57 protein-coding genes (1 of these 57 running past the window's edge) are annotated in these 54476 nt (G+C 72.2%); 29 read left to right on the forward strand and 28 right to left on the reverse strand.

What is annotated here, in order from left to right; translation table 11 throughout:
- Positions 1 to 134: 134 nt before the first annotated feature.
- Genes C2865_RS20185 through C2865_RS20215 form a run of 7 tightly spaced genes read right to left on the reverse strand, consistent with a single transcriptional unit; the run spans position 135 to position 5864 of the window.
- Complete coding sequence (locus C2865_RS20185) at positions 135 to 944, reverse strand: acyl-CoA dehydrogenase family protein (protein ID WP_198653467.1); 810 nt, start codon at positions 942 to 944, stop codon at positions 135 to 137.
- 4 nt (positions 945 to 948) lie between these two features.
- Complete coding sequence (locus C2865_RS20190) at positions 949 to 2040, reverse strand: acyl-CoA dehydrogenase family protein (protein WP_106400094.1); 1092 nt, start codon at positions 2038 to 2040, stop codon at positions 949 to 951.
- A 6-nt stretch (positions 2041 to 2046) separates the two neighbouring features.
- Positions 2047 to 2478, reverse strand: a complete 432-nt coding sequence (locus C2865_RS20195) for a nuclear transport factor 2 family protein (RefSeq protein WP_198653468.1) — start codon at positions 2476 to 2478, stop codon at positions 2047 to 2049.
- Positions 2468 to 3676, reverse strand: coding sequence for a metal-dependent hydrolase family protein (locus tag C2865_RS20200; RefSeq protein ID WP_106400096.1), 1209 nt, complete (start codon positions 3674 to 3676; stop codon positions 2468 to 2470). Before C2865_RS20200 ends, C2865_RS20195 begins: the two co-directional genes overlap by 11 nt.
- 2 nt (positions 3677 to 3678) lie before the next feature.
- Complete coding sequence (locus C2865_RS20205; RefSeq protein ID WP_106400097.1) at positions 3679 to 4002, reverse strand: hypothetical protein; 324 nt, start codon at positions 4000 to 4002, stop codon at positions 3679 to 3681.
- On the reverse strand, positions 3986 to 5269 hold the full coding sequence (locus tag C2865_RS20210; RefSeq protein ID WP_106400098.1) for an aromatic ring-hydroxylating oxygenase subunit alpha: 1284 nt from the start codon (positions 5267 to 5269) through the stop codon (positions 3986 to 3988). The genes C2865_RS20205 and C2865_RS20210 overlap by 17 nt, the downstream gene beginning before the upstream one ends.
- A 4-nt stretch (positions 5270 to 5273) precedes the next feature.
- On the reverse strand, positions 5274 to 5864 hold the full coding sequence (locus C2865_RS20215) for a carboxymuconolactone decarboxylase family protein (RefSeq protein WP_106400099.1): 591 nt from the start codon (positions 5862 to 5864) through the stop codon (positions 5274 to 5276).
- Between the two features lie 310 nt (positions 5865 to 6174).
- On the opposite strand from C2865_RS20215, the gene C2865_RS20220 reads away from it, so the two are divergent.
- The 11 genes from C2865_RS20220 to C2865_RS20270 all read left to right on the forward strand — a co-directional run bounded on the left by C2865_RS20220 (position 6175) and on the right by C2865_RS20270 (position 16203).
- Positions 6175 to 7545 (forward strand): ABC transporter substrate-binding protein, encoded by a 1371-nt coding sequence (locus tag C2865_RS20220; RefSeq protein WP_106400100.1) that lies wholly within the window; start codon positions 6175 to 6177, stop codon positions 7543 to 7545.
- Complete coding sequence (locus C2865_RS20225; protein WP_106400101.1) at positions 7545 to 9659, forward strand: branched-chain amino acid ABC transporter permease; 2115 nt, start codon at positions 7545 to 7547, stop codon at positions 9657 to 9659. Before C2865_RS20220 ends, C2865_RS20225 begins: the two co-directional genes overlap by 1 nt.
- Positions 9660 to 9663: 4 nt before the next feature.
- Positions 9664 to 10365, forward strand: a complete 702-nt coding sequence (locus C2865_RS20230; protein WP_232835727.1) for an ABC transporter ATP-binding protein — start codon at positions 9664 to 9666, stop codon at positions 10363 to 10365.
- Entirely contained in the window at positions 10362 to 11069 is a 708-nt protein-coding gene (locus C2865_RS20235) for an ABC transporter ATP-binding protein (RefSeq protein ID WP_106400103.1), read from the forward strand. Before C2865_RS20230 ends, C2865_RS20235 begins: the two co-directional genes overlap by 4 nt.
- Positions 11066 to 11419, forward strand: a complete 354-nt coding sequence (locus C2865_RS20240; RefSeq protein WP_106400104.1) for a hypothetical protein — start codon at positions 11066 to 11068, stop codon at positions 11417 to 11419. The genes C2865_RS20235 and C2865_RS20240 overlap by 4 nt, the downstream gene beginning before the upstream one ends.
- On the forward strand, positions 11416 to 11730 hold the full coding sequence (locus C2865_RS20245; protein ID WP_106400105.1) for a hypothetical protein: 315 nt from the start codon (positions 11416 to 11418) through the stop codon (positions 11728 to 11730). Before C2865_RS20240 ends, C2865_RS20245 begins: the two co-directional genes overlap by 4 nt.
- A 12-nt stretch (positions 11731 to 11742) precedes the next feature.
- Positions 11743 to 13038 (forward strand): amidohydrolase family protein, encoded by a 1296-nt coding sequence (locus C2865_RS20250; RefSeq protein WP_106400106.1) that lies wholly within the window; start codon positions 11743 to 11745, stop codon positions 13036 to 13038.
- On the forward strand, positions 13035 to 13760 hold the full coding sequence (locus C2865_RS20255) for an enoyl-CoA hydratase-related protein (protein ID WP_106400107.1): 726 nt from the start codon (positions 13035 to 13037) through the stop codon (positions 13758 to 13760). The genes C2865_RS20250 and C2865_RS20255 overlap by 4 nt, the downstream gene beginning before the upstream one ends.
- A 6-nt stretch (positions 13761 to 13766) precedes the next feature.
- Positions 13767 to 14933, forward strand: a complete 1167-nt coding sequence (locus C2865_RS20260; protein ID WP_106400108.1) for an acyl-CoA dehydrogenase family protein — start codon at positions 13767 to 13769, stop codon at positions 14931 to 14933.
- 173 nt (positions 14934 to 15106) lie between these two features.
- Positions 15107 to 15727 (forward strand): TetR/AcrR family transcriptional regulator, encoded by a 621-nt coding sequence (locus C2865_RS20265; protein ID WP_198653469.1) that lies wholly within the window; start codon positions 15107 to 15109, stop codon positions 15725 to 15727.
- A gap of 14 nt (positions 15728 to 15741) precedes the next feature.
- A complete protein-coding gene (locus C2865_RS20270) occupies positions 15742 to 16203 on the forward strand; it encodes a hypothetical protein (RefSeq protein ID WP_106400109.1) in 462 nt (153 codons plus the stop codon).
- Positions 16204 to 16270: 67 nt separating this feature from the next.
- Here C2865_RS20270 and mftF read toward each other — a convergent pair whose 3' ends face one another.
- Genes mftF through mftA form a run of 6 tightly spaced genes read right to left on the reverse strand, consistent with a single transcriptional unit; the run spans position 16271 to position 21273 of the window.
- The gene (gene mftF, locus C2865_RS20275; protein ID WP_106400110.1) at positions 16271 to 17692 is read right to left on the reverse strand and encodes a mycofactocin biosynthesis glycosyltransferase MftF; all 1422 of its coding nucleotides are present in this window, start codon (positions 17690 to 17692) and stop codon (positions 16271 to 16273) included.
- Positions 17689 to 18411, reverse strand: coding sequence for a mycofactocin biosynthesis peptidyl-dipeptidase MftE (gene mftE / locus C2865_RS20280; RefSeq protein ID WP_106400111.1), 723 nt, complete (start codon positions 18409 to 18411; stop codon positions 17689 to 17691). Before mftE ends, mftF begins: the two co-directional genes overlap by 4 nt.
- A 34-nt stretch (positions 18412 to 18445) precedes the next feature.
- On the reverse strand, positions 18446 to 19645 hold the full coding sequence (gene mftD / locus C2865_RS20285; RefSeq protein ID WP_106400112.1) for a pre-mycofactocin synthase MftD: 1200 nt from the start codon (positions 19643 to 19645) through the stop codon (positions 18446 to 18448).
- A gap of 23 nt (positions 19646 to 19668) precedes the next feature.
- The gene (gene mftC / locus C2865_RS20290; protein ID WP_106400113.1) at positions 19669 to 20892 is read right to left on the reverse strand and encodes a mycofactocin radical SAM maturase; all 1224 of its coding nucleotides are present in this window, start codon (positions 20890 to 20892) and stop codon (positions 19669 to 19671) included.
- Entirely contained in the window at positions 20889 to 21167 is a 279-nt protein-coding gene (mftB, locus tag C2865_RS20295; RefSeq protein ID WP_106400114.1) for a mycofactocin biosynthesis chaperone MftB, read from the reverse strand. Before mftB ends, mftC begins: the two co-directional genes overlap by 4 nt.
- Before the next feature lie 10 nt (positions 21168 to 21177).
- Positions 21178 to 21273 (reverse strand): mycofactocin precursor MftA, encoded by a 96-nt coding sequence (gene mftA / locus C2865_RS20300; protein WP_106400115.1) that lies wholly within the window; start codon positions 21271 to 21273, stop codon positions 21178 to 21180.
- Between the two features lie 101 nt (positions 21274 to 21374).
- Between mftA and mftG the strand changes: the two genes are divergently transcribed.
- Complete coding sequence (mftG, locus tag C2865_RS20305) at positions 21375 to 22916, forward strand: mycofactocin dehydrogenase MftG (protein WP_106400116.1); 1542 nt, start codon at positions 21375 to 21377, stop codon at positions 22914 to 22916.
- On the opposite strand, the gene mftR is transcribed toward mftG, so the two are convergent.
- Entirely contained in the window at positions 22842 to 23519 is a 678-nt protein-coding gene (gene mftR, locus C2865_RS20310; RefSeq protein WP_232835728.1) for a mycofactocin system transcriptional regulator, read from the reverse strand. The two genes, mftG and mftR, sit on opposite strands and share 75 nt — an antisense overlap.
- 80 nt (positions 23520 to 23599) lie before the next feature.
- On the opposite strand from mftR, the gene C2865_RS20315 reads away from it, so the two are divergent.
- The gene (locus tag C2865_RS20315; protein ID WP_157963829.1) at positions 23600 to 25549 is read left to right on the forward strand and encodes a WD40 repeat domain-containing serine/threonine protein kinase; all 1950 of its coding nucleotides are present in this window, start codon (positions 23600 to 23602) and stop codon (positions 25547 to 25549) included.
- A gap of 251 nt (positions 25550 to 25800) precedes the next feature.
- On the opposite strand, the gene C2865_RS20320 is transcribed toward C2865_RS20315, so the two are convergent.
- On the reverse strand, positions 25801 to 26358 hold the full coding sequence (locus tag C2865_RS20320) for a TetR/AcrR family transcriptional regulator (RefSeq protein WP_232835729.1): 558 nt from the start codon (positions 26356 to 26358) through the stop codon (positions 25801 to 25803).
- Positions 26359 to 26465: 107 nt separating this feature from the next.
- Here C2865_RS20320 and C2865_RS20325 point away from each other — a divergent pair, with 107 nt between their 5' ends.
- Positions 26466 to 28811, forward strand: coding sequence for a beta-glucosidase (locus C2865_RS20325; protein WP_106400120.1), 2346 nt, complete (start codon positions 26466 to 26468; stop codon positions 28809 to 28811).
- Between the two features lie 364 nt (positions 28812 to 29175).
- On the opposite strand, the gene leuA is transcribed toward C2865_RS20325, so the two are convergent.
- A complete protein-coding gene (gene leuA, locus C2865_RS20330) occupies positions 29176 to 30855 on the reverse strand; it encodes a 2-isopropylmalate synthase (protein WP_198653534.1) in 1680 nt (559 codons plus the stop codon).
- Positions 30856 to 31231: 376 nt separating this feature from the next.
- Between leuA and C2865_RS20335 the strand changes: the two genes are divergently transcribed.
- Together C2865_RS20335 and C2865_RS20340 are read left to right on the forward strand one after the other, a co-directional pair.
- Positions 31232 to 31456: a hypothetical protein gene (locus C2865_RS20335; protein ID WP_106400122.1), complete on the forward strand. Its 225-nt coding sequence runs from the start codon at positions 31232 to 31234 to the stop codon at positions 31454 to 31456.
- A gap of 47 nt (positions 31457 to 31503) precedes the next feature.
- A complete protein-coding gene (locus C2865_RS20340) occupies positions 31504 to 32265 on the forward strand; it encodes a hypothetical protein (protein WP_106400123.1) in 762 nt (253 codons plus the stop codon).
- A 64-nt stretch (positions 32266 to 32329) separates the two neighbouring features.
- Here the strand turns inward: C2865_RS20340 and C2865_RS20345 are convergent, their stop codons facing one another.
- Positions 32330 to 33214 (reverse strand): hypothetical protein, encoded by an 885-nt coding sequence (locus C2865_RS20345; protein WP_157963830.1) that lies wholly within the window; start codon positions 33212 to 33214, stop codon positions 32330 to 32332.
- Positions 33211 to 33684: a LysR substrate-binding domain-containing protein gene (locus C2865_RS40855; RefSeq protein ID WP_232835730.1), complete on the reverse strand. Its 474-nt coding sequence runs from the start codon at positions 33682 to 33684 to the stop codon at positions 33211 to 33213. Before C2865_RS40855 ends, C2865_RS20345 begins: the two co-directional genes overlap by 4 nt.
- On the opposite strand from C2865_RS40855, the gene C2865_RS40860 reads away from it, so the two are divergent.
- Positions 33670 to 34074 (forward strand): dihydrodipicolinate synthase family protein, encoded by a 405-nt coding sequence (locus tag C2865_RS40860; protein ID WP_232835731.1) that lies wholly within the window; start codon positions 33670 to 33672, stop codon positions 34072 to 34074. The two genes, C2865_RS40855 and C2865_RS40860, sit on opposite strands and share 15 nt — an antisense overlap.
- Positions 34075 to 34105: 31 nt before the next feature.
- Here C2865_RS40860 and C2865_RS20355 read toward each other — a convergent pair whose 3' ends face one another.
- Positions 34106 to 35059, reverse strand: coding sequence for an AraC family transcriptional regulator (locus tag C2865_RS20355; protein ID WP_106400126.1), 954 nt, complete (start codon positions 35057 to 35059; stop codon positions 34106 to 34108).
- Between the two features lie 214 nt (positions 35060 to 35273).
- Between C2865_RS20355 and C2865_RS20360 the strand changes: the two genes are divergently transcribed.
- Positions 35274 to 35606, forward strand: coding sequence for a DUF4440 domain-containing protein (locus tag C2865_RS20360; protein WP_157963831.1), 333 nt, complete (start codon positions 35274 to 35276; stop codon positions 35604 to 35606).
- A gap of 87 nt (positions 35607 to 35693) precedes the next feature.
- Here the strand turns inward: C2865_RS20360 and C2865_RS20365 are convergent, their stop codons facing one another.
- Positions 35694 to 37166 carry an MFS transporter gene (locus C2865_RS20365; protein WP_106400128.1) on the reverse strand — a complete coding sequence of 491 codons (1473 nt, stop codon included), beginning with the start codon at positions 37164 to 37166 and terminating at the stop codon, positions 35694 to 35696.
- A 131-nt stretch (positions 37167 to 37297) separates the two neighbouring features.
- Between C2865_RS20365 and C2865_RS20370 the strand changes: the two genes are divergently transcribed.
- From C2865_RS20370 to C2865_RS20380, 3 genes are all read left to right on the forward strand, one after another.
- The gene (locus tag C2865_RS20370) at positions 37298 to 37801 is read left to right on the forward strand and encodes a MarR family winged helix-turn-helix transcriptional regulator (RefSeq protein WP_106400669.1); all 504 of its coding nucleotides are present in this window, start codon (positions 37298 to 37300) and stop codon (positions 37799 to 37801) included.
- Positions 37802 to 37828: 27 nt separating this feature from the next.
- Positions 37829 to 38452 carry a TetR/AcrR family transcriptional regulator gene (locus C2865_RS20375; RefSeq protein WP_106400129.1) on the forward strand — a complete coding sequence of 208 codons (624 nt, stop codon included), beginning with the start codon at positions 37829 to 37831 and terminating at the stop codon, positions 38450 to 38452.
- 193 nt (positions 38453 to 38645) lie between these two features.
- On the forward strand, positions 38646 to 39974 hold the full coding sequence (locus tag C2865_RS20380) for a lipase family protein (RefSeq protein ID WP_106400130.1): 1329 nt from the start codon (positions 38646 to 38648) through the stop codon (positions 39972 to 39974).
- A 63-nt stretch (positions 39975 to 40037) separates the two neighbouring features.
- On the opposite strand, the gene C2865_RS20385 is transcribed toward C2865_RS20380, so the two are convergent.
- Together C2865_RS20385 and C2865_RS20390 are read right to left on the reverse strand one after the other, a co-directional pair.
- Entirely contained in the window at positions 40038 to 40871 is an 834-nt protein-coding gene (locus C2865_RS20385; protein ID WP_106400131.1) for an alpha/beta fold hydrolase, read from the reverse strand.
- Entirely contained in the window at positions 40846 to 41334 is a 489-nt protein-coding gene (locus C2865_RS20390) for a hypothetical protein (protein WP_198653471.1), read from the reverse strand. The genes C2865_RS20385 and C2865_RS20390 overlap by 26 nt, the downstream gene beginning before the upstream one ends.
- A gap of 65 nt (positions 41335 to 41399) precedes the next feature.
- Here C2865_RS20390 and C2865_RS20395 point away from each other — a divergent pair, with 65 nt between their 5' ends.
- From C2865_RS20395 to C2865_RS20410, 4 genes are all read left to right on the forward strand, one after another.
- Positions 41400 to 41732 (forward strand): nucleotide pyrophosphohydrolase, encoded by a 333-nt coding sequence (locus C2865_RS20395; protein WP_106400133.1) that lies wholly within the window; start codon positions 41400 to 41402, stop codon positions 41730 to 41732.
- A gap of 86 nt (positions 41733 to 41818) precedes the next feature.
- Positions 41819 to 42391: a hypothetical protein gene (locus C2865_RS20400; RefSeq protein WP_106400134.1), complete on the forward strand. Its 573-nt coding sequence runs from the start codon at positions 41819 to 41821 to the stop codon at positions 42389 to 42391.
- Positions 42392 to 42503: 112 nt separating this feature from the next.
- The gene (locus C2865_RS20405; protein WP_106400135.1) at positions 42504 to 43340 is read left to right on the forward strand and encodes a helix-turn-helix domain-containing protein; all 837 of its coding nucleotides are present in this window, start codon (positions 42504 to 42506) and stop codon (positions 43338 to 43340) included.
- 136 nt (positions 43341 to 43476) lie between these two features.
- Complete coding sequence (locus C2865_RS20410) at positions 43477 to 44217, forward strand: SDR family NAD(P)-dependent oxidoreductase (RefSeq protein WP_198653472.1); 741 nt, start codon at positions 43477 to 43479, stop codon at positions 44215 to 44217.
- 16 nt (positions 44218 to 44233) lie between these two features.
- Here the strand turns inward: C2865_RS20410 and C2865_RS20415 are convergent, their stop codons facing one another.
- Positions 44234 to 44686: an ATP-binding protein gene (locus C2865_RS20415; RefSeq protein ID WP_106400136.1), complete on the reverse strand. Its 453-nt coding sequence runs from the start codon at positions 44684 to 44686 to the stop codon at positions 44234 to 44236.
- Between the two features lie 88 nt (positions 44687 to 44774).
- On the opposite strand from C2865_RS20415, the gene C2865_RS20420 reads away from it, so the two are divergent.
- Both C2865_RS20420 and C2865_RS20425 read left to right on the forward strand, forming a co-directional pair.
- Positions 44775 to 45596, forward strand: a complete 822-nt coding sequence (locus tag C2865_RS20420) for a helix-turn-helix domain-containing protein (protein WP_106400137.1) — start codon at positions 44775 to 44777, stop codon at positions 45594 to 45596.
- The gene (locus tag C2865_RS20425; RefSeq protein WP_106400138.1) at positions 45593 to 45775 is read left to right on the forward strand and encodes a DUF397 domain-containing protein; all 183 of its coding nucleotides are present in this window, start codon (positions 45593 to 45595) and stop codon (positions 45773 to 45775) included. The genes C2865_RS20420 and C2865_RS20425 overlap by 4 nt, the downstream gene beginning before the upstream one ends.
- 134 nt (positions 45776 to 45909) lie before the next feature.
- On the opposite strand, the gene C2865_RS20430 is transcribed toward C2865_RS20425, so the two are convergent.
- The 3 genes from C2865_RS20430 to C2865_RS20440 all read right to left on the reverse strand — a co-directional run bounded on the left by C2865_RS20430 (position 45910) and on the right by C2865_RS20440 (position 50874).
- Positions 45910 to 46557, reverse strand: coding sequence for an SAM-dependent methyltransferase (locus C2865_RS20430; protein ID WP_106400139.1), 648 nt, complete (start codon positions 46555 to 46557; stop codon positions 45910 to 45912).
- 98 nt (positions 46558 to 46655) lie between these two features.
- Positions 46656 to 49835, reverse strand: coding sequence for a condensation domain-containing protein (locus C2865_RS20435; protein WP_106400140.1), 3180 nt, complete (start codon positions 49833 to 49835; stop codon positions 46656 to 46658).
- A gap of 304 nt (positions 49836 to 50139) precedes the next feature.
- Positions 50140 to 50874, reverse strand: coding sequence for a TetR family transcriptional regulator (locus C2865_RS20440; protein ID WP_198653473.1), 735 nt, complete (start codon positions 50872 to 50874; stop codon positions 50140 to 50142).
- A gap of 75 nt (positions 50875 to 50949) precedes the next feature.
- Between C2865_RS20440 and C2865_RS20445 the strand changes: the two genes are divergently transcribed.
- Complete coding sequence (locus C2865_RS20445) at positions 50950 to 51849, forward strand: alpha/beta hydrolase (RefSeq protein ID WP_106400142.1); 900 nt, start codon at positions 50950 to 50952, stop codon at positions 51847 to 51849.
- A 75-nt stretch (positions 51850 to 51924) separates the two neighbouring features.
- On the opposite strand, the gene C2865_RS20450 is transcribed toward C2865_RS20445, so the two are convergent.
- Positions 51925 to 52458 carry a helix-turn-helix domain-containing protein gene (locus tag C2865_RS20450; RefSeq protein WP_106400143.1) on the reverse strand — a complete coding sequence of 178 codons (534 nt, stop codon included), beginning with the start codon at positions 52456 to 52458 and terminating at the stop codon, positions 51925 to 51927.
- Between the two features lie 58 nt (positions 52459 to 52516).
- Between C2865_RS20450 and C2865_RS20455 the strand changes: the two genes are divergently transcribed.
- The gene (locus tag C2865_RS20455) at positions 52517 to 53842 is read left to right on the forward strand and encodes an erythromycin esterase family protein (protein WP_106400144.1); all 1326 of its coding nucleotides are present in this window, start codon (positions 52517 to 52519) and stop codon (positions 53840 to 53842) included.
- Positions 53843 to 54137: 295 nt separating this feature from the next.
- Here the strand turns inward: C2865_RS20455 and C2865_RS20460 are convergent, their stop codons facing one another.
- Positions 54138 to 54476, reverse strand: partial view of an SDR family oxidoreductase gene (locus tag C2865_RS20460; RefSeq protein ID WP_106400145.1) — the 3' end only. The gene runs 486 nt beyond the window's last position; 339 of the gene's 825 nt are visible here — the last part of the coding sequence; the start codon falls outside the window, past its right edge; it ends in the stop codon at positions 54138 to 54140.

Below are 54476 nucleotides of genomic sequence, written 5' to 3' on the forward strand. Positions count from 1 at the left end.
CCACGGCAACGCCCTGAGCGTCAGCGGCTACCCGATCCTGGTGAAGCTCGACGAGATGAAGGCCAAGCTCAAGTAGCTCCGGACACGAAGAAGGCCAGGCTGCGAGCAGCCTGGCCTTTTCCGTGGGTCCCGGGTCAGAGGTGGACGAGCCGGGGCGCCGAACCGCGTTCGCGCAGGAGGGCACCGGCCTCGCGGGTCAGCTCCCGCGCGCTGCCGAGCAGGCCGTCCAGGACGAGGACGCGCCGGACGTGCCGGTGCAGGTCGTGCTCGGCGGTGAAGCCGATCCCGCCCAGGACCTGCTGGCAGTGCCGGGCCGCGGTCAGCGCCGCCTGCCCCGCCGCCGCCTTGGCCAGCAGCGACCCCAGATCGTCCTCGGCCGCCAGCAGCACCGCCTCGGCGCCTTCCAGAGCGACGAGGGTCTCGGCGAGCCGGTGCCGTACCGCCTGGAAAGAGGCGATCGGCCGGCCGAACTGGGCGCGGTCCAGCGCGTGCGAACGGGCCAGGGCGAGCATGGCCCGCCCGGTGCCCGTCAGCCACCAGCCGAGGGCACGCCGCCCCGCCGCCAGCGCCGCACCTTCCGGGATGTCTCCGGAGGAGACGGCGCGCAGCGGCAGGTCCGCGTCCAGCGTGTTCGCTTCGCCCTGCCCGTCGCGTTCCCACACCACCAGGGAGCCGCCCGCGTAGGGGAGGGGAAGAGTCCCCCCGAGGAGATTTCCGGCGGCCTGGAGCAGCACGTCGTTGAGGACGGGTGCGTGCGCCCCGGTCTCGCCGAGCAGCTCGAAGACCAGCGGGACCGCGACGTCCGGGGCCTCGGCGAGCAGGTCGGGCCAGCCCAGCTCGACCAGGGCCTTGTCGAGGTCCCGACCGTGCGCGGTCGTCGTCATGGTCCTGCGCAGCGCCTCGGCGAGCAGCTCCCGCTCTTCGGCGTCCATCACTTCGGCCACGCTGTCACTCCTTTCCCAGGTCGAGGAGGCGGCGGGCGATGATGTTGCGCTGGATCTCGGCCGTGCCGCCGTAGATGGTCGCCGCCCGCGAGTACAGGTACTCCGGGCGCCACGGCGAGTCGGTGAGCTCCAGCACGCCCGGCAGCAGGTCCCGCGCGGTGTCGAACAGCTGCTGCTCGGCGGTGGCCAGCAGCACCTTGTCGACCGACGTCTCCGGGCCGAGCCGTGCTCCTTCGGCCAGCCGCCGCTGGGTCACGTGGGAGCGGCAGCGGGCGGTGTGCAGGGCCAGGTAGGCCGAGCCGAGCGCGGCGTCATCGGGGACGCGGGTCTCGTCGATCAGCTGGTCGAGGCGCGCGAACAGGTAGGCGATCCGGTGCCAGAAGCAGGTGGAGCGCTCGTGGGGGAGCAGGTCCATCGCCAGCCGCCAGCCGTCACCGGGGTTTCCGAGCATGCGGTCGGCGGGCACCACCACGTCGTCGAAGAACACCTCGGCGAACTCGTCCACACCGTGCATGGTGCGCAGGGGCCGGACGGTGATGCCGGGGGTGTCCATGTCGACGAAGAACGCGGTGATCCCGTCGTGGCCCGGCGCGGTGCGGGTGAGCAGGACGCAGCGCTGCGCGTACTGGGCGAGGCTCGTCCAGACCTTCTGCCCGCTGACCGTCCAGGAGCCGTCCGGGCGGGGCGTCGCCCGGGTGCTCAGGGACGCCAGGTCACTGCCGGAGCCGGGCTCGGAGAAGCCCTGGCACCACTGCTCCCGCCCGCTGAGCAGCCGCGGGACCATCTCCGCCGCCAATTCGGGACGGGCGTAGGAGATCATCGTGGGGGCCAGGACCTCGATCATCGAGTAGATGCCGGGCTCGGCGAGGTCGCGGGTGGCGACCTCCTCGCCGAGCACCGCCCGCAGCACCGCGGGACCCCCGAGCCCGCCCACCTCGGCGGGCCAGCCGTAACGCATCCAGCCCGCGTCGTACAGGGCGCGCCGCACCCGCGCCAGTTGGGCGACCTGTCCGTCCAGCGAGTGGTCGGGCCCGGGGGTCAGATCGTTCTCGGCGAGCCACTCCTGCACGCTCGCCCGGAATTCAGCGACGTCCATGGAGGCTCATGCGTCCGCGCGCTTGTGGGCGTGCGGGATCCCCGAGTCGTGGGCGCCGCTGCGCCGCAGGAACGTCATGGCCCGCGTCCGCAGCCGCCAGCCGTCGGCGGTGCGCACATAGGTGTCGCTGTAGTAGCCGATGCGCATGTGGTGGTTGGTCTGGTCCACGAAGCACAGCGGCTGGGTGCCGGTCGCGTTCTCGCCGTCCTCGGCGAACACCACGAGCGGGGTGCCCGTCATGAACAGGCCCTTGGGCGCGGCTTCGACCAGCTCGGGGAACTCGTCCAGAGGATAGGTGTCGCCGAAGGCGCTGTAGGTGCCGTCGGGGGTGAAGACCGAGACCAGCCCCACGATGTCGCCCTGGGTGATGGTCACCGCGTACTTGGCCAGCAGCTGCTGGATCTCCACGAGGTCGTCGGTGCGTCGTTCAGCGGTCAAAGACCTTCCCACCTTTCATAACGAACCGCACGTTCTGCGTGACGGTGATGTCCTGGAGGGGGTCGCCGGGGACGCCGATGACGTCGGCGAGCAGGCCTTCGGCGAGCCGGCCCCGGTCGGTGACGCTGATCAGCTCGGCGGCCCGGACGGTCGCCGCGCGCAGCACCTCCAGCGGGGACATGCCGCGGGTGGTCAGCGCGACCAGCTCGCTGGCGTTCTTGCCGTGCGGGATGGCCGGGGCGTCGGTGCCGACCGCGATCTTCACCCCGGCCTCGATGGCCTTGCGCACCGACTCGCGGGCGCGCGGGAACATCTCGGCCGCCTTGGCCTTGAGCTCGGGCGCCGCCTTGGAGACGTCCATGCCGTCGGCCAGGAAGGTGGTCGGCACCAGCCACGTCCCGCGCTCGAGCATCAGCTCGATGGTCTCGTCGTCGATGAGGAAGCCGTGCTCGATGCAGTCGATGCCCGCCCGCACGGCTGACTTCACCGCGTCGGCGCCGTGGGTGTGCGCCGCGACCTTCAGGCCGCGCCGGTGCGCCTCGTCCACGATCGCGCGCAGCTCCTCGTCGGAGTAGTGCTGCGCGCCGGGCAGCCCGGTGTGCGACATGACGCCGCCCGAGCAGCACACCTTGATCAGCTGCGCGCCGTGCTTGATCTGGTACCGGACGGCCTTGCGGACCTCGTCGACGCCGTTGGCGATGCCCTCCTCCAGCGTCAGCGGGAGGACGCCGGGCGCGAACGCCGCGAACATGGTCGGGTCGAGGTGGCCGCCCGTCGGGGTGATGGCGTGCCCGGCCGGGATGACGCGGGGCCCGTCGATCCAGCCGGAGTCGATCGCCTTGGCGAGGGCGACGTCCAGCAGGTAGCCGCCGGTCTTCACGAACAGGCCGAGGTTGCGGACGGTGGTGAAGCCGGCCCGCAGCGTGCGGCGGGCGTTGCCCACCGCACGCAGCATGCGCAGCGCCGGGTCGTCCTGGACGGGCGAGTACGCGGCGGTCTCGCCGCGCCCGCCCATCAGCAGGTTGACCTCCATGTCCATCAGCCCGGGCAGCAGGATCAGGTCGCCCAGGTCGATGATCTCGCCTTGCGGCGCGCCGCCGACCCCGGCGATCCGGTCTCCCTCGATGCGCAGGATGCCCGGCCGGACGATCTCCCCCGTGTCGAGGTCGAGCAGTCCGGCCGCCTTGAGCGTCAGCATCGTCAGATCACGGGCTCGACGAGGAGGTCGATCTGGGCGGCGCCGCTGTCGGGGACGCGGGCCTGCTTCCAGACCTCGATGGGGAAGGAGACCATGACGAGCGACTGCATCAGGTGCATGAGCGTCCTGGCGTCGTCGGGCAGGTCGTCGATCGGGAACTTGTCGCAGTAGGCGATGGCGTCCTCCAGCAGCGGGAAGGCGACGTCGTAGAAGGCCTGCATCTCCGCCATGGAGGAGGCCAGGCGCCTGGCGTAGCGCTCGGCCTCGGTGGCCAGGTCCCACTCCAGGTAGGGCTCGAGGGCGGCGAACTCAGTGGGCAGCGGCATTGGTGCGCTCCTTGTGCTTCTCGACGTACTCGGCGGCGGTGTGGTGGAGGTGGCGCAGGAGGAGTTCCTGGTCGCACAGGGGGAATTCGGTGACCGCCCGGGAGTTGACCATGGTCTGGGTGGCCTCCAGGGTGTTGGCGTCCTGGAGCGCGTACTCCTTGAACGTCACCGCGGCCAGCTCCTGGGCGAGGCGCTCGCGGGCGTTCTTCGGGGGCACGAAGTAGAGGTTGGCCTCGAAGATGTGCCTGTCCACGGCGGTGGGCCAGTAGTGGTAGGTCAGGTACCAGCCCGGAGCCCAGAACAGCAGGGTGAAGTTGGGGAAGAACTCGAAGGAGTCCGTGCCCCAGGACCTGTGCCGCGAGGGGTTGATGGCGGGCGGGAGCTCCTCCGGCGCCAGGCCCGGGACGTCGGGCCGGTCCCACGGGCCGAAGAGTCCGCTGCGCAGCACCCGCTCGATGGGCTTGACCATGTTCGGGTCCTTCGGCGGAGCCATGCCGCCCCAGGAGGAGATCATGGAGTGCTGGCCGAACAGCTGGTAGTGCAGGGCCTCGAAGCCGTAGCCCATGAGCTTGTCGGCTTCCTCCTTCACCGCCTGCTTCTGGTGCAGCACCGGCGCGTGGTAGAACTCCGTGAACGCGTCGATGAACAGCTTCCAGTTGCTGCCGATCTCGGACTTGTAGGTGTAGACCTCGGTCATCTCGTGGAAGGGGTAGCCCTCCAGCCCCTCGGCCATCTCGCCCAGGTACTCCTTCAAAGGAGCGGCGTCCGGGTCGAGGTTGACGAAGATGAAGCCCTCCCAGACCTCGCAGCGCACGTCCTTCAGCCCGTAGTCGGCCTTGTCGAGGTCGAAGAACTCGCCCTCCTGCTGGACGAAGGTGAGCTTGCCCTCGAGGTCGTAGCGCCAGGCGTGGTACTTGCAGGTGAACTGCCTGCAGGTGCCCTTGACCTCCTCCTTGGGGTAGTCGTTCCACACCAGCTTGTTGCCGCGGTGGCGGCAGACGTTGTGGAAGGCGCGGATGACCTTGTCCTTGCCGCGCACCAGGATCAGGGAGGTGTCCGCGACGGGGAGTTCCTTGGTGAAGTAGCTGCCCGTCTTGGGCAGCAGCTCCACCCGCCCGACGTTCAGCCAGGTCCTCTTGAAGATGGCCTCGCGCTCGGCCTCGTAGTGGGCCGGGTCGATGGAGTCGGTGTAGTCGACGGGGGCGGTGCCGAGCTCGGGGTACTGCTCGGTCCAGCTACCCGCCGGAGGCTTTGCGAAATGGGGCACGGGTCTACCTTTCGTGTTCCGGCTGGGTGCCGAAGGTCTCGTGTTCGAAGGTCTCGTGTTCGAGGGGCTCGTCCTCGGGCCGGACGCCGAAGGCGTTGAAGGCCGCGGCGAGCATCGTGTAGGCGCCGATCGTGAAGACCAGGTCCATCCGCTGGCGCTCGTCGAAGTGCTCGCTGAGCACCTCCCAGGTGGCGTCGGACAGGCCGGAGGTGTCACCGAGCTCGTCGACGGCGCGCAGGACGGCCTGCTCGAGCACGCCGTCGGCCCTGCCCTCGCCGGCCGCCTCGACCTCGGCCTCGGTCATGCCCATCTGCTGGACGGCCATCTGCGCGTGGTGGGTCCACTCGTAGGCGCAGTCGCAACGCCTGGCGACCCGCAGGATCGCCAGCTCGCGCAGGCGGGGCGGCAGCGTGGAGCGGAACAGGAGGTACACGTTGAAGCCGAGGAAGGCCTCGGTCAGGTCGGGGTGGCGGATCAGCGTGCTCAGGGCGACGCCCGCACCCTCCGGGTTGCGGCGGTCGCGGGGCAGCAGTCCCCGGAGCGCTGCGTTCTCCTTCTCGCCCCACAGGTCGCCGGGCAGCGGAGGCACCCGCATCACGCGCTCCCCTCACCTAGGTACCGCCTGCTCATACGGCCCCCTTCTCACTCAAGAGAATGTCATTCTCATTTATGAGTCGAAGGTTTTCATGAGGAGGGGGGTTCCGTCAACGCCGCCGGCCGATCGCCGGGTGGTCATCGCTTTTCCTTCAGGTGAATGGTTGATTCTCGGCTGACGAGAAGCTAGTTTCCTCTCACCGAGTACAGGACGCCAACCGGGCCAGGTGAGCGGGAAAACCCCAGCTCACGACGGCGGCGAGCACGGATGCCCAACCGGTCGGGGGACAGGACTGAGGAGGACCCCCCCAATGAAACTGAAGAACAGCGTGGCCGTCCTCGCGGCGGTCGCGCTTCTGGCCGCCGGGTGCGGCCGCGATGGCTCCGGTACCGAGGAGACGACGGACGGCAGCGCGACACAGGCCGTCTCGGGCGACTTCGGCGACCTGAAGAACCTGTGCCAGGCCGGTGACGCCAAGAGCAAGTCCGCCCAGGGCGTCGACGCGGAGATCAAGCTCGGTGTCTTCACCGACGTCGGCTTCACCAAGAAGACGGAGTTCGTGGACGCCGCCGAGGTGTTCACCAAATGGTGCAACGAGGCCGGCGGCATCAACGGCCGCAAGCTCGTCGCCAACACCAGGGACGCCAAGTTCATGGAGGTCCGCCAGCGGATGATCGAGTCCTGCCGCGAGGACTTCTTCATCGTCGGCGGCGGTTCCGGGCTGGACGGCCTGGGCGTCAAGGACCGGTTGTCCTGCCTGCTGCCGGCCTTCCCCGCCCAGGCGAGCCAGATGCAGAACACCGGCTCGGACCTGCAGATCGAGACGGTCGCCGGCGGCGCGTTCTACAGCCCGTACGCCGGCTACTACACCTGGCTGCTGAAGGAGGGCTACCCGGGCTCGGCGAAGAACGTCGGCCTGATCTCCGGCGACTCCCCGGTCACCAAGGCCCTCGAGGGCCAGACCAAGGAGATGATCCAGGCGGCCGGCGGGACGCTGTCCTACAGTGAGCTGTACCCGGCCCAGGGCGTCTCGGACTGGACCCCCTACGCCCAGGCCATCAAGAGCAAGGGCGTCAAGGGCCTGGTCTTCCTCGGCGACTTCAACAGCCTCTCCAAGCTCGAGCAGGTCCTGACCAGCATCGACTACAAGCTCGACTGGATCGACGCCAACAGCAACGCCTACGGGCCGGCGTTCCTGCAGCTCGCGGGCCCGGCCATCGCCGGGCAGAACAACCTGGCCGACCTCGGCGGCGTCCACCCGCTGGAGGACGCGGCGAACAATCCGGCGACCCAGCAGGTCGTCGACCTGTTCAAGAAGTACGCGCCGGACAAGCCGGTGACCCTGCAGGTGGTGCGCGCCTTCACGGCCTGGACGCTGTTCGCCAAGTCGGCCGCGAGCTGCGGTGACGACCTCACCCGCAAGTGCGTCTACGAGGCGGCGCAGAAGGAGACCGCGTGGACGGGAGGCGGCCTGCAGGCCCCGCTCGACCTGTCGCAGCCGGACGCACCCGCCAAGTGCTTCAACATCGTGCAGGCGACACCCGAGGGATGGAAGCCCGCGGACTTCAAGCCGGACACCGGCGCCTACCGCTGTGACGCCCCCGCCTACAAGTTCAAGGGCGACTACGGCAAGCCCATGACCCTCGCCGACGTCGGCAAGACCATGAGCGACTTCAAGTAATGGAACAGTTCCTCATCTTCGGGGTCGTAGGACTGAGCACCGCAGCCATCTACGCGATCGTCGGCAGCGGGCTGGTGCTCACCTACACCACGACCGGCGTGTTCAACTTCGCGCACGGGGCGGCGGGCATGCTGTCGGCATTCGCCTACTGGCAGCTCTCCGTCGGGTGGGGATGGCCGGTTCCGCTGGCGCTGGCCGCGGTGCTCCTCGTCCTCGCCCCGGCCTTCGGGCTGCTGGTCGAGAAGGTGGTGCTGCGGCCGGTCCAGAACCTGGGCGAGGCCGAACGGCTGGTGATGACGGTCGCCCTGCTGAGCGGCCTCATCGCCGCCGCCCGCTGGATCTGGGACCCCAATCTCCCCCGGCCGCTGACCACTTTCTTCACCGAGCGCGAACCCCTCCACCTGGGCCCGGTGACGGTCACCTGGCACCAGGCGCTGACCATGATCGTCGCGGTGCTGGTCGCGCTGGCCCTGTGGTTCCTGCTCAACCGCACCCGCATCGGGGCGGAGATGCGGGCGACCGTCGACGACCGGGCCCTGGTCGGGCTCACCGGCGCCGACCCGGTCAGGGCCAACCGCGTCGCGTGGGTCCTGGGCACCCAGCTCGCGGCGATCGGCGGCATCCTCATCGCGCCGACCGTCGCCCTGGACGCCGCCCAGCTCTCCCTGCTGATCGTCAGCGCCTACACCGCCGCGATCTTCGGCCGGCTGCGCAGCCTGCCGCTGACCTTCCTCGGCGCGGTCGTCGTCGGCTGCCTGGAGAGTTACCTGACCGGTTACCTGCCGCAGAACCAGTACCTGCCGGGACTGCGGCTCGCCGCGCCCGCGCTGCTGCTGTTCCTGGCCCTGCTGCTGTTCCCGCACGGGCGGCTGCGCGGCCGGGACCGCAGGCTGCGCCCCGTCCCGACGCCGACCATGCGCGGCAGCGTCGTCTTCGCCGGGGTGATCGTCCTGTTCGCGGTGGTGCTGGCCACGGTGCTGGACGAGGTCGACGCCATCTCCTACGGGCCGATGTTCGCGCTCGGCGTGGTGGCGTTGTCGTTCGTGCCGCTGTCGGGGTTCGCGGGCCAGATCTCGTTGTGCCAGCTGAGCATCGCGGGCGTCGGCGCGGTCGTCTGGGGCCAGCTGGCCCCGGACGGGCAGCCGTGGGCGCTGGTCGCCGCGTTCGCGGTCTCCGCGCTGGTCGGCGCGCTGATCGCGGTGCCGGCGCTGCGCCTGTCCGGGGTCTACCTGGCGCTGGCGACCGCGGCCTTCGCCGTCGTCCTCGACCGGTGGATCTTCACCCTGCCGTCGTTCGAGCTGTTCGGCGTGCGGATCGCGGTGTTCAACCAGAGCTCGGTGGAGATGGCGGGGCCTGACTTCTTCGGGTTCCGGCTGGAGGAGCCGGCCGAGCTGATGGTGTTCTCCGCGCTCTGCCTCGCCCTGGGCTCCCTCGGGGTGGCGGCGCTGCGGCTGAGCAGGTTCGGGCGCAGGCTGATCGCGCTGCGCGACAGCGAGGCGGCCTACGCGACGCTCGGCGGCAGCCTGCTGGCCGCCCGGGTCCTGGTGTTCGCGCTGAGCGCCGGGATCGCGGGGGTCGGCGGTGCGCTGTACGGGATGCAGCTGCAGTCGGTGACCGCCGAGCAGTTCAACTTCGTGGCGGGCCTCCCGATCTTCCTGATCGCGGTGATCGGCGGCCTCGGGGCGGTGGGCAACGGCCTGTTCGTCGGCACCGCCTACCTGGGCCCGATCCACCTGCTGAACGCGGTGGCCCCCTGGACGCACAACATCGTCCAGTTGCTGCCCGCCCTGGCGGGGCTGGGCTTCGCCCGGCACCCCGAGGGCATCGTGCCGGGGATGCGGCACAGCTGGGAGCCGCTGGCCCGCAGCCGCGTCGCGCTGTCGGCCCTGCTCGGCGGGTTCGCGGTGCTCTGGCTGCTGCGGATCGGCGACGTCGTCGGCAACGCCGTCCTCCTCCTCGGCACGGCGGTCCTGGCGCTGGCACTGCGCACCTGGGCGCAGGCGAAGGAGGCGACGGCCACCGAACCGGAGGTCCCGGTCGAGTGGTGGGGCGTGCGGCGCCCCTGGCGCAAGGAGGACGAGGAGGTGTTGTCCCGTGGGATCGCTGGAGGTTAGCGACGTGACGGTCGTCTTCGGCGGCCACCGGGCTTTGGACGGGGTCGCCCTGGACGCCGAGCCCGGCCAGGTCACCGGCCTGATCGGGCCCAACGGAGCGGGCAAGAGCACCCTGTTCGACGTGGTGTCCGGGCTGCGCAGGCCCTCCTCCGGACGGGTGGTGCTCGACGGCAGGGACGTCACCCGGATGGGGCCCGCCCGCCGGGCCAGGCGCGGGCTGGCGCGCACGTTCCAGCGGCTGGAGCTCTTCGGCCGGCTGACCGTGCGCGACAACCTGCTCGTCGCCGCCGAGATGGGCCCCGACCGGCGGCTGGCCGGGCACGCCGTGACGGGGATCCTCGACCGGATCGGCCTGCACCACGTCGCCGACACCTGCGCCGACGAGCTGTCCACCGGGGCCGCCCGCCTGGTGGAGGTCGGCCGGGCGATGGCGGTCCGGCCCAAGCTCCTCCTGCTGGACGAGCCCGCGGCCGGGCAGGACGGCGAGGAGACCGAGCGGTTCGCGGCCCTGCTGCGCTCGCTGGCCGACGACGGCACCACCGTCGTCCTCGTCGAGCACGACATGGGCCTGGTCATGAGCGTGTGCGACCGGCTGCACGTGCTCGACCTCGGCAGGATCATCGCCTCCGGTCCGCCGGAGGAGGTCCGGCGGGACAGGGCGGTCCTGGCCGCCTATCTGGGCGAGTCACCGGTGGAGGAGTCATGAGCGCCCTTCTCGAACTGCGCGGGGTGCGCGCCTCGTACGGCGGCATCACCGCCCTGCACGGCGTGGACCTGAGCGTCTCCGCCGGTCAGGTGGTGGCGCTGCTCGGCCCCAACGGGGCGGGCAAGACGACGACGCTGAAGGTCGCCGCGGGCGTGCACCCGGCCGACTCGGGCCGGCTGCTGCTGGGCGGCCGGGACGTGTCCGGGGCGAACCCCCGCGATCTGGCACGGGCGGGCGTCTGCCTGATCCCCGAGGGCCGCGGCGTCTTCCCCAACCTGTCCGTCCGCGACAACCTCCTGATGATGACCTTCACCGGACGCGGCCGCGAGGAGATCGAGGAGATCGCGTTCGCGCGGTTCCCCGTCCTGGCCGAGCGCGCCTCGCAGGCCGCCGGGACCATGTCCGGGGGCGAGCAGCAGATGCTCGCCCTCGCCCGCGGCCTGGCCACCGACCCGGCCGTGCTGCTGCTGGACGAGCTGTCCATGGGTCTGGCGCCGCTGGTCGTGGCCGAACTGTACGAGCAGGTCGCCGAGATCGCCCGGCAGGGCGTGGCGGTCCTGGTCGTCGAGCAGTTCGCGGCCGCCGTCCTCGACATCGCCGACCACGCCGCGGTCCTGGTGCGCGGCCGCGTCGAACGGCGGGGCGACCCCGACGCGGGGTTGCGCGCCGAGCTTTCCGACCTTTACCTGGGGAGTGCACGATGACCTCGACCGAGACGCGTGCGGACCGCTTCGTCCGCGAACTGGCGGAGCTGAAGATCGCCGATCCGGCCGCCGGGCGGTCCGCGTTGTGGCTGCGCCTGGGCGCGGTCCTGATGGCGGTCGGGCCGGTGCTCGGGGCGGCCGCCTACTTCATGTCCCACGGCACCACCGACCCGCTGGCCCAGCGCGACGCCCTGGCACTCGGCCTGGCCGGGGTGTGCGCGTCCGTGGTCGGTTCGGCGCTGTTCCTGCGCTACTCGCTGACGGGGTTCCTGCGGTTCTGGATGGCCCGCCAGTCCTACGACCTGTCGGTCCTGGCCGACCGCCTGCCGGAAAAGGAGAAACTGCAATGACACCACCGACCCTGCGCGCGGGGGAGCAACTCGCCAGCACCGCCTGCACCACGCGGGTGGTCGTCGTGCGAGCCCCCGCGGGCGGGGGCGCGGAGCTCGGCTGCGGCGGGAACCCGATGGTCCCCGCCGCCTCCGCGCCGTCCGCCGCCCCCTCCGCCGGAGGGGACGCCGCAACGCTCATAGGCAAGCGCTACGTGAACGCCGACGAGACGATCGAAGTGCTCTGCACCTCCTCCGGAGCGGGGGAGCTCAGCTGCGACGGAGTTCCGATGACCATCAAGGCGGCCAAACCGCTGCCCGCCTCGGACTGACAGGGAGACGTCATGCGCAAAGAAGACATGATCTTGATCAGCGTCGACGACCACATCATCGAGCCGCCGGACATGTTCGTGAACCACCTGCCGGCCAAGTACAAGGACGACGCCCCGCGCCTGGTGCACCGCGAGGACGGCACCGACGTCTGGCAGTTCCGCGACACCGTCATCCCCAACGCGGCGCTGAACGCGGTGGCGGGCCGCCCCAAGGAGGAGTACGGCCTGGAGCCGCAGGGCCTGGACGAGATCCGGCCCGGCTGCTACGACGTGCACGAGCGCGTGAAGGACATGAACGCCGGAGGGATCCTGGCGTCGATGAACTTCCCGTCCTTCCCCGGCTTCGCCGCCCGCCTGTTCGCCACCGAGGACGTGGACTTCTCCCTCGCCCTGGTCCGCGCCTACAACGACTGGCACATCGACGAGTGGTGCGGCGCCTACCCCGGCCGGTTCATCCCGATGGCCCTGCCGGCGATCTGGGACGCCGAGCTGTGCGCCCAGGAGGTCCGGCGGGTGGCGGAGAAGGGCTGCCGTTCGCTGACCTTCACCGAGAACCCGGCCGCCCTGGGCTACCCGAGCTTCCACAGCGAGCACTGGGACCCGCTGTGGCGCGCCCTGACCGACACGGGCACGGTCCTCAACGTGCACATCGGCTCGTCGGGCCGGCTCACGATCCCGGCGGTGGACTGCCCGCCGGACGTGATGATCACGCTGCAGCCGATGAACATCGTCTCGGCCGCGGCCGACCTGCTGTGGTCGCGGGTCATCAAGGAGTTCCCGTCCATCAAGATCGCCCTGTCCGAGGGCGGCACGGGCTGGATCCCCTACTTCCTGGAGCGGGTGGACCGCACGTTCGAGATGCACGCGACCTGGACGCTGCAGGACTTCGGCGGCAGGCTGCCCAGCGAGGTGTTCCGCGAGCACTTCCTGACCTGCTTCATCTCCGACCCGCTGGGCGTGCGGCTGCGGCACGACATCGGGATCGACAACATCTGCTGGGAGGCCGACTACCCGCACAGCGACTCGATGTGGCCCGGCGCCCCCGAGGAGCTGCACGAGGTCCTGGAGCGCTATGACGTCCCGGACGAGGACATCGACAAGATGACCCACGAGAACGCGATGCGCTGGTACTCCTTCGACCCGTTCGCGCACGTCCCGCGCGAGCAGGCGACGGTGGGCGCGCTGCGGGCGGCCTCGGCCGACCACGACGTGTCCATCAAGTCGCGCAGCCACCGCATCATCGCACCCGAGGAGAAGCTCGAAGGTTTCCGGCAGCGGGCCCGTGCCGCCACGGGGGCCGGTAAGTGAGTGATCTCGTGCTGACCGAACAGGTCGGCAACGTGCTGGTCGTGACCCTGAACCGGCCCGAGGTGCGCAACGCGCTCAATCCCGAGCTGATGGAGGAGCTCTCGGCGGTGCTGCGCGCCGCCGAGGCCGACACCGAGGTGCGGGCGATCGTCCTGACGGGCTCGGGGACGGTCTTCTGCTCGGGGCTCGACCTGAAGGCGTTCGCGGCCGGGGGGAGCATCAAGGCGCTGGTGTGGTTCTACCACCGCAGCGTCGCCACCCCGGTCGTCGCGGCGCTGAACGGCTCGGCGCTGGGCGGCGGCTTCGAGCTGATGCTCGCCTGCGACCTGGTCGTCGCGGCCGAGGGGGCGAAGCTGGGCATCGCCGAGGTCAAACGCGGCCTGTTCGCGGCGGGGGGCGGCACCGCGCTCTCCGCCCGCGTGCCGATGGCGGCGGCGCTGGAGATGGGGCTGACCGGCGATCCGGTCACCGCGGAGCGGGCCCTGGAGCTGGGCCTGGTGAACCGGGTGGTCCCGGCCGACCGGGTGCCGGCCGAGGCCATGGGGCTGGCCGAGCGGATCGCGCAGAACGGTCCGCTCGGCGTCGCCATGACCAAGAAGCTGATGCGCGAGCAGCGGTGGTGCACCCCCGCCGAGGTCGACGAGGTCTTCAAGAGCGCCGACGCGATGGAGGGCGCGCGGGCGTTCGCCGAACGCAGGCCGCCGGTATGGACGGGAAGGTGATCCGCGGTGGATTTCGAGCTGAGTGAAGAGCAGCGGCTGTTCCGGCAGACGCTCAGGGACTTCGCCGAGAAGGAGATCATGCCGGTCGCGCCCGAGTGGGAGCGGACCGGGCGGTACCCGACGGAGATCGTCGAGAGCTTCAAGGAGTTCGGGCTGTACGGCCTGAACGTTCCCGAGGAGTACGGGGGGCTCGCCGCCGACCGCGTCTCCTACGCGCTGGCGTTCGAGGAGATCGCCCGCGCCTGGCTGGGCGCGGCCGGCCTGTTCGGGCCGCACTCCGTGGCCTGCTGGCTGGTGGCGCGCAACGGCACCCCGGAGCAGAAGGAGCGGTGGCTGCCCCGGATGGCGACCGGCGAGGTGCGTTCGGGCATCTGCCTGACCGAGCCGGGCGCGGGCACCGACCTGCAGGGCATCAGGACGACGGCGGTCCGGGACGGCGACCACTACGTGGTGTCGGGCAGCAAGACCTGGATCACCAACGCGCGGGTCGCCGGCATGTTCCCCGTCCTGGTCAAGACCGGGAGGGCGGACGGCGGGCACGAGGCGATGTCGGTGCTGCTGGTGGACACCTCCTCGCCGGGCTTCACGGTCACCCGGGACCTGCCCAAGATGGGCTACAAGGGGCCGGAGAGCAGCGAGCTCGTCCTGGACAAGGTGCGGGTGCCGGTGGAGAACCTCCTGGGCGGCGAGGAAGGCCGCGGCCTCCAGCAGGTGCTGGGCGGGCTGGAGATCGGCCGGATCAACATCGCGGCCCGCGCGGTCGGCGTCGCGCAGGCCGCCTATGACGCCGCGCTGGGCTACTCGCGGGAGCGGGAGGCCTTCGGCAAGCCGATCTCGGACTTCCAGGCGATCCAGCTGAAGATCGCCGACATGGCCACCGAGATCCAGGCGGCGCGGCTGCTGACGTACTGGGCCGCGGCCAGGTCCGACGCCTCCGGCGGCCGGGTGGACATGGAGGCGGGCATGGCCAAGATGTACGCCTCCGAGGTCGCGATCAAGTGCTCGCTGGAGTCGATGCGCATCCACGGCGGTTACGGCTACTCGTCGGAGTTCGTCGTCGAGCGCCTGTACCGCGACGCGCCGCTGATGGCCATCGGCGAGGGGACCAACGACGTGCAGCGCCTGGTCATCGCCAGGTCGCTGGTCTCGGGCAAGGGGCGTCTGGGCTGGTGAGACCCGCGTTGCGAGCAGGGCGCGGAGCGGGCCTCCCGGTCGGATGACGACCGGGAGGCCCCTTCTTTTCCCGGCGGTTCTCCAGTAAGTGGGAAATTACGAATATGTGACGCTTGTCACGGCGGGGAGAACCGACTTAATGTGTGTTCGGTCAGTTCTGGGAGGAGGCCGACGTGAACGATCCACTGGCGGACCAGCGGCCGTACGCGACCCTCCTGGCGAAGGGGGAGGACCGGAGGCAGCGGATTCTGGCGGTCGCACAGCGCCTGCTGACCCGCAACGGGTGGCGCAACACGACGCTCGGGCAGATCGCCCGGGAGGCCGGAGTCACCCCCGCCGGCCTGCTGCACCACTTCGAGTCCAAGGAGCAGCTGCTCCACGCGGTGCTGGACGCCCGGGACGCCTACGACGACGCCAGTGTCGACCTGTCGGGCGACGTCATCGAGCAGCTGGAGAGGGTGGCCGAGCGGTTCCGCGAGGCGCCCGAGCTGGTCGGTACGTTCGCGGTGCTCCGGATGGAGAACCTCGACCCTGGCTCACCGCTGCACGAGCGCTTCCTCAAGCGGCACCAGCTCTCGCTCGAGCTCACCGCCGAGTGCATTCGGCGGGGGCAGCGCGCGGGCCGGTACCGCACGGACCTGGACCCGGTCGCCAAGGCCGGGGAGATCGTCGCCTTTCTGAACGGGATAGAGGCAACATGGCTACTCGACCCTTCGATTCCGCTGGCCGAGATGTTCAGGGAGTACACCCGGTCACTCGCGAGCCGGCTCGCCCGACCCTCACCGCCCCCCTGAGGCCCCGGCTGGCGGTGGCCGCCACGAGCAAGGCCGAGGCGGTGCGCTCCGCCGGAGGCCTGATGTTCGACCGGGTGACGGCGGGCTGGGACGTCGTCGTCCTCACCGCAGACGGCGGGGACCCCCGTTCCCTGCGCATCCTCGGCGCCCGCTCCCTCGACCTGGACATCGCGCTGGCCTGCCGCTTCAACGGCATCCGCCCGCAGGTCATCGCCGTGGACGCGGGGCTGTGCGACGCCGACCCGCGCGTGCGCGGCCGCCTCCTGAAGGCGCTGGAGGAAGGCGGTTGCGAGGTGCGGATCTGCGGCGGCCACCGGACTGCCCCCGCCGTTTCCGGGACCCTCCGCCACCGCCTGAGCGCCGCCGCCCGCGCCTTCAAGGCCCAGGCCCTCGCCGCCGTCGCCACCTCCGAGACGGGCGGGATCGAGGAGGTCTTCCAGAAGGGGGACCTGTTCCACCACTCCAAGAGCGCCTGACGCGCGGGGGTCCGGGGAGCCGTCGTGGAGGAGGCTCCCCGGACCCGCGGGTCCTCCGGTGCGCGGCTCAGCCCCGCCTGCCCGGCCGGGGGAGCCGGACGGAGGGCAGCAGCGGCCGGAGGGAGCGGTGCCGCAGGGCGGAGGCGGCGACCCCCGAGCCGTAGGCGACGTCCTCGGCGAGCCGCAGCGCCGTGTAGCGGACGGGATCGAGCGCGGGCCGCCGGCACCACTCCAGGGCGACCGGGGCGAGCATGGCGGCGGCCGCGCCCCTGGCGAGGCGGCTGCGGCCGCCGGCCGCCAGGCACACCAGGCCCAGCGGCCACCACTCGCGGCGCAGCGCGTGGCCGAGGGCGGCGGCGTCGGCGACGACGCCCTTGCCGACGACAGACGCGCTGAGCGTCCGGCTCCCCGGCATGCCGGCCAGGCTCCGGTCGAGCAGCACCGCGGTGAGGGCGGCCGAGGCGGCGGCGGGCAGCGGGCGGCCGAGGGCCAGGCAGCCCAGCGTGAGCAGGTTCCAGCCCGACAGGTGAGCCGGGGCCAGCCGTCCGGGATGGCGCTCGGCCAGTGCGGCGGCCGACGTCCCGTACTCGTGGCGGCGCCGCGCCCAGGCCAGGAGGGCGAGCCGCGGCGTGTGGGCGACGCGGGCCTCCGGCTGGTAGCGCACGTTCAGGCCCCGGTCGGCGAGCCGCCAGACGAAGTCGACGTCCTCGCCGAGCCGCATCCCCTCGTCGAAGGGAAGGTCCGCCACGGCCTCCCTGCGCACGACCAGGGTCGCGGTGGGCACGAATCCCAGCTTCGCCCCCGGACGGACCAGCGCGGGCCGCGTCCCCATGTCGAGAGCCGACCGTGCGGCCTCGTACCGCGCCATGGCTCCCCGACCCCCGCCGTCCGGGACGATCCGGGGCGCCACAGCCGCCACCTTGGGATCGTCGAAGTGCGGCAGGAGCAGGTCCAGCCACCCCTCCTCCGGGCGGCAGTCGGAGTCCACGAACGCGACGAACGGCGTCCGCGCCAGCCGCAGCCCCGTGTTGCGCGCGGCGGCGGGACCCCGGTTGACCGCATGCCGCTCCAGCCGCACGCCGTAGGCCTCCGCCACGCGCCGCATCGGCTCGGGGTCGGGCGAACCGTCGTCCACGACGATCACCGGCACGCCCTTGACGGCCGTCAGGCAGCGCTCCAGCTCGTCCGTCCTCCCGAACGCGGGGACGACGACCGTCACCTCGTGCGGACCGGGCCTGGGCGACGGGACCGGATGCGCGAAGCCGAGATCGAGCAGCTGCCGCCCCAGTGCCCGCTCCATGGCGGACGAGACGGCCACGCCCTCGCCTCCCGCACGCCGCCACTCCCGGAGGTGCGGCCTGGCCGCCTCCTTGAGCCGCACGACCTTCCAGGGCGCGCCGCCCGTGGCCACGAGCCCGTCGCCCCAGAAGGACGTCCGGGAGTCCAGCGCCACGGGGAAGCCCTGCGGCAGCGCGAAGGACCGTGTCACGGATGCTCCACGGGCCGCAGGAGGCGGCCGCGGGTGTCGGCCCGGTTCGCGGCGATCCGGCGGACGGCGTCCGCGACCATCGCCTCGACGAGTTCGCGCCCCCGCTCCGCGGTGGCCCCGGACGGATCACCGAGCACGCCCGAAGGGGAGACGCCGCGCACGCCCCGGGCGACCAGCTCCGGCATGAGCGTGGCGAGCGGCCGGGTGTCACCGGGAACGGCCGCGTCCACGCGCACCAGCTCGGGCGCCAGGTGCAGCATCACCGAGGTCTCGGTGAACCCGGCATGGGCGTCGCCCCCCGGAGCCTCGCAGGACAGCCAGCCGGTGTCGTGGCCCTCGCCGCGCAGCTGCCCGACGGCGGAGCCGAGCGCGCGCACGTTCCCGCCGTGCCCGTTGACGAGGACCACCCGCCAGGCCCACGGGGTGAGCGAGCGCACCATCTCGAGCAGGAGCACGTGCAGCGCCTCGTGCCCGATGGAGATCGTCCCGGGGAAACCGCCGTGCTCACCGCTGGCCCCGTACTCGACGGCGGGCGCCACCAGCACCGGCCCGGACGCCTCCGGAACGAGGGCGGCGGCCACCCGTTCGGCGACGGCGCGCGCGATCACGGTGTCGGTGGAGAGCGGCAGGTGGGGCCCGTGCTGCTCGGTCGAGCCGACCGGCACGAGCACCAGGCCGCCCACCGGCACCGACGGCCAGGCGGTCTCCGCCAGCCGCACGGCGCCCTCCTCGGTCCCCCCGGGTCGTGTCACCTCAGCCCGCCGGCGCGTCTTCGACGTCCCCGCCGCCCAGGGTGACCTGGAAGTCGCGCGGGATGTAGAGGTCCGCGGGGGAGAGGTCGTGCACGCTGGAGTGGCCGAGGCCGAGGACGGCCGAGTCGAGGCCGCCGCGCATGATGTCCAGCACGTTCTCCACGCCGGCCTGCCCGTTGGCGGCCAGGCCCCACAGGTAGGCGCGGCCGATGAGGACGGCGCGGGCGCCCATGGCCAGGGCCTTGGCGACGTCGCCGCCGCGCCGGACGCCGCCGTCCAGCAGCACCTCCACCTGGTCGCCGACGGCCTCGGCGATGGCGGGCAGGAGGCGGATGGTGGCGGGCGTGGTGTCGAGGTTGTTGCCGCCGTGGTTGGACACCGACAGCGCGGTGACGCCGAGGTCGGCGGCACGCCTGGCGTCGTCGACGCGGGTGACGCCCTTGAGCATGAAGGGCCCGCCCCACTCCTCACGCAGCCACTTGACGTCCTCCCAGGTGGGGGGAGGGGTCTGCATCCACTCGTAGTAGGCGCCGAAGAACGTGGGGGCCTCGCCGCCGGGCGGCTGGAGGTTGGGCGCGGTCAGGTCCGGGATCTTGCCGGTCTTGCCGAACCGCCACAGCCACCCCGGCCGGTTGACGACCTTGGGGGCCAGCTTCACCATCGTCTTGAGGTCGACCCGCTCGGGGATGGCGGGGCTGCCCCAGTCGCGGCCGTTGGAGAACGACCAGTCCAGGGTGGCGATGAGGGCCTTGGCACCGGCCTTCTTCGCCCGCTCCATGCGCTGGGACATCGCCTCGCGGGTGCCCGTCCAGTACATCTGGTAGAAGACGTTGGGGTTGGCGGCGCAGACGTCCTCCACCGACCGGCTCGCGAACGAGCTGAGCCCCATGATCACGCCCCGGTTCGCGGCGGCGCGGGCCACCGCGACCTCGCCCTCGGGGTCCACGGCCTGCACCCCGGTGGGGGAGATCATGACGGGGAACGACGACTCCACCCCCATGATCGTGGTGGCCAGGTCGCGTTCGGCGTGGTGGCCGACGACCTTCGGCGCGAAACCCAGGTCGGCGAACGCCTTGGTGTTGTCGCTGATGGTGCGCCCGCGCTCGGACCCGGCGACCAGCGCGCCGTAGACCATGCCGGGCAGCCGCTTCTTGGCCCGCCGCTGGGCCTCGGCGACGGTCTCGAACCAGGTGTTGCTCATGGGGCTCTCTTCGGGAAGGAGGGTCAGGAAAGGCTCAGCCCGGCCAGGGGGTCCTCGGCGCAGGCGCTCACCGGAGGGCGCTCGGGACGGCGGGTGCTGAGGGTGACGGGCACCGGCCGCGGCTTGCGGGGCGCGCGGCGGGAGTGGTCGGCGGACGGCTTGGGGATGTTCGCCCGGTCCTCGGGCCGCTGGGCGAGCAGCGCCTCGCCGTAGCCCTGGACGCATTCGGGGTCGGGGCCGTCCAGGGGGATGCCGGTGAAGAACTTCGCGGCCATGCAGCCGCCCTTGCAGGTGTCGTAGAAGGAGCAGGACGAGCAGGCGCCGCCCGTCTGCGGCTCGCGCAGCTCGCGGAACAGCTCCGACCCGCGCCACACCCCGGCGAAGCCGCCCTGCTCGCGGACGTTCCCGGCGAGGAACTCGTCGTGGATGGCGAACGGGCAGGCGTAGACGTCGCCGACCGGGTCGATCAGGCAGACGACGCGCCCGGCGCCGCACAGGTTCAGGCCCGGCAGGGCCTGGCCGTAGGCCGACAGGTGGAAGAAGGAGTCGCCGGTCAGGACCTGGTCGCCGTTGGCGATCAGCCAGTCGTACAGCTCGCGCTGCTGGCCGGGCAGGGGGTGCAGCTCGTCCCACACGTCGGCGCCGCGGCCGGACGGGCGCAGCCGGGTCAGCCGCAGCTGGGCGCCGTAGCGGTCGGCGATCGCCTTGAACTCGTCCATCTGCGGGATGTTGTGGCGGGTGCACACGACCGACAGCTTGAAGTTCTTCATCCCGGCGTCGTGCAGGTTCTGCATGGCGCGGACGGCGGTGTCGTAGGAGCCGGGGCCGCGGACGGCGTCGTTGACCTCGGGCGTGGCGCCGTCGAGGGAGATCTGGACGTCGACGTAGTCGTTGGCGGCCAGGCGGCGGGCGGCCTCGGGGGTGATGCGCACGCCGTTGGTGGAGAACTTCACGCCCACGCTGTGGGAGGTGGCGTAGTCCAGCAGCTCCCAGAAGTCCGGCCGCACGGTCGGCTCGCCGCCGCCGATGTTGACGTAGAAGACCTGCATCGCCTGGAGCTCGTCGATGACGGCCTTGCACTCGTCGGTGGACAGCTCGCGCGGGTCGCGCCGGCCGGAGCTGGACAGGCAGTGCTCGCACGCCAGGTTGCAGGCGTACGTCAGTTCCCAGGTCAGGCAGATCGGGGAGTTCAGCCCGTGTTCGAACAGGTCGACCAGCCGGGGGCTCCGGTCGGGCGCGATGGTCATGGGGCGGTCCTTTCGACGACCATGGACGACTGGACGAGCGCCGCCAGCGCGATGCCGTAGCGGGGCAGGTCCGGGTCGGGGACGCCCGCCGCCGCGCAGGCGGCGCGGGCGGAGGGCGCGTCCCGCAGGCCGCGCACGACCTCCAGCAGCGTCAGGTCCTTGAGGAACGACAGCTTGCGGGTGCCGAAGTGGTACAGCAGCGCCCCGAAGGGTTCGGGCCGCACCGAGACCTGCGGGTGCAGGTCCCAGGCGCGGTCCAGGTCGATCTGCGACATCCCGGCGGTCTTAGTAGACGCCGCACATGCCGTCGATCGAGACCTCCTCGATCAGCGACTCGACGACGGACTCCTCGTTCTCCAGGGGGGCCTGTGCCTCGTTCATGGCGCTCTCCTCTCGTTTCGCGGCCGGATCGTGAGCTGGGCTTCACACCGGCGGGGCTTGAGGGGATACTAAATGCATCAAGTGCCAAAAGGAAGGCCGCCATGGGAGTTCCCGATGTCCTGGTGGTCGGCGCGGGCGGGAGCGGAGCGGTGCTGGCGGCACGGCTCAGCGCGGATCCCGCCCGCGAGGTCCTGCTGCTGGAGGCGGGTCCCGTGCCGCGGAGCCTCGCGGAGTTCCCGCCGGAACTGCTGGACGCGCGCGTCGTCCCCGGCGCGCAGCCGGGTAGCGAGTTCGTCACCCACCATCCCGCGCACCTCACCCCCGACCGCCCGTACGCCGCGCCCCGCGGCCGGGTCCTCGGCGGCTCGACGACCGTGAACGGCGGCTACTTCGTCCGGGCGCGGCGCGAGGACTTCGACCGCTGGTCGGTCCAGGGCGGCCCGGCCTGGTCCTATGAGCGGGCGCTGCCGCTCCTGCGCGCCCTGGAGAACGATCTCGACCTGGGGGCCGGGCCGCTGCACGGCGACAGGGGACCGGTCCGGATCTCCCGCACCGACCTGAGCCACCCCGCCGCCGAGGCCTTCCGCGCCGCCGCCAAGGAGCGCGGCCTCCCCGAGGAGCACGACAAGAACGCGCAGGACGAACCGGGCTTCGGCCCCGTCCCGTCGAACGCCGTCGGCGGCCTGCGGATCAACACCGGCCTGGCCTACCTGGCCGAGGCGGCCGCCCGGCCCAACCTCACCGTGCGGGGCGGCTGCACGGTGCGCTCGGTGCGCTTCTCCGGGAACCGCGCGACCGGCGTGGAGGTCGAGCACGCCGGGCGCAGGAGCGTGGTGGAGGCAGGGGAGATCGTCCTGTGCGCGGGGGCCTTCGGCTCGGCGCACCTGCTGCACCTGTCGGGGATCGGGCCGGGGGAGGACCTCGCACGCCTGGGCGTCCCCGTCGTCCAGGACCTTCCCGCCGTCGGAGCCGCGCTCGGCGACCACCCGCAGGTGGTCCTGGAGTGGACGCCCCGGGAGCCGATGGCGGCCCCGGCCGGCTCCTGGCTCGGCGGCGCGCTGCACCTGACGTCCTCCGGCGGCGAGCACCGGGGAGACCTGGAGATCCTGCAGTCCCTGGTGCCCCTGACGGCGCTGATCGGGGGGACGGCGGCTCCCGGCTCCCCGCTGGCCTTCCTCCTCTCGGACCAGGCGCCCCGGCGGAGCGGCGGGCTGCGCACGGAGTCGGCGGACCCGGCGGTGCCGCCGCACATCGACTACGGCTACCTGGAGACGGAGGCCGACCGGCGGAGGCTCCGGGAGGCGGTCCGCGCGACGGCGTCGCTGCTCGCCACGAGCGCCTTCACGGAGATCTCCTCCGGGCTGCTGGAGCCCGGTCCCCGGACGCTCGACGACGACCGCGCCCTCGACCTGTGGATCCGCTCCCGCCTCGGCACCTCCCAGCACACCTGCGGCACCGTCCCGATGGGCTCCGCCGGGGATCCGTCCGCCGCCGTCGACGGCCACGGCAGGGTGCACGGCGTGCGGGGGCTGCGCGTCGCCGACACCTCGATCCTGCCCACGGCCCCCCTACGGGGCCCCGCCGCCACGGCCGTCCTCATCGGGGAGCTCGTCGCCGACGCGATGATCCGGGAGGTCCGCTGAGGCCAGCCCCTCACCCGTCCGGCGGATGGCCTCGTCGAGCAGCGCGGACAGCTCCGTGTCCGGCTCGGCCGCCAGCCAGTGCTCGTACGCGGCGATCGCGGCGGCCAGCACGGTGTACCCGGCGAGCCGGGGGAACATCGCGGACGGCGGCAGCCCGGAGCGCTCGGCCGCGAAGTCCCGGACGATCCGCCGCCAGGAGGCGTAGCGCAGGGTCGCGTCGGCCTGCAGCGTCGGCACCCGCAGGATGAGCCGCATGCGCTGCCGGTGCCAGGGCACGTCCTCGGGATCGAAGCGGTTGAACTCCACGACGGCCCCGCGCAGCGCGGTCATCATCGGCGTGCGCGGATCCGTCCCGGCCAGCAGCTCCCGGAACCGCTGCAGATGGCCCTCGAAGTCCCCCCACACCAGGTCGTTCTTGGACTGGAAGTAGCGGAAGAACGTCCTCCGCCCGATCCCCGCGGCCCCCGCGATGTCGTCGACCGTGGTCTCGTCGAAGCCCTTGCGCGCGAACAGCTCGAAGGCCAGCCGCTCCAGCGCCGCCCGCGACGTCGCCTTCGGCCTGCCCATGACCGCCTGCCGGCCGCCGCTCCCTCTCCCTGCCACGACTCCAGGGTGTCACGAAGGGACGGCGGCTCGGCGGCAACTCCCGACATCCAAGGGGTTGTGTGTGGTTATGTGACGGGGTGATTGATTCGGATGATCTTGTCGTTGGCCGGTATCGGCTGACGGCGCTGCTGGGCGAGGGCGGCATGGGGGAGGTCTGGCGCGCCCGGGACGAGCAGCTGGACCGGGACGTGGCGGTCAAACGACTGCGGGTGCCGCCCGAGTTCGGCAGGACGGAGGCCGCCCACCGGATCGCCCGGATGGAACGCGAGGCACGGGCCGCGGGCGTGCTGCGGCACCGGGGCATCGTCACCGTCTACGACCAGTTCACCGACGCGAAGGGCACGCCCTGGATCGTCATGGAGTACGTCCCCGGCCGGTCCCTCGCCCAGATGATGGGAGACGGCGGCAGGTTCTCACCCGAGCGGACCGCCCGGATCGGCGCGCAGATCGCGGACGCCTTGGCCGCGGCACACGCGGCGGGCGTCGTCCACCGCGACATCAAACCCGCCAACATCCTGCTGGACGGGGACCGGACGGTCCTCACCGACTTCGGTATCGCCGCCTTCGAGGGAGCCACCACGCTCACCGCCGAGGGCAGCCTCATGGGAACCCCCGCCTACATGTCGCCGGAGCAGGTCAACGGCGACCGCGGCACCCCCGCCTCCGACCTGTGGTCACTCGGCGTCACCCTCTACCACGCGGTCGAAGGGCAGCAGGCCTTCCAAGGCCCCAACATGGCCGTGATCCTCCTGGCGGTCAGCCGCGGCGTCCCCGCGCCCATGGTCCACGCCGGCCCGCTCGAACCGATCCTGCGCAGCCTGATGTCCAAGGACCCCGCCCACCGGCCCACCGCCGCCGAGGCGGCGGCCAGGCTCTCCGCCCCCGCCGGGTCCCGGCTTCCGACCGTGCCGGGCTCGCCTCCTTCCGTCGGACGGTCCCCGCTCACCCGCCGCCGTCTGCTGATCGCCCTGGGAGCCGTCGGCGCGGCCGTCGCCCTCCCGGCCGCCTACTACGCCTTCGACGAGGAGGCGCCGTCCCGGAAGACGGACGCCCCTGCGCCGACGTCGACGCCGAGTGCCGCTCCGTCGTCCTGGAAGGCCCCCGAACAGGACGGAAAGCCCCTGGTCAAGTCCGGAGACGTCTCGTCCGTGGTCTTCAGCCCCGACGGCCGGCTCCTCGCCGTGGCGACCGACACCCCGCGAGGCGACGGCGTGCAGCTGTGGGACGTGGCCGCCCGCACCATGCAGAGCGAGTTCGCCAACGCCTCCGACGACCGGGCCAGCGCCGACGGCCAGATCCTCAGGCTGGCCTTCAGCCGGGACGGCCGGATCCTCGCCGCCGCGGACCTGGAGGGAACGGTACGGATGTGGGACATGACGTCCCGCACGGAGTTCGGGATGCCGCTCGAGCACGCCGGAACGGTCAGGGACATCTCGTTCAGCCCGGACGGCAGGCTCCTCGCCACCGTCGGCAAGGACAAGCTGGTGCGGTTGTGGGACCTGACCACCTACCAGGTCGTCCGAACCCTCGACCCGAGGTTCCGGCACCTCGAGATCACCGCGGTGGCGTTCAGCCCGAAGGACGACCTCCTCGCGGCGGGAAGCGAGGAGGTGGTGCGGCTGTGGGACCTGAACACCGGCACCACCCGGCCCCTGAAGGCCGAAGGGGTGATCGGGCAGCTGGCGTTCAGCCCCGACGGCGGGCTGCTGGCCGCGGGAGGCAGCGGGGAGAGCGGGACCATGATGGTGTGGGACGTGGCCACCCGCACCCGGCTGAAGCGGCCATTCAAGGGCGCCGCCGAGTACGAGTACATCGCCTCCGTCGCGTTCAGCCCGGACGGCGGAACCCTCGCCGCGGGTAGCAGTAACAACGTGCTGTGGTTGTGGGACGTGGCCACCGGTGAACGGCTGGGGAAGCCGATCGCCCACTCCGGCACCGTGGGGGCCGTGGCCTTCAGCCCGAAGGGCGGGCTGCTGGCCACCGGCACAGAAATCGGCGAAGGCGCGGTCCGCCTGTGGCGCCCCTGAATCCACTCCGCCGACCCCGGCGCCTGGTTGGCATATTGCAGGGAATGTCATTGTTTGGTGCGAGAACGTGCTTATTGTCAGGGGACGGGTGAGGGGCGGGGAGACGTGTTCTTCGCGCATGGACCGGCGGGTGGCCTGTGGCCGGCGCGGGAGGCGCTGACCATCCACCTGGAGTGAGCATGGGACTCGCTGGATCCCTCGCGCGATCGGCGCCGGCCGTCGCCCTCGTCTCCACGGCCCGCGCCGTGCCGTCACCCGCCGGAGCGCAGGAGGGCGAGGAAGGCCTGGAAGAGGCCGGACATGTCGATCTCGTCGGGGGACAGGAGCCACTGGAGCTGGAGGCCGTCCATGACGGCGAAGAGCAGGGGGGACGCCTGTTCGGGGGTGACGCCGCCGGGCAGGACCTCGCCGAGCTCGGCCCGGACGACCTGGGCCATCCAGGCGCGGGAGCCGCCGTAGCGTTCGCGGAAGAAGGCGGTGGCGGGGTGTCCGTCCTGGACGCTCTCGGCCGACAGCACGGTGAAGGACTGGACGATGCCGCGGCGCTGCTCGTTGTACTCGACGATCGCGGCGACGGTGTCGAGGGTGATGCGGCCGCTCTCGCCGGGCAGCGTGATGAGGTCGAGGTTGCGCTCGTCCCGCAGCCGCAGGACCTCGGCGAGCAGCCGGTCCTTGCTGGGGAAGTAGTGCAGCACGCCCTGCTGGGTGAGCCCGACGCGGTCGGCGACGGCCGTGATGGAGGCCCCGGTGTAGCCGCGTTCGGCGAAGACCTCCAGGGCGGCCAGCAGGATCTCCTCGCGACGGTTCATGTCCGGCATCCTAATCGGGTAACGAAGAGATAACATCAGCTACCTGTTGCTCGGTAGGTGGGCTTACTATTCCGACATATCGTGCAATCGTCACTGAGGAGCCGCTCATGCACCCCCACGACCAGGCACCGGTGGAGGCCAGGGCACGGCTGCTGGCCGGGCGGGACATGTGGAGCCTGCCCGCCGTGCCCGAGCTCGGCTTCGACGGCCTCGTGATGTCCGACGGGCCCGTCGGCGTGCGCGGCACCGAGTGGTCGGCCGCCGACCCGTCGATCGCGCTGCCCAGCCCCACCGCGCTGGCCGCCACCTGGGACACCGCCCTCCTCCGCCGGGCGGGGGAGCTCCTCGCCGGGGAGGCGAGGCGCAAGGGGGTGCAGGTGCTGCTGGCCCCGACCGTCAACCTGCACCGCTCCCCGCTGGGCGGAAGGCACTTCGAGTGCTTCTCCGAGGACCCGCTGCTCACCGGCGAACTGGCCGCCGGCCTCGTCCAGGGCGTGCAGTCCGGCGGGGTGGCGGTGACCGTCAAGCACTTCGTGGCCAACGACTTCGAGACCGAGCGCATGACGGCCGACGTCGTGGTGTCCGAACGCGCGCTGCGCGAGCTGTACCTGCTGCCGTTCGAGATCGTCGTCCGCAAGGCGTCCCCGTACGGGATCATGACGGCCTACAACGGCGTCAACGGCACCACCATGAGCGAGCACGACGAGCTCGTCAACGGGGTCCTGCGCGGCGAATGGGGCTTCGACGGCTTCACGGTGTCGGACTGGTTCGGCGCGCGCGACACCGTCCGGGCCGCGCTCGGCGGGCTGGACGTCGCGATGCCCGGCCCCGACACGGTGTACGGGCCCGCGCTGGCCGAGGCCGTGCGCGCGGGAGAGGTGCCCGAGGAGGTGCTCGACCAGCACGTCCAGCGGGTGCTGGAACTGGCGCGGCGCACGTCCGTCGACGTGGACCTCCCCGAGGTGGACGGGCAGGCGCTCGCCCGCGAGATCGCCGCGCGCTCGTTCACCCTGCTGCGCAACGAGGGAGTCCTGCCGTTCGAGGGCTCCCCGCGCGTCGCGCTGATCGGCGGGCTCGCCAAGGAGGCGCGCGTCATGGGCGGCGGCAGCGCGCAGGTCTTCCCCGCGCACGTCGTCTCCCCGCTGGAAGGCCTGGAGAGCGCCGGACTCGACGTTTCGTACGCGCGCGGCGCCGACCCGAGCCTGCGGCTCAACCCCGCCGCCTTCACCCTGCGGACCACCGCCTACGCCGAGGACGGGACGGTCCTCGGCGAGTTCCCGCAGCCGGACGGCGCACTGCAGTGGGTCGGCCAGATGCCCGAGGGCGTCGACTACGCCACGCTCGGCTCCGTCGCCATGCGCGGCACCTTCACCCCCGACGTGAGCGGCGACCACCAGATCGCGATCGAGGGCGTCGGCGAGTTCCGGCTCACGGTCGGCGGCGACGTCCTGTTCGACGGCACCACCGCCGCGGAGAGCGACGACCCGTTCGCCGCGTTCTTCTTCGCGCCGCAGAAGGTGTTCTCCGTGCCGCTCCGGGAGGGCGCGGAGGTCGAGATCGAACTGGTGCACCGGCTCGCCAGGGGCGAGATGCCCCTGCCGTTCGTCGGGTTCGGCCTGGCGCACCGCGAGCCCACCGCCGACCCCGACACCCTGCTGGCCGAGGCGGAGGCCGCCGCCGCTGCCTCCGACATCGCGGTCGTGGTCGTCGGCACGTCCAAGGAGGTCGAGAGCGAGGGCTTCGACCGCACCTCGCTGCGGCTGCCCGGCCGCCAGGACGAGCTGGTCGGGCGGGTCGCCGCCGCCAACCCGCGCACGATCGTGGTGGTCAACGCCGGTTCCCCCGTCGAGATGCCGTGGCGCGACGACGTCGCCGCCGTCCTGCTCACCTGGTTCCCCGGCCAGGAGGCCGGGCACGCCCTGGCCGACGTCCTGACCGGCCGTGCCGAGCCCGGCGGCCGCCTCCCCACCACCTGGCCCGCCGTCCTGGCGGACTGCCCCGTCACCGACGTCACCCCCGTCGACGGCGTCATGCGCTACGACGAGGGCGTCTTCATCGGCTACCGCGCCTGGCAGCGCTCCGGCACCGCCCCGGCCTACGAGTTCGGCTCCGGCCTGGGCTACACCACCTGGTCGTACGAGAAGGCCGTCCACGAGGAGGGCGTGCTGCACGTGACCCTGCGCAACACCGGCTCCCGTCCCGGCCGTGAGGTCGTCCAGACCTACCTGGCCCCCGCCGTCCCGGACGAGAACCGCCCTTCCCGATGGCTGGCCGCCTTCGCCGTGGCCGAAGCCGCCCCCGGCGAGTCCGTCACCGTCACCCTGGACGTCCCCGAACGCTCCTTCTGCACCTGGCAGGACGGCGCCTGGCGCCCCGTCCCCGGCGGCTACGTCCTGCACACCGGCCACTCCCTGACCGACACGCCCCTCACCACCCGCCTCGACCGCTCCTGATCCGGGCGAGCCGTCCCCGGCCCCGCCGAGTATCGGACTGCGTAATCCAAAACTGTTGCGCTGCCGCCATGGCGAGGCCGAGCACTACACCCGGACGGCGGCGGACGAGCAGATCGCCCTCCTGGAGGACGCGGACCGGTCGCCCGCCGACCGGCTGCGCGCCCTGTTCCTCAACGCCGCGATCGCGGGCATGCGCGTCTCGGCCTGCTCTCCCTCCTGCCGGAACTCGGCCGCCGCCGCGTCCAGGATGTCCGGCGGGCTCCGACCCCGGTCGCCGTTCCCTGAGGGGAGGCCGCGGTCCGGCGTTCACCGCCCGCACGGGCCGGGTGCCGCCGGCTTCTGGCGGCGGCACCCGGGCGGCGGGTCAGCGGGCGCGGTTCACGGCGGCGAGGACGGCGTGGACCGAGGCGGTCAGGAGCGAGGTGTCCCGGCCCGCGCCCCAGCGGACGGCGCCGTCGACCTCGCAGCGGGCGTAGGCGACGGCCGGGCTGTCGGGGCCGGAGCGGACGGCGTGCTCGGCGTAGTCGAGGACGTCCACGGTGACGCCCGCGGTGCCCAGCGCGTCGGCGAAGGCGGAGAGGGGGCCGTTGCCGGTGCCGGTGAGCTTGTGCTCGGCGCCGTCCTCGGCTCGCAGGACGCAGTGGAACTCGTGTTCGCCGGGGAACGGCTCGGCGGTCCGCCAGTCCGCCAGCGTCCACGGGCCGTCGGCGGCGGGGGAGAGGTAGGTGGCGTGGAACAGGCTCCACAGGTCGTCGGGGGTGGCCTCCGCGCCGGTGCCGTCGGTGAGGCGCTGCACCTCGCGGGAGAAGTCGATCTGCAGGCCGCGCGGCAGGTCCAGGCCGTGGTGGGCGTGCAGCAGGTAGGCGACGCCGCCCTTGCCGGACTGGCTGTTGACGCGGATGACGGCCTCGTAGTCGCGGCCCACGTCCGCCGGGTCGATCGGCAGGTACGGGACCGCCCACGGGGCCTCACCCTCCGGGACGCCCAGCTCGGCGGCGCGTTCCGCGTGGTGGGCGAAGCCCTTCTTGATGGCGTCCTGGTGGGTGCCGGAGAAGGCCGTGTAGACGAGTTCGCCCGCGTACGGGTGGCGCGGGTGGACCGGCAGCCGGTTGCAGTGCTCGACGGTCCGCCTGATCTCGTCGACGTCCGAGAAGTCGATCATGGGGTCGACGCCCTGGGCGTGCAGGTTGAGCGCCAGGGTGACCAGGTCGACGTTCCCCGTCCGCTCCCCGTTGCCGAACAGGCACCCCTCGACGCGCTGCGCCCCCGCCAGGACCGCCAGCTCCGCGCAGGCCACGCCGGTGCCCCGGTCGTTGTGCGGGTGCACCGACAGGATCACCCCGTCGCGCCGCTCGAGGTGGCGGTCCATGTACTCGATCTGGTCGGCGTAGACGTTGGGGGAGGCGATCTCGACGGTCGCCGGGAGGTTGTGCACCACGGGGCGGTCCGGGCAGGCGTCCCACAGCTCGCTGAGCCCGTTGCAGACCTCCAGGACGAAGTCGGGTTCGGTCAGGTTGAACACCTCGGGCGAGAACTCGAACCGCACCGGCCGCCCCTCGCCGAGCCGCGCCACCAGCTCGGCGGCCTCCCGGATCATCCGGTGGACCTCGGCGCGGTCCTGCCCGAGCACCACGTCCCGCCAGGTCGGCGCCGTCGCGGTGTACAGGTGCACCAGCGCCCGGGGCAGCCCCTCGATGGAGGCGAAGGTCCGCTCGATGAGGTCGGCCCGAGCGGGGGTGAACACCGAGACGGTCAGGTCCTCCGGCAGGTCGCCGGAGGCCGCCAGGTGCCGTACGAAGTCGAAGTCCGTCTGGCTGGCCGAGGGGTAGCCGACCTCGATCTCCTTGTAGCCCATGGCCGTCATCAGGTCGAACATCCGCCGCTTGCGCGGGGTGTCCATGGGCTCCACCAGCGCCTGGTTGCCGTCGCGCAGGTCGACCGGGACCCACAGGGGCGCCCGCTCCAGCCGCCGCCGCGGCCAGTCCCGCTCGGTCAGGGGCAGCTCGACCCGCTCGTGCACGGCCCGGTACCGGTGGCTCGGCATCGCGCTGTGCCGCTGCGGGTTCCAGGCGGGGGCGTCGGCGGGGACGGGGCCGGACGGGGTGCGGATCTTCGACGGGCGGCGTACGGACGCGGACGTGCCGTTGAAAGACATGCTCTGTGTTCCTTCTTCAAAGCCGGACGACCGGCAGCGCCGAACCCCGCGGAGGGGTGCCGGTCGTTTCAGGCCCCGCCGCGGCGGTCGAGAAGAAGAAGTCCACAAAGACGCATGATCGAGGACCTTAACCGCCCGCCGCCGCCCGCCGCAACCGGTCTCGCTCCCGCCGCCCGGACAAAGCCGAGGCAAGAAGCCGGTAACGGCACGACACACCCTCGGTGATTCGAACATGTGATCGAGTCTCTTGGGTAGGTTCTCGAGCGTGCTGAGAGATGAACCGATCACCGCGGAGACCGACACGTCCGGGACGCCCAGATGCATCGTCCGCCGGGGCCGCCGCTACCGCGTCCGCGTCCTGGACACCTGGCAGGCCCCCGGCGGCGCCCGCCTCTACCGGCTGCAGGCCCGTGCCGAGGACGGCGAGTGCGCCGTCGCCGAAGTGCGGCGCACGGGTGCGATCTTCCGCCTGTCCCGCTGGTGGGACTGACCGTCCGGCTCGTGGAGCCGGTCGTCGACGAAAGGAGTACGGTTTCGATGAACGACATCAGAGTCGTCGCCCTGCGCGACGCCGATCGGGACTTCGGCCTGCGGTCGTTGTTCTCCCTGCACAGGGCTCCCGACGACGCGAAGGTCGTCGTCTGCGTGGGAGACACCGCGCTGGAGGGCCTGCCCCTGGATTTCCGCGCTCTCGAAGCCCTGGCGGGGCTCCCGGAGGCGGGGCCGTTCCTGGGCGTGGCCGTCTACGGGGACCTCACCGTCGCGGGCGGGATCATCAACGCCGATCGGGACTTCGGCCCGTTCCTGTGGGTGCGCGGCGGCGTCCGGACCGGGAACTTCGCCGTCACGGGCAGCGAGGTCCGGATCGAAGGCGTCCTGGAGGCGGCGCAGACGATCGCCGGTGCCCCCGGCCGCGGACGGACGGTGGTCAAGGGCGACGCCAGAGCCGAGGTGGTCCTGTCCCGAGAGCACCTGCTGGAGTTCCACGCGGGCCTGACCGCCGAACTCGTCGTCGCGGGAGACCTCCTCCGGATCGCCGACCCGGGCCGCGTGGAGGTCGGCGCCTGGTCCGGCCGCGCGCACGACCTGTGGGGCCGCCCGCTGCCCGGACCGGACCCGGCCGCCACCCGCACGCCGCACCCCGCACCCGGCCTCCACCACCTCGACGGCGACCTCGACGGCGCCCTGGCCGCCATCGGGCAGGGGCGTTCCCTCCTGCGCACGTCCGCGCCGCCCCGCGATCCGGCCATCCCCGCCGAAACGGTCCGCGCCGCCTTCGGACGGCCGCCGGCGGCATGACCGACGGCGACCGTTACGTCAGTGACGGCGGCCGCGCGGGGAGTGGTCCGCGTGGTCGCCGGGGTCAGCCGGTGACGGGGCTGAAGACGCCGGAGGCGTGGACCACTCCCGGGCCGTAGCGGGAGTCGAGGTCCTGCTGCAGCTCCTCGGTGGCGACGAAGACGGTGACGTCCACCCGGTTCTCGAGAACGCTCACACCGCTGCTCTGCAGTCCCGAGATCTCTCTGTCCACCTTTTTCTGGATGCGCCTGAGCTCGGCTTCGGTGTGCTCGGCGGGGGAGACGCAGAGCGCACCGCCCCAGACCTTGCGCACCCGCTGCTCATGGGCTTTGAGATCACCGGTGAACATGAAATTGAGCACGAGTTTCGTGGGATCGTTGGCTTCGGATTCCTTGATGGGGCCGTCGCCGAGGTAACTCTGGTCGACCCAGGTGCCCGCGTGCTGCGGGGACTTGCGAGCGATCCGTATCGCGGCCTGCAACGCTTTCTCGTTCGTCTTCGCCGGATCGACCGGCTTCCAGCCGCCCTCGGGCTTCGGGCACGGTGACGTGGAGGAGCGCTCCTCGCGTTCGGCGGGTCGCGGTGCCTTCGGGGGTTCGGTCAACGTGATCCGCGTACCGTCCCACGTGCCGACGATCGTGTACTCGCCCCATTTCACATCGTTCTGGGTTTCATGCCGCGTGGAGCTCCAGTCCCAGCCCACGAGGTCGGTGCCACCGCACTGCGGCGGCAACGACGAGGTGACGATCGTGCAGAACTGGGGGCCGTGGCTCGCGTTCTCGAGCACCGTCCCGGTCGCCGTGTAGCGCGGCGCGGACGCGGACATGGGCGCCGTCTCCGATCCGCAAGCCGTGACCAGTGCCAGAAGGAGCACACCTGCAAAGAGCCTCATGCCTGTCATGACGTTCGCGGCACGCGTCGGCGTTGCTTCCCCGGGCCGCGCGGTCACCAGTCCTTGTCGAGCTCCGCGGGGACGGTGCTGCGCAGGGCCTGGGTGACGGCGGTGACGGCGGGATGGCGGGCGGCGCCGCTCCGAATGGCGATCTTGGTGCGGCGGCGGATCGGCACCGGGGTCAACGTCATTGCGGGTGGTGCGTCCACCGTGCCGAGGTGCGGCACCAGGGCGACGCCCTGCCCGGCGGCGACCAGGGCGAGCACGGTGGCGAACTCGTCGATCCGGTGCCGGACGCGCGGGGTGAACCCCGCTGCCTGGCAGGCCCGGACGGTCATCTGGTGGCAGGCGGTCCCGGGGGACGCGGTGATCCACGCGGCGTCCTCGCACCGGGCGATCGGCGACCCGCCGCCGGGGTCCAGGGGAAGGCGCGAAGCCACGTACATGGGCTCGCTGAACAGCGGTTCGACGGTAAGACCCGGCTCCGCGGCCCGCGGGACGAAGTCGTAGTCATGGATCAGCGCCACCTCCAGCTCGCCCGCGCGCAGGGCGTCGGCCATCTCGGCCGGGTCGATCTCCCCGCGGACTTCACGGTCCTGGCCGGTGACGATGTGCTCCTCGCCCCGCTCATGGCCCTCGGCGCAAGCGGCGGCATCCTCGCCTCCGCGCACCTGGCCACCGGGAAGTACGCCGAGCTGGCCGCCGCCTGGCACCACGGGGACGTCTCGCGAGCACGCCCTCTCGGCCACGCCTTGGCCGCCCTCTCCTCTTCGGTGTTCGTAGAACCCAGCCCCGGCATCCTTAAGGGCGTCCTGCACGCCCAGGGCCGCATTCCCACCCCTGACGTACGGCTCCCGCTGCTTCCCGCCGCCCAAGACAACGTTGAGGCGGCACTGGCGCGCCTCGCCTGCCTGTGAGCCGCGGTCGGCGAGCGTGAGGCTTCGTTCCTCAGGCGGCCGCGGCTCTGCGGTAGGCGCCCGGCGTGGTGCCGTACCACTGGCGGAAGGCCACATGAAAGCCCACGGCGGAGTCGTAGCCGACGCGCCGGGCGACGGCGCTGTGCGGCAGGTCCGTCTCGATGAGCAGCCGCGCGGCCTCCTGCATCCTGCGTGCGGTCAGGTACCGGATCGGAGCCTCGCCTACGAGCTTGCGGAACGTCGCCGCGAACACCGACCGTGACAATCCGCCTTCGGCGGCGAGAGCCTCCACCGTCCACGGCTCGGCGAACCTGGTCTGCACGGCCAGAAGCGCCGCCCCTACGGCCGGATGCCGCAGGGCCCGCAACACCGGCTCGTCCTCGGCGAGGTGGGTCAGTGCGGCACGCAACGCGAGCACGAAGGCCAGCTCGAACGCCCGCAGCGCCACCAATTCCAGCCCGTCTCGTCCGCTCGCCGGCGGAGAGTGGGAGCCGGTCGGGTCCCAGGCGTCCGCCAACCGGTGCAGCAGGTCGCCGAGCAGCGGTTCGCCCGCGACCGCGTCCCTGTCGAGGACGAGCACGTGCGGCAGCGCCCGGTAGAGGGGTGAGGCGGCGGACGCCGTGTAGTGCAGCCCGCCGCACAACATCGTGGTCACCGGCCCGGGTCCGTCGATCCGGACCGTGCCCACCGCACCGGGCTCGCGGTCGGGCAGCAGCCCACGCAACGGCACGGTCGGGCTGCCCGGAGGGTCGACGATACGGTGGGCGGTGCCGTGCGGGAACACGGCCAGTTCACCTGCGCCCAGCCGCACCGGCCTTGATTCCGGAAGTTCCACCGTGCACGAGCCCTCTTTGACGTAGTGCAGCAGCGCGCAGTCCTCCCGTTCCCCGGCCACGCCCCACGGCGCCCGTGCCGACCAGCGGCTGTGGAACACGCCCTGCAACCGCAGCGGAGCCAACAGCTCGCTGAGGAGATCTGCACCCACGGACGATCCTTAAATTCCCGAAGACTTCCCTTTATCGAACGTATCGCGGGAGATAGGGAGGCTGGTCCGCATGAGATTTCTGACGGGCGCTTCGGACGCCCAAGGCGGTGCGGGCGTCTCCCACGTGGCCGGGCCGGAACATCGGGTAGGGAGCCCCGCGCGGACGGAGAGCGCTTTCCAGGCGGCTGAGGCCGAGGTGGTGCGGCACCATCGGGTGATCGAACGCTGGTTGTCCGGAGCGGCGGATCCTGTGGAATTCGCGGCCTTCGCCGATGCCCACGCCCCGGCCTTCCGCATGGTCGGCGTCGACGGTGTGGCGCTGGAGCGGAGGGAAGTGCTGAGCCGGGTCCGTTCGGCCCACGGCCACGCACCGAACCTGACGATCGGCATCCGTGACGTCCGCGTGATCGCTGAGGGTCCCGAGCTGTTGTTGGTCTCCTACGAGGAGTGGCATGGCGCGGGCCAGGGCCGCCACGCGACCGCCGTACTCGTGAAGGGAGCGGCTCTGCGCTGGTTGCATCTCCACGAGACGAGGATCCCGGCGTAGACGACCCCGGTGAGCCGAGCGGGGAAGGGGCCCGGGACCGTCCCGGGCCCCTTCCCACCGTGCATGCGGTGCGGTCGGTCGTGCGCGTCAGGCGTCGGGGGCGTTCGCGTGCCGGGGGAGCAGGAACATGAGCGCGGCCGCGGCGATGTAGCAGGCGAACTGCCAGGGCAGGATCATGGTGAGGGCGTCGGAGTGGGCGAGGAGCGCGGTCGCTCCGTCGGCGAGGGAGTCCTCGAGCACGGTGAAGAACACGAGGCCGAGGACGGCGACGCCGAGCGCGTTGCCGATCTGGGTGATGGTGGTCAGGACGCCGCCCGCGGCACCGGCGTCCTGGGCGGGCACCCCGGCGAGGACGACGTTGATCAGGCACGGGGCGGTCAGGCCCAGCCCCAGGCCGCCCAGGAACAGCGGCGCGGCGAGCGCCCAGAAGGAGGGGTCGGCTCCGTCGCGGACGACGAGGAGGAGGGCGAGCTGGGACGCGGCCAGGGTCAGCGCGCCCGTCACGAGGATCGTGCGGCCCGCGCGGTGGGCGAACTGGACGCCGACCCCGGAGGTGATGATCGAGCCGATGGCGTAGGGCAGGATCACGAGCCCGGTTTCGAGCGCCGTGCGCCCGGTGCCGAGCTGCAGGTAGAGCGACAGCACGAGGAAGAAGGAGCCCAGCGCCCCGAAGAACAGCAGCGAGGCGGACAGCCCGCCGGTGAAGGCGCGTACGCGCAGGAGGGCCGGGTCGAGGATCGGCTGCCCGCCGCGTACGGCCAGCCGGCGCTGCCTGGCCAGGAACAGGGCCGTCACCGGGACCGAGGACGCCAGGACGGCGAAGCCCCACCAGGGCCAGCCCCAGTCGCGTCCCTGCACGAGGGGCAGGAGCAGCAGCACCGCGGCGGCGGCGACGAGCGCCGCGCCGGGCAGGTCCAGCCGGGCCGCGCCGGGCGCGCGGGAGTCGGGCATGAACCGGGCTCCCAGCACCAGCCCGGCGAGCGCGACCGGCACATTGACCCAGAAGATCGCCCGCCAGCCCAGGCCGAGGAGGTCGGCTTCGACCAGGACCCCGCCGAGCAGCGGCCCGGCCACCGAGGCCAGGCCGAGCACCGCCCCGTAGGCGCCGAACGCCCTGGCGCGCGCGGCGGGCGCGAACGAGGCGCGGATGATGCCGAACACCTGCGGGATCATCAGGCCGCCCGCCAGCCCCTGCACGATCCGCATGGCGATCAGCGTGCCGGGGTCGGGCGCCAGCCCGCAGCCGACGGAGGCGAGCATGAAGGCGGCGAGGCCGAGGAGGAACACGCGGCGGCGCCCGTACTGGTCGCCGGCGCGGCCCCCGGTGATCAGCCCGGCTCCGATGGCGAGCGTGTAACCGGCGATCATCCACTGCAGGGCGGCCTCGCCGGCGCCCAGGTCCGCGGCGATGGCGGGGGCGGCCAGGCTGACGATGGTGGCGTCGAGGAGTTCCATGAAGGACGCCGCGAGGATCGCGGCCAGGACGGCGAGCGCCGCGCGTCCGGTGAGGAGGGCGGGGGCCGCGTCGTCGCCGCTGCGAGGGCGTGCGGAGGTGGTCATGCCTGTGATGCTCCCTGCGGAGGAGGGGTGGGATAATATGACTGCGCAGCGCAGTAGCTGCGCCACGCAGCTAACTTACCGTAAAAATGACTGCGTGACGCAGCGATATGGTCGGCGGGGAAGGCGGCACGATGGCGAAGCACGTCGCGGGCAGGGAGGCGCTGTCCTCCGAGATCCTCCACAGCGCGATCCCCGGCTGGGCGATCCTGGTGGTGCGGCTCAACAAGGTCGTCGCCGACCGGCTGGGCGTCGCCGACGTCGACGTGCAGTGCCTGCACGTGCTGGACCATCACGGGCCGGCGACACCGAGCGCCCTGGCCAGGCACGTGAACCTCACCACCGGCTCGGCCTCCCGCATGATCGACCGGCTCGTCGCCGCGGGCTGCGTCCGGCGGGTGGCCGACCCCGGCGACCGCAGGCGTGTCCTCATCGAGCCCACCCGAGAGGGCCTCGAGCAGGTCACGGCCGCCTATGAGGGCCTGATCGCCGCCACCCGGGACGACCTCGCCGCCTTCACCGACGAGGAGGTCGACACCATCCTCCGGTTCGTCCGGGCCGCCGAGCGCAGCACCGCCGCCGAGATCGACCGGCTCTCCTCGGCCTCCGGCGGGGAGGGCCCCGCCGGAGAGGCATAGCATCGCTATGTTATATATCCTGCCGTCATGGCGAGGACGAAGGACCCGGCGGTGCGCACCCTGCTCCTCGAGCGGGCCGCGCACATGCTCCGCACCCGCGAGCCCATCACCCTGCGCTCGCTGGTGGCCGGGACCGGCGTGTCGACGATGGCCGTCTACACCTACTTCGGCAGCATGGACGGCATGTGGAAGGCCCTGCGGCAGGAGGGCTTCACCCGGCTGGCGGCCAGGTTCACCACGGCGGCGGAGTCCGCGGACCCGGTGCGCGACCTGACCGCCCTGGTCGCCGCCTACCTCGGCAACGCCCTGGACCACCCCGACCTGTACCGGGTCATGTTCGACGCGAGCTTCGACCTCGAGGACCTCAAGGCCGCGGACGCGACCCTGGAGCACCTGGTCCAGGCCGTCCGGCGGGCCGAGGAGGCGGGCCGCTTCCGTACGGGCACCGACCCCCTGGACCTGGCGATCCAGAGCTGGGCCGTCGCCCACGGGCTGGTCTCCCTGGTCGCCAACGGCCCCCTGCCGCGCCGGACGCTCGACCACGGCGTCCCCATGCTGACCGCGCTGTTCGTCGGTGCGGGCGACGACCCGGACAGGTGCCGCCCGTCGGTCGAGGACGGCTGGAAGCGGCTGCGCCTCGAGGAGCGGTAGGGCCATCGGCTCGACGGGCCTTCGGGCGGATCCGGCCGCGAAGGATCTCTCGTCAACGGAAATTCTCCTCGGGCGAGAATCATCTTGTCACGCAGGGACGGACGGGGCGGCGGCAGGTGTGATCCGGGCGTATAGACCGCCAGGTGGCGGACGGGCAGTGTGATCATCGCTGACCATCCCCCCTGGAGTGAGCATGAGACCCGCTGTCCCCTTCGTGCGATCGGCGTGCGCCGTCGCCCTCGTCTCCACCGCCCTCACCGGGGCGGCTCTCGCCGCGGATCCGGAGCCCGTGGTGTCCCGGGGCGTGACGATCCCCGCCTTCTACGACCCGCCCGCCGCGCTGCCCGCGGCCAACGGCGCGTTGATCCGCACCGAGCCGCTGCCCCTCGGCCTGAGCCTGCCGGGACTGGACGGCCGCCCGCTGCCCGGCACGGCGACGCGGCTGATGTACAGGTCCACCGACTCCAACGGGCGGCCCGTCGCGGTGACCGGCGCCTACATCGAGCCGTCGGCGGCCTGGAAGCGCGGAGGGCCCCGCCCGCTGGTGGCGCTGGCCTCGGGCACCATGGGCCAGGGCGACCAGTGCGCGCCCTCGTTCGCCCTGCAGCACCCGGCGACCCTGACCGGTGAGACCATGTCGGTCGCCTACGAGGACCTGGCGATCTACCGGCTGCTGTCCACCGGCGCGGCGGTGGTCGTCACCGACTACGTCGGCCTCGGCGCGACCGACCGGCTCCACACCTACGTCAACCGCCGCGACGAGGCGCACGCCCTGCTGGACGCGGCACGCGCGGCGCGGGCCGTGCCGGGGGCGTCCATCACCCCCGACTCCCGCGTCGGCCTGTACGGCTACAGCCAGGGCGGCGGCGCCAGCGCCGCGGCCGCCGAACTCCAGCCGTCCTACGCACCGGACGTCAAGGTGGCCGGCACCTACGCGGGCGCGCCGCCCGCCGACCTGACCTCGGTCATGAAGGGCATCGACGGCAGCGCCCTGGCCGGGGCGCTGGGCTGGTCGATCAACGGCTTCGTCCAGTCCGACCCCGTCCTGGGCGGCATCGTGGAGGACAACACCAACGCCGCGGGCCGGGCCGCGCTCCGCGACCTGTCCACCATGTGCGTCGGCGACGCGATCCTCGGCTACGCCTTCACCTCGAGCACGAAGTGGACCACCAGCGGCGAGTCCCTCGCCGACATCATCGCGGCCGAGCCCCGGGCGCAGGCCATCCTGGACGAGCAGCGCATCGGCGGGCTCAGGCCCGCGGGCCCGGTGCGGCTGACGACCGGCGTCCAGGACGACATCGTGCCCCACGCGCAGGCACGCCGGCTGGCCGTGGACTGGTGCCGCAAGGGCGGCAACGTCACCTACGTCCCCGTCGCCCTGTCGAACCTCGGCGACAGGACGCTCACGAACCACGTCGCCCCCCTCCTCACCGACCAGGGCGACGCGGTGTCCTGGCTGGCCGACCGCCTCGCGGGAGAGAAGGCCACCTCCAACTGCTGGAAACTGTCCGCCCAGCGTTGACGGCACCCTTGGGACGAGTGCCCCGCCGCGGCGGGGCACTCGTCCCGGCGGCCGGGGCGGACCTCAGCCCGTTCTGTGATCGAGGAAGTCCGCGATGAGGGAGGCGACCGCCTCCGGCTGCTCGGCGAGCATGTTGTGACCGGCGTCCAGCTCTTCGACGCGGATACCGGGCGGCAGGCCCGCGAGGTCGCGGCGGACGCCCCTGCGGAACGCCTCCATCAGCTCGCCGCCGGACATCCCCGGCGGGTCCTGCGTCGGGATCACCACCAGCGCGGGACAGGGGACCCGGCGCAGCAGCGGGATCGTGTCCCGGAACTCCGGGGTGTACCGCACCGCTTCGAGGAGTTCCGGGCCGGGCCGCGCGTACGTCTTCCCGCCCCTTTCCACGAGGGTCCTCGCGGGGAGCATCGCCTGGACCTCAGGGGGCAGCGGCTGTCCCATGGCCGCGGCCTGCGCGTCGAACACGGCCTTGAGCTCCGCGAGCTCCCGGTCCCGGGCGGCCGGCTCCATCCCCGGATAGTTGTCAGGGTCGTTCTCGGCGGAGCGCAGCCCGTCCAGGTCGACGATGCCCGGACATTCGGGGTGGCGCAGGGACCACAGGACGGCGAGCATCCCGCCGAGCGAGTGCCCGACGACCGCCGGGACGCCGAGACCGAGGTGCTTCACCACGGCCTCGATGTCGTCCAGGACGTTCTCCCAGCTCCACGGCCCGTCGCCGGAGAGGCCGTGGCCCCGCAGGTCCATGGCGACGGTCCGGCGGCCTTCGAGGCCGAGGGCGTCCCACGCCTCCAGGGTGCCGCCGAGCCCGTGGAGGAGGAGCACGGGCTCGCCGTCCCCGCCGGAGTCCCGTACGGCGAGGGGGATGTCGTGGTCAGTGATGGTCACATCGTGCGGCATGACGCTCCTGGGGTCGGTTCAGCCTTCGGCGTATCGATCGCGTGGTCACCCCGCCGTCGGGATGCCGGTCGAGCTTGGCGCGTTTGACGAGGTCGTGGACGCCCTGCCGGGTGATGCCGAGCATGGCCCCCGCCGTGGCGAACGGCACCGCCTCCCTGCCCGGGTGCCCCGCGCGTCTGGCGACCGCCCGGCCGAAGGCCGTGCGCCACCACTCGTCGGGCGGGTCGAACGGCCCGTCTCCCGGGAAGGCCGCCGCGACCAGCCGCGCCGCCGTGCGGACGGCGAGTCCGTCGTCGGGCCCCAGCAGCTGCGCCGCCCACACCTCGGCCTCGATCCGCAGCCGGTCCCGGACCGGCCTCACCTGCTCGTCCGAGGCGAACAGGATCTCCAGCGGATCGACGATCCGCCGTTCGACCAGCTCGACCAGCTCCCGGACCAGCGCGACGTGCTCGCTCGTACTCACTTGACGAACGATAGCAAGTACTTGCTCTGGTTCGTCAAGTAGTGTCCCTCCGGGAGGATCCATCCATGGCGACAGGACTGGAAGAGCTGATCGGCCGGTTGCGGCAGGCCGTGCACGAGCGGGGCTGGGAACGGTTCCACACTCCGAAGAACCTCGCGATGGCGCTCGCGGGCGAGGCAGGGGAACTCCTGGCGGAGTTCCAGTGGCTGACGCCCGAGGAGTCGCGCCGGGTGATGGACGCACCGGAGAAGGCCGAGGCCGTGCGCTCGGAACTGGCGGACGTGTTCAGCTACCTGCTGGAACTCGCCGACGTGCTCGGCGTCGACCTGGTCGAGGCGGCGAACGCGAAGGCGGACGTCGTGGCGCGCCGGTACGCCGAGGGCCACTACGGGAAGTGATCCCGCTTTCCGTGCGCGTTCCCGGTATTCGCCGCCGATCACCGGGCTGTACCTTCAGTCGATCTTTTCTTTCACCGGAGGTTGATGTGTTCTCGGTCCCCGCCCGTCTGATGCTGGCCGCCGCCGTGGCGGCCGGCGGGATCCTCGCCGTTCCGGCCTCGGCCGCGCCGAAGTCGTGCCTGGTGGGCAAGTGGAGGCTCACCAAGTACGAGACGAACAGCAATGTCGGGGGAGAGGTGTTCAACGCGCAGGGCGGCGGCGGAACCAGGCTGACCATCACCAAGAAGTCGGTGAAGTTCGACTTCTCGGGCTCTGAGCGGGTCGTCACCAAGGGCAAGATGCCTGGCGGCAAGGCGTACCGGATGGTGAACGTCTACAAGAAGAGCGTGAAGTTCAAGTCCGCGCTGCGCGGCTCGAAGAAGGGCGCGCTGATGCTGAAGCCGAAGTCCGCCACCGGCACGGCGACCTTCACCACCGTTCTGAACGGCGCGCCCATGGGCACCACCAAGATCGCCAAGTACCACCGCAGCGGCGAGACGGACCCGTTCATCCCGGCCTCCGCGCTCTTCACCTGCAAGGGCGGGATGATGAGCCTCCTGATGGAGGCCGACGGCCCCGACGGCGCGCAGTCCTCGGAGTTCTACTACACGCGTCGCTGAACGCGCCGGGGCGGCGGCGGCGTCCGCCGCCCCGGGCACGGGTTCCCTGCATTTCATGCGATCACGGGGCGTGAAGGGGACAGGGCGGCGATGATGGGGACGGGGAGGTCCGATGCCCGTCGATCACCGCGCGCCCAACATCAACGCCCGCCGCCTCGGCCTGTACCTGCAGCGGGCACGGGAGTTCCTCGAGTTGTCGTACGACGAGGCGGCGTTCGTGGCGCGCTGCGACGCCGAATGGCTGATCCGGGTGGAGACGGGCTTCGCGTCGCCCTCGCCCGCCCAGGTGGAGAGGATCCTGTCCGGTTACGGAGTCCGCGAGGCCAAGGTCGCCGACATCATGATCGACCTCGCGTCCCGCCCCGACGGACCGCCCTGGCTCGCCCGCCACGCCGCCCGCATGAAGGCCTCCACCCGCGACGTCCTCATCTCCGAGGCCGAGGCCTGCTCCGTCCGCGCCTTCGGCGTCCGGCTGGTCCCCGACCTGGTCCGCTGCGAGGCCTACTTCCGCCTCCTGGAACCGAAGATCCACCCCGGCCGCGACGTCGACGAGGAGTGGGACCTCCTGCACCACCGCCAGACCCGCCCGTCCGCGAGCGGCCCCCGCACCCTCGACGTCATCGTCGACGAGAGCGCCCTCACCCTGCGCATCGACCCCGCCGTCATGGCCGCCCAGCTCCGCCACCTGCTGGACCTGGCCGACGCTCCCCACACCACCATCCGGGCCATCCCGGAGACGGCGGCCTTCCACGAACTGCGCGCCCGTCCCTTCGGCATCCTCGACTTCCCCGGCGTGGGCGACCGCATCAGCCTCGCCCACACCGTCCTCGGCACCGGCTTCTGCCCCGTCGACCTCCACGGAGCCTGGGAGACCATCGAAGACGCGTCCGCCCTCTCCCCGGACGGGACCCGGGCCCTCCTGCACGACCGCCTCGCCGCACTGGACTGACGGCCTCCCGGCCCCGCGCGGAAACTCTTCCATCCGTATTTTGGATATTGGGCATGTCATTTATCTATTTCACAAATCCTCTGATCGGGGCCACCGTGGAGACCCGGCCGTTTCCGAGGAGGTCCCGTTGCGCCGCGTGCTCAGAGTCGAAGGCCGCACCGTCGTCGTCACCGGCGCGGCGGGCGGTATCGGCCTCGCGATGGTCCGGGCGCTGGCCGCGGAGGGCGCGAAGGTCGTCGCCGTCGACAGGTCCGAGCCGCAGGAGGACCCCGGAGCCGAGTTCCGCCTCCTGGACGTGACCGAGCCGGGGCAGTGGCGGGCGCTCGCCGCCGACCTCGGACGGGTGGACGGCCTGGTCAACAACGCGGGCGTCACCTGGCGGGCCCGCATCGACGAGGTCCGCCCGCAGGACATGGCCCGCGTCCACGCCGTCAACGTGACCGGCCCGCTGCTGGGCATGCAGCACCTCGCCCCCGTCATGCCGCCCGGCTCGTCGATCGTCAACGTCGGCTCGCTGGCCGCCCTGACCGCCCACTACCCGGTCGCCTACACCACCAGCAAGTGGGCGCTGCGCGGCCTGTCCGCGACGGCCTGCCTGGAGTACGGTCCGCGCGGCATCCGCGTCAACACCGTCCACCCCGGCTTCATCGAGACCCCCATGACGGGCTCGGCGCCCGAGGCCTTCCGGACGGCGAGCATCGCCGAGACCCCGCTCGGCCGCACCGGCACCCCCGCCGAGATCGCCGCCCTCGTGGTCTTCCTCATCTCCCCCGAATCCTCCTACATCACCGGTGCCGAGATCCCCGTCGACGGCGGCCACAGCGCCCACGGCGGCGTGAAGTCCCTCTCCGACGCCCTGCGGGAACCGGCCACCTGACCCGCACGAAGCCCCGTCAGCGCGGGGCGTCGAACGACGCCCACACCCACTTGCCGCCCCCCTCGTCGGTCTGGACCCCACACGAGGAGGAGAGCACCTGGACGAGGGTGAGGCCCCAGCCGCCGCCGTTGTCGAAGGTCTCGTCGGTCTCGTCGAGCGCCTCAGGGGTGAGGACCACGACCGGTCTCGGCCGCGGGCGGGCGGGGGAGGCATCCCACACGGCGAGGAGCACACCGCGCGCTTCGCGGCTCAACCGCAGCCGGATCCGCCGTCCCGGCGTGGCCTCGGCCGCGTTGCCGACGAGCTCGCTCGCCACGAGCAGGACGTCGCCGCGGAGCGCGGTGTATTCCCACCTGCGCAGCCGCTGCTCGAGCAGCGTACGGGCCAGCCCCGCGGCCACGGGCGAGCCGAGCAGATCCAGAGACAGGTCGTCCATCGTCATCGCGCCCACCGAGTCCTCCCAGTTCAACGGGCTTTCTGATTTCCTCCACGAGAATCGCACCGATGGATTACCGTCGGTTGTCTCCCTGTCAGATGAATACAGGAGATCGAAGCCGATGCCGGTTTACGTACGTGATCAGCTCGACCCGAGACTCTCCCACTGGCACTTCCTCGCCTATGCCATGCGGATGCTCCGCGAACAGCACGGCCTCTCGCTCTCCCAGGTGGGAAAACTCCTCGACGTGACGCGCGGGACTGTTTCCAACTTCGAGGCGGGCCGCCGCAAACTGTGCGACGAGTACGCCCGCGTGCTCGACGAGCGCTACGGGACGGGCGAACTCGTCCAGACGATCGCCTTCTACGCGCGCATGAGCCACGACCCCGACTGGCACAGGACTTTCACCGGCTACGAACTGGAGGCCCTGAGCCTCAAGATCTACCACGGGCAGCTCATCCCGGTTCCGCTCCAGACCGAGGAGACCGTCCGGGCCCAGCTGTCGGCGGCGCGCACCGTCAAGGACCTCGAACGGTCGGTAGAGGCCCGGCTCGTGCGCCAGGAGTCGATTCTCCACCGCGAGGACCCGCCTTATGTCTGGGTGCTTCTGGACGAGTCGGCGCTGGAGCAGCTGACCGGAGGGCCGAAGGTGCTGCGCGCCCAGCTCGAATACCTCCACGAACTGAGTTTTCGCCCGAACATTGGAATTCGGGTCATTCCTCGGAGCGCCGGAGCACATATCGGAACGGACGGCCCCATCCGTTTGGCGATCCTTCCCGACAGGGAGGCCGCCTTCCTGGGGGCCCAGCGCGGCGGGCGGCTGGTCGAATCCCCTGCTGAAGTCCGCGAGGTGAGCCTAGATTGGGATTTCATGAGCCAGACGGGGCACTCCGCTGAAGAATCGAGAGCCCTGATGATCCGGAAGATGGAGGCGCTAGGTTGACGGTCCAATGGCGTAAGAGCTCCTACACCGGCGGCGTCCAGGATGAGACCTGCGTCGAGCTGGCTCGTTTTCCCTCCGGCGTGGGCGTCCGGGACTCCAAGAACCCCGATGCCGGGCACCTCACGCTGACCAGCGCACAGTTCGCCCTGCTGAACCGCCGCCTCAAGGCGAACGACTGAAGCCGAGGCACGGCGGGCGTCCGCGCGCCGTGGACGGTCCTCGCCGACCCGGAGGGCGACGAGTTCCGCGCCCTCATCCCGCGCTGACGCGGAGCCCCTCCTCCTCGGGCCGTGCGGCGACTCCTTGAGGCGGGTCAGGCGGCGCGGCGGACGGCGATGACGGTGTCGGTGACGACGGCGGTCCGCCCGCCGGGGCCGGTGGCTTCGCGGCGGGGCGTGTCGAGGCGTTCGGGGGTCCACCCGGCGGGGTCGAGGCCGATGCCGGCGTAGATCTCCTCGGGGGTGGGGAAACGCGTGTCGGGGTCGACGCTCGACCAGGGATGCCGCGAACCGTGCTCGACGACGAGCAGGAGGCCGCCGGGGGCGAGGGCGTGCGCGGCCCGGCGCAGGACGCGCTCGCGCGGCAGGTCGAACGGGGTCTGCAGGTACTGGGCGGAGACGAGTTCGAAGGACCCTGACGGGAAGCCGCGGGCCAGGTCGTGCAGCTCGGTGGTGACGCGGTCGGCGACACCGGCTCGGGCCGCGTGCTCCGCGGTGAGTTCCAGGGCCGCGGGCGCGATGTCGACGGCGGTGACCTGCCAGCCGCGCGCGGCCAGCCAGGCGGCGTCGCCGCCCTCTCCGCAGCCGAGGTCCAGCGCCCTGCCGGGAGCCAGCCGTTCGGCGGTCTCGGCGAGCAGCGGGTTGGGGGTGCCCTTCCACAGCCTCCCGTGGCGGCGGTAGCGGTCCTCCCAGAACAGGGCCGCCTCGTCCGCGGCACGGCCGCCGTGCATGTCGTCGCTCATGCCGCAAGGGTGCGGCCATCGGCCTCCTCTATGCAAGAAACGTTGCCGTTCCGGCAAAAAGCGACGGCGGCGCCGCGCTACGGGGGCGGGTCCACCGGCTACGACCGGAAGGCTCCGGCCGCTCCCGAGCCGGCACGGTCCGGGACGGGTGGGGCGCCGGTGAGCCTGGCCGTGATGACCCGGGCGATCTCGGCGAGGGGGGCCGGGTCCATCAGGGACCGGTGCTCGACGTCCAGGTCGTGGTTCTCGACCTTTCCGCTGATGTAGGGGCCCCAGGTGGCCTCGCCCGTCGGGGACCCGGCGGTGCGGCCGCGCAGGGCGGTGAAGAACACGATGTCGCCGTCTACGGGGCCCGGCCTGTACTTGTCCGCGATGCGGAGGCCGTTCTCGTAGTTGCGGTAGAGGGCGATGAGGCCGTGGTCGTCGAGGGCGGCGAAGGGGCTGTTCTTCTCGCGGAGCGCCGCCATGATGCGGGGGACGTCCGGCGCGTGCCTGTCCCCCGCGACCTCCTCGGAGACCCCGGCGGCGTCGAGGAGCTCGGGGATGATCTCCAGGTCGGTGCCGAGGTCCTGGGAGTGGAAGGAGTCGATGAGCGCCAGCAGCGCGACCTCCTCCCCGGCGGCCTGGAGTAGCCGAGCCGTCTCGTAGGCGAGGAGGCCGCCGAGGGAGTAGCCCGCCAGGTGGTAGGGACCGCGTGGCTGGACGCTGCGCAGACGTGCCGCGTAATCGCGGGCGGCCTCCTCCACCGACGGGTACAGGGTGTCGTCGGAGTCCAGGAAACCGCGTGCCTGGAAGCCGTAGACGGGCTGGTCGGCGGGCAGGTGGGGGAGCAGCCCGAAGTAGGGCCACGCCAGGCCGCCCGCGGGGGGCAGGCAGAACAGCGGGGGCTTTCCGCCTTCGGCGCGGATCGGCAGGAGCACGCCGAGGCCGAGTTCCTCGTCCCGGTGCCCGCCGCGTGCGGCGACCAGCGCCGCCACGGTCTGGTGGGTGAAGATCGCGCGGGGGGACAGGTCGAGTCCGGCGGTGCGCGCCAGACCTGCCAGGCGCATCGCGCGGATCGAGTCGCCGCCCAGGGCGAAGAAGCTGACGTCGGCGGGCACCTCCGGCAGCCCGAGGACCTGGGCGAACAGCGCGGCGAGCCGCTCCTCCTCGGGGCCTTCGGGAGCGCGGCCCGCCGGTCCGTCGGCGACGGCGGGGACGGGCAGCGCCTTGTGGTCGAGCTTGCCGTTCGGGGTGAGCGGGAACTCCGGCAGGAACACGAACTCCGACGGCACCATGGACGACGGGAGGTGCTCGGCGGCGAACCGGCGCAGCTCCTCGGTGAACTCCTGCTCCGCCTCCAGGCCGCTCGCGGGCACGATGTAGGCGACCAGGCGCCTGTCGGCGGGACGGCCGCCGGCCGGACGCCGGTCGACGTGCTCCAGCAGCCCGTCGGCGGTGCGGCGGACCAGACGTCCGGTCCGGTACATCCGCCCGCCGGGCGCCCCGAACGGGCAGGCGACGAGCCGCTCCGCGGCCGGCCCCGGCCGTCCCGCGTACTCGCGCGCCAGGCCGTCTCCCGCCACGTACAGCTCGCCGACGACCCCGGCCGGGACGGGCCGCAGCGCCGGGTCGAGCACATAGGCCCGCCGATCGGCCGCCGCGGCCCCCGGCTGATGCGGTGCGGCGGATGTGGTGGCCTCAGCCGGTTCGTGGGGGTCGCGTGATTCCAGGTCTGCGGTGACCGTCTCCACGCGGTTGAGGCGTGCTGGGGCGGCGGATGCGGTGGTCTCAGCCGGTTCGTGGGCGTTGCGCGATTTCAGGTCTGCGACGGTCGGCTCCACGCCGTTGAGGCGTGCCGGGGCGGCGGATGCGGTGGCCTTGGCAGGTTCGTGGGGGTCGCGTGATTCCAGCTTGGCGACGGAGGCCTCCACGCGGTTGAGGCGTGCCAGGGCGGTGGCGTTCCGGTCGCTGACGAGCGTCTCCCGCTCCTCGGGGTCGAGCAGGTCGATCCGGCCGACGGGGGTGTCCGGCGACCGGGCGATCAGCCGGAGCGCCCGCTCCAGACGGCGGGCCAGCCGCCGCGCCTGCCCGGCGTCGAACAGGTCGGGCCGGTAGTCCATGCGCAGCAGCAGCCGCTCGCCGGGGACGGCGGCCAGCGCGATCGGGTAGTGGGTGGCGTCGTAGCCGCCCGCGCCCGCGACCTTGAGGCCGTCCAGGTCGGTGGCCTCGGCCGACGGGCCGTGGGGGTAGTTCTCCAGCATGACGATCGTGTCGAACAGGGCGCCCGCGGGGGTGAGCCGCTGGATCTCGGCGATCGACAGGTGCTGGTGCGGCAGCAGTTCGGCCTGCTCGTCCTGGATCCGCCGCAGCGCCTCGCGCACCGTGTCGGCGGGCCGGGTCCGCACCCGGACGGGCAGCGTGTTGATGAACAGCCCGACCATGGCGGCGACCCCGGGCAGCTCCGGCGGCCGTCCCGACACCACCCCGCCGAAGACCACGTCGGCGCGGCCGGTCTCGCAGCCGAGGACCAGCCCCCAGGCGAGCTGGAGGACCGTGTTGAGGGTGACCTTCTCGGCGCGGGCGCGGACGGCCAGCGCGGCACTCGTCGCGGCGTCGAGCCGCGACTCGATCATCTCCGGCGGGACCGCGGGCCCCTGCGCCCGCGGCCGGACGAAGGTCGGCTCCGCGACGCCGTCGAGCGCCGCCGTCCAGGCCGCGACGGCGGCCTCCCGGTCCTGGCGGGCCAGCCAGGCGAGATAGGCCTTGTAGGGGGTGACGCGCGGCAGCGCCCCCTCGTCGCCTTCGCCGAGGTACAGCGCGAACAGCTCGGTGGTGAGGACCGGGGTGGACCAGCCGTCGAGCAGCAGGTGGTGGTTGGTGCAGATCAGCCGGTGCCGTCCGGGCCCGAGCCGGGCGAGCACGAACCGGATGAGCGGCGGCCGGGTGAGGTCCCAGCGGTGCCGCCTCTCCCGCTCGACCAGCGCGGCGAGGCCGCCGGGATCGGCCGACAGGTCCACCTCCTCCCATGGCGTCCTGACCTCTCGGTGCACGATCTGCACGGGTTCGCCCTGCTTGCGCTGCCGGAAGGAGACCCGAAGGTTGGCGTGGCGGCGCAGGACCGCCTCGACGGCGCCCCGCAGCCGTCCGGCGTCCAGCGGCCCGGCCAGATCGAAGACCGTCTGGGCCGCGTAGACATCGGAGTCGCCGTCGTAGAGCGCGTGGAAGTACAGGCCCTGCTGAAGGGGGGCCAGCGGCAGCACGTCCTCCAGGTTGGACGGCTTCTTCGGGGTACCCATAGGTCGTTCCGCTCTTCGAGTTCCACGGCGAGGTCGTCGGGCCCGTCCGGGCTCATGGACGCCGGACCCGTGCCGGGAGGGGAAGGCCGTGCGCGGCCGTGCCGGATCCGGCGCCGTCCCCCACTCCGCTCACACGTCCCGCCTTCTCCTGCGCAGCATGTCGATCTCGAATTGTTCCAGTTTCGAGCGAAAAGAGGGGAAGCAATGGAGTCGTCCGCCGGCGACCCCGCGTCCGAGCACCGGCCCGCGCGGGACGGCGCTCCGGGGGAGCTCCCGTCTCGAAACGAAGTCGCAGAACGTTGTCTCAGAATGAGGTTTTGAGACAGCGGTAGACGGTGGCGCGGGAGACACCGAAGAGTTCGGCGATGTGTTCGGCGGAGTGGTCGCCGGAGGCGTGCATCCGGCGGATCTCGGCGGTCTGGTCCTCGTCCAGTGCCGGCGGGCGCCCGCCGCCGTGCCCGCGCCGCCGGGGGCGCGGGCGGCCCGCGGCCGGCGGCTCGCCGAGGAGGGTGCGGGCGCCGTCGAGCAGGAGGCGGCGGAGGCGGTCGGCGGGGACGTCGTGGAACAGCACCAGCGGGTCGGTGAGGCCGGCGACCGCCTGCGCCGCGCGCACCCGCTGCTCGAGGCCGCGGCCGGGCCCGCGGACCAGATCGTTCGCCAGCGCCATGATGGCACGGAACCGCTCCGCCACCGGGGCCTGTACCAGCAGCGTCATGTCCCGGACGAGCATGAGCAGCGTCTTGCGGTGGGCCAGGCCGACGTCCACGAAGCCCTCGATCGCCCGCCACCGCACCTCCTCCGGGTCGTCGTGCGCCTCGGCGGCGTTCAGCGCGCTCTCGTACGCGTCCAGCAGCGGCAGCGTGAGGCGGTGGAGGATCTCCTCCTTGGACGCGAAGTGGTAGTAGAGGGCCGCCTTGGTGATGCCCACCCGCTCGGCGATCGACTGCATGGACGTCGCGCGGTAGCCGTGCTCGCCGAACAGCGTGCCGGCGGCGGCCAGGATCCGCTCGGCCGTGGTCCCGGGGTCCCGGACGGTCATCCGCCCCTCCTTGCTTACCATCGGTCAGTAACTTTGCTATTTTACCGACCAGAGATCAACGAAGGGGAGGTTCTCATGGTGGAGCGCGAACGGGTGACCTTCGCATCGGGCGGGGCGGACTGCGTCGGATACCTGTACCTTCCCGGCGAACGGCACGGTCCGCTGCCCTGCGTGGTGCTGGCCCACGGCGTCAGCGGCACCATGGACCGGCTCTTCCCCCAGGCGGAGGCGTTCGCCGCCGCGGGGCTGGCCGCGCTGGTCTTCGACTACGGCGGCTTCGGCGAGAGCGGCGGCGAGCCGCGTCTCGTCCTGGACGTCGGGCTCCAGCAGGAGAACCTGCGCGCCGCCGTCGCCTTCGCCCGCGCCGACGAGCACATCGACCCCGACAGGATCCTGCTGTGGGGCAACTCGCTCGGCGGCGCGCACGTCATCACCGTGGCGGCCGGCGACCCCCGCGTGGCGGCGGTGGTCTCGCAGATCCCCTTCAACGGGTTTCCGCGCAAGGTGGAAGGCCGGTCGTCCTGGAACACGATGCGGCTGATGGCCGCCATCCTCTGGGACGCGCTCCGCGGCGCCCTGCGCCTGCGTCCCCACTACATCCCCATGCTCGGCAGGCCCGGGGAGCAGGCCGTCGTCTCGACCGACGAGTCTGAGCAGCACATCCGGCTGCTGGCAGGGGAGGGCGGCCAGACGCGGTGGCGCAACAGCATCGCCCCCCGCGGCCTGCTGGGCATGATGCGCTACCGCCCGGCCGAGGACGCCGCGCACCTGACCATGCCGCTGCTGGTCTGCATCGCGGCCCAGGACCGGGAGACCCCGGAAGAGACGACGCGGGAGCTCGCCGAACGCGCGCCGCACGGCGAACTACGGCGTTACGAAGGCTCGCACTTCGCCTTCTACACCGACCCGTCCATCCGCGAGGAGGTACTGGCCGACCAGATCGCCTTCTACCGGCGCGGCCTCGCCGCCGTCTGAACGGCCCGCGGCCCGTCGGAACAGCCCGGCGGCCGCGCGGCCGCGTGATCGCGTGAGAACCGCCCGCGCCCCCGCTCAGCCGGATTCCCGCTGCGGCTCTCCCGTGGGGAACAGGATCAGGCTCGTCAGGTGGGGGGCGCGGCCGGGGGCGGGCCCGTTGGCGCTCCGGGCGGCGAAGACCGCGCGGAGGTCGTCGATGAGACCGGTGAGCTCGTCCCGGTCGAGCCAGAGCACACCCTGCCGGTAGCCGACGCGGTCGGCGAACGGATCGGCTCCGTCCCGGTCGAGGTAGGCGCCGAACTCGGCGAGCAGGGCGGCCACGGCCGAGGCGAAGCCCTGGCGGTGCTCGTCCGCGGTCATGGCCGCGCCGTCGATCTCCGTACGCTCGGCGCGCAGCCGGTAGTGGCGCTCGACGGCGCCGCGCACGCGCTGCTCGTCGGCGACCTCCAGCACCCCTCCCTCGGCCAGCAGCCCGACATGCCGGTAGACGGTGGTCTTGGGGACGTCGGGGAGGCGGGCGCACAGCTCGGACGTGGTGCGGGTGCCGCCGGACACGGCGTGCACGATGCGCAGCCGGATGGGGTGCAGGAGCAGGTCGAGCGGGTCCATGCCCCAATGTTCCCATATCTGGTACCGTTCCCAAACTTGGAAAAGGGAGGGGGCGGCCATGGACGGCACGAGGGCGGCGGCACGGCTGGGCGGCGCGGCGGTCATACCGCTGCGCACGTTGGACCCGGACGGCCCGCTGGACGACCTGAGCCGGCTGGACGAGGCGATCGGCGACGCCCGGGTGGTGGCGATCGGCGAGAGCGCGCACTACAACCGCGAGTTCTTCCGGCTGCGCCACCGCCTGCTGCGCTACCTGGTCGAACGGCACGGGTTCGGCGCCTACGCGATGGAGACCGGGTTCGTCGAGGGGCGGCTGGTCGACGGCTGGGTCCGGGGCGGCGGAGACGCGCTCGGCGACGTCATGGCCAACGGCATGACGTCACTGATGGGTATGTGGACGCAGATGCGCGCTCACCTGGAGTGGATGCGGCGGTACAACGGCGCGGCCGAGCGCCCGGTCGGCTTCTACGGGATCGACCTGCCCGGCTCGAACGCGTCCCTGCTGCCCGGCCTGGACGCCGTGATCGCCTACCTCGCGGAGGCGGAGCCGGAGTTCCGGATCGACCCGGGCATCCGGGAGACGGCCGCGCGCTTCGCCGCGACGTCGGCCTTCTCCGCGCCCGAGGCCTTCTCCGCCTACATGGGCCTCGCCCCCGCGGCCAAGGACGCCCTCACCGCGAGCCTCGCCGACCTCGCCGGACGCATGGCGGCCGGTCGCGTGGACCACGTCCAGCGGACAGGCGTCGAGGCCTACGAACGCGCATCGCGTTCGCTGGCCATCACGGCGGCCCTCGACACGGTCGTCCGCGCGATGGTCCGCGGCGACCAGTGGGCCGCGATGTCCGGCCGCGACGCCGCGATCGCGGACACCGTCGAGATGATCCTGCGCAAAGAGGGCAGGGTCGTCCTCGCCGCCCACAACGGCCACGTCCAGCGCCGGCCCGTCGCCCTTCCCGGCATCCCTCCGGTGCCGATGGCGGGCCTGCACCTCGCCGACCGGCTGGGCGACGGCTACCTCGCCATCGGCACGACCTCGGGAACCGGCCAGATGCTCAACGTGGGCCCCGACTTCGCCACCGGAACGCTGTTCACGGAGATGGAGGCACCGCGACCCGGCAGCCTGGACGCCCTCATGGACGCCAGCCACGACGGGCCCTTTGCCACCGACCTGCGAAACCTGTCCCCGGCCGACGCCGAAGCGGTCCGGGCCGCCACGCCGCACCGCGCCGGCAACGGGGCGTCCTACTGCGACCTGAACCCGCTGGAAGCCTTCGACCTCCTTATCCACCTCCCGCACGTCACGGCGGCCGACGTCGACACCACCGCACTCGCCCACGCCCCCCAAGACGTCCAGAAGGCCTTCTCCGGCTGGAAGCCGAAATGACGCCGGGAACCCGCTGACGGGGCGATGATCGCGGGAAAGGCGCCGGAGCGGGACCCAGGCGGGGGAGTGGTGCGGGGCGGTGATCGCGTGGAAGTGCCGCAGCAGGGCTCCGGCGGGGGAGAGGCGCGGGGTGGGAACGCGTGGCGGGGGGCGAGGGCCGGGACGAGCTGTCCTGGGGAGGGCCGCCCCGGGCCGGGAGGTGCTGGAAGAGGGCGGCCGTGGCGAGGGCGTGAGGGCCACCTGGCAAAGCAGCAGGTGTTCATCGAGTCGACAAGGACAGAACGCCCTCGGCGGGTCAGCCTTCGCGCCAGTCCGGGGTGTCGAGCGCGCCCGCCGCCTGCGGTCCCATCAGGCCGAGGGCGCCGTCGACGAACAGGGACGCGCCCGTGATGTAGGAGGCGGCGGGGGAGGCCAGGAAGGCGATGGCGGCGGCGACCTCGCGGGCGTCCCCCGGCCGGGCCAGCGGGTAGCCGGGGCGGGTGCCGGGCCGCGGCGGCTGGTCGTGCTGGCCGGTCATGGGCGTGGCGATCTCGCCCGGCGCGACCGTGTTGACCGTGATGCCGTGCGACGACAACTCCAGGGCGAGCACGCGCGAGAAGAGCCGCAAGCCGCCCTTCGCCGCGCAGTAGGGGCC

Source organism: Actinocorallia populi (genome assembly GCF_002995495.1).
GTDB classification, from domain to species: domain Bacteria; phylum Actinomycetota; class Actinomycetes; order Streptosporangiales; family Streptosporangiaceae; genus Actinocorallia; species Actinocorallia populi.

Coding starts and splice junctions, on each gene's coding strand:
- C2865_RS20190 (WP_106400094.1), bottom strand. CDS start 2,040: ATGGACGTCGCTGAATTCCGGGCGAGCGTGCAGGAGTGGCTCGCCGAG.
- C2865_RS20200 (WP_106400096.1), bottom strand. CDS start 3,676: ATGCTGACGCTCAAGGCGGCCGGACTGCTCGACCTCGACACGGGGGAG.
- C2865_RS20205 (WP_106400097.1), bottom strand. CDS start 4,002: ATGCCGCTGCCCACTGAGTTCGCCGCCCTCGAGCCCTACCTGGAGTGG.
- C2865_RS20215 (WP_106400099.1), bottom strand. CDS start 5,864: ATGCGGGTGCCTCCGCTGCCCGGCGACCTGTGGGGCGAGAAGGAGAAC.
- C2865_RS20220 (WP_106400100.1), top strand. CDS start 6,175: ATGAAACTGAAGAACAGCGTGGCCGTCCTCGCGGCGGTCGCGCTTCTG.
- C2865_RS20225 (WP_106400101.1), top strand. CDS start 7,545: ATGGAACAGTTCCTCATCTTCGGGGTCGTAGGACTGAGCACCGCAGCC.
- C2865_RS20235 (WP_106400103.1), top strand. CDS start 10,362: ATGAGCGCCCTTCTCGAACTGCGCGGGGTGCGCGCCTCGTACGGCGGC.
- C2865_RS20240 (WP_106400104.1), top strand. CDS start 11,066: ATGACCTCGACCGAGACGCGTGCGGACCGCTTCGTCCGCGAACTGGCG.
- C2865_RS20245 (WP_106400105.1), top strand. CDS start 11,416: ATGACACCACCGACCCTGCGCGCGGGGGAGCAACTCGCCAGCACCGCC.
- C2865_RS20250 (WP_106400106.1), top strand. CDS start 11,743: ATGCGCAAAGAAGACATGATCTTGATCAGCGTCGACGACCACATCATC.
- mftD (WP_106400112.1), bottom strand. CDS start 19,645: ATGAGCAACACCTGGTTCGAGACCGTCGCCGAGGCCCAGCGGCGGGCC.
- mftC (WP_106400113.1), bottom strand. CDS start 20,892: ATGACCATCGCGCCCGACCGGAGCCCCCGGCTGGTCGACCTGTTCGAA.
- mftB (WP_106400114.1), bottom strand. CDS start 21,167: ATGTCGCAGATCGACCTGGACCGCGCCTGGGACCTGCACCCGCAGGTC.
- mftA (WP_106400115.1), bottom strand. CDS start 21,273: ATGAACGAGGCACAGGCCCCCCTGGAGAACGAGGAGTCCGTCGTCGAG.
- mftG (WP_106400116.1), top strand. CDS start 21,375: ATGGGAGTTCCCGATGTCCTGGTGGTCGGCGCGGGCGGGAGCGGAGCG.
- C2865_RS20320 (WP_232835729.1), bottom strand. CDS start 26,358: ATGAACCGTCGCGAGGAGATCCTGCTGGCCGCCCTGGAGGTCTTCGCC.
- C2865_RS20325 (WP_106400120.1), top strand. CDS start 26,466: ATGCACCCCCACGACCAGGCACCGGTGGAGGCCAGGGCACGGCTGCTG.
- leuA (WP_198653534.1), bottom strand. CDS start 30,855: ATGCCGAGCCACCGGTACCGGGCCGTGCACGAGCGGGTCGAGCTGCCC.
- C2865_RS20340 (WP_106400123.1), top strand. CDS start 31,504: ATGAACGACATCAGAGTCGTCGCCCTGCGCGACGCCGATCGGGACTTC.
- C2865_RS40860 (WP_232835731.1), top strand. CDS start 33,670: ATGGATCAGCGCCACCTCCAGCTCGCCCGCGCGCAGGGCGTCGGCCAT.
- C2865_RS20365 (WP_106400128.1), bottom strand. CDS start 37,166: ATGACCACCTCCGCACGCCCTCGCAGCGGCGACGACGCGGCCCCCGCC.
- C2865_RS20370 (WP_106400669.1), top strand. CDS start 37,298: ATGGCGAAGCACGTCGCGGGCAGGGAGGCGCTGTCCTCCGAGATCCTC.
- C2865_RS20375 (WP_106400129.1), top strand. CDS start 37,829: ATGGCGAGGACGAAGGACCCGGCGGTGCGCACCCTGCTCCTCGAGCGG.
- C2865_RS20380 (WP_106400130.1), top strand. CDS start 38,646: ATGAGACCCGCTGTCCCCTTCGTGCGATCGGCGTGCGCCGTCGCCCTC.
- C2865_RS20385 (WP_106400131.1), bottom strand. CDS start 40,871: ATGCCGCACGATGTGACCATCACTGACCACGACATCCCCCTCGCCGTA.
- C2865_RS20395 (WP_106400133.1), top strand. CDS start 41,400: ATGGCGACAGGACTGGAAGAGCTGATCGGCCGGTTGCGGCAGGCCGTG.
- C2865_RS20405 (WP_106400135.1), top strand. CDS start 42,504: ATGCCCGTCGATCACCGCGCGCCCAACATCAACGCCCGCCGCCTCGGC.
- C2865_RS20420 (WP_106400137.1), top strand. CDS start 44,775: ATGCCGGTTTACGTACGTGATCAGCTCGACCCGAGACTCTCCCACTGG.
- C2865_RS20430 (WP_106400139.1), bottom strand. CDS start 46,557: ATGAGCGACGACATGCACGGCGGCCGTGCCGCGGACGAGGCGGCCCTG.
- C2865_RS20435 (WP_106400140.1), bottom strand. CDS start 49,835: ATGGGTACCCCGAAGAAGCCGTCCAACCTGGAGGACGTGCTGCCGCTG.
- C2865_RS20440 (WP_198653473.1), bottom strand. CDS start 50,874: ATGACCGTCCGGGACCCCGGGACCACGGCCGAGCGGATCCTGGCCGCC.
- C2865_RS20445 (WP_106400142.1), top strand. CDS start 50,950: ATGGTGGAGCGCGAACGGGTGACCTTCGCATCGGGCGGGGCGGACTGC.
- C2865_RS20450 (WP_106400143.1), bottom strand. CDS start 52,458: ATGGACCCGCTCGACCTGCTCCTGCACCCCATCCGGCTGCGCATCGTG.
- C2865_RS20455 (WP_106400144.1), top strand. CDS start 52,517: ATGGACGGCACGAGGGCGGCGGCACGGCTGGGCGGCGCGGCGGTCATA.